Raw genomic sequence first — 57,671 nt, forward strand, 5'->3', positions numbered from 1 at the left:
CCCCCCCCCCCCCCCCCCCCCCCCCCCCCCCCCCCCCCCCCCCCCCCCCCCCCCCCCCCCCCCCCCCCCCCCCCCCCCCCCCCCCCCCGCCGCCGTCAGACCCTGATCCGCTGGCCGGGGTAGATGCGGTTCGGGTCGGCGATGACGCCCTTGTTGGCCTGCCAGATCGCGCGCCAGCTCGTGCCGTGGCGGGCGGCGATCGAGCCCAGGGTGTCGCCGGGGCGGACGGTGTAGCTGCCGCCCGAGGACGACCCGCCGGACGAGGAGCCCGACGAGGCGCGGGCCGACGAGCCGGACGACCCGGACGAGGAGCCGGTCGAGCCGGATCCCGCCGCCGGCGTGCTGCCGCTGCGCAGGTACCGGCCGCACGTCGGCCAGGCGCCGATGCCCTGGCCGACGAGCACCCGCTCCGCGACCGCGATCTGCTGCGCCGGCGTCGCCAGGTCCGCGCGGGCCGCGTACTGCGTGCCGCCGTACCCGGCCCAGGTCGCCTGCGCGAACTGGAGACCGCCGTAGTAGCCGTTCCCGGTGTTGATGTGCCAGTTCCCGCTCGACTCGCACTGCGCGACGGCGCTCCAGTCGTGCGAGGGGGCGGCGCTCGCCGGCGCGCTCAGGACGCCGAGGCCGAGGGCCCCGGCGCCCAGGGTGACCGCCCCGCCGCGCAGGATGCGGCGGACGCGGACGTGCGTGGGCTTGCGGTGTTTCGCCATGGGTGATCCTCCGATCACCGCCTGCGAGGTGAGCTGTCGGGTTCGGGCGAATCGGTGCCCGGCCGCATGGAGGCGCGGCTTCACCCCGAGACGCGCGTGCGCGTCGGTCGTGGGTCCCCCGCCTCCGTCCTCGTGTCGTGTCGAGGTCAGGCAGCCGGCGGACGGAGTTCGGCGGACCGGGGCCTGGTGCCTGGCGGATGTGCTACGCCGTGCACGGGCGGAAACGTATGGGCGCCCGGTCCGGGCGGCCCGCTGGAGCTGGCACCCCCGCGGCGTTTCGTCGGCGTGGCGGCGACAGGCCCGGGCCGGGGACGGCTGACCGTCCCCGGCCCCTCACCCTCAGTCGCGGACGAGCAGTGCCACCGGCAGCCGGCCGAGCAGCTCCGCCACCGGGAGGCCGCCGGCGTCGGAGACCAGCCGCCCGCCGGTGAGCACGTCCCGCCAGGCGCCGGTGGGCAGTTGCAGGGCGGTGTCGCCCCAGCCCGTGCGCGCCAGGGCCACCGGGAGCCGGGTCGCGACGGTCACCGCGCCGACCCGGCCCTCGGAGCCGCGGTCGAAGGCCACGAGGTGGTCGGCGGCGGGCCCGCTCACCGGCACCGGCGCGTAGCCGGTGAACAGCTCGGGGGAGTCGCGGCGCAGCCGCAGCGCCCGCGAGACCACGAGCAGCTTGGCCGCACCGGTGTCGTCGACCCCGGGCACCCAGCCCTCGTCGAGCCGGGCCAGCAGCCGGCGGCGCAGGTCGTAGTCGACCGGCCGCCGGTTGTCCGGGTCGACCAGCGAGTGGTCCCACAGCTCGGTGCCCTGGTAGACGTCCGGGACGCCGGGCAGCGTCAGCTGCAGCAGCTTCTGCGCCAGCGAGTTCGACCAGCCCGGCAGCGCGATCCGGTCGACGAACGCGGCGAGCTCGGCGCGGGTCGTCCCGTCGTCGAACGCCGCGTCGACCACCGCCCGCAGCCGCGCCTCGAACTCCGCGTCCTGGTCGGTCCAGGTGGTGGAGGTACCGGCCTCCCGCGCCGCCTTCTCCGCGAAGGCCTGCGCCCGCTCGCGGGACAGCGGCCACGCGCCCACCAGGTTCTGCCAGACCAGGTGCGCCAGCGGACGGTCGGGCAGCTCGTGGCGCTCCAGCAGGCCGCGCACCAGCGCCGCCCACTCGTCGGGCAGCTCGGCCAGGACGGCGAGCCGGGCCCGGACGTCCTCGCTGCGCTTGGTGTCGTGGGTGGACAGCGTCGTCATCGCCTGCGGCTTGCGCGCCAGCCGGTGCGCCTGCGCCGCGTGGAACTCCGCCACGGTGCCGCCGAGGTGCGCCGGGTCGCCGCCCACCTCGTTGAGCGCCACGAACCGCGCCCAGCGGTAGTAGGCGCTGTCCTCGACGCCCTTGGCCATGACCGGCCCGCTGGTCTGCTCGAACCGGGTGGCCGCCTCCGTGCCGGCCGACGCCAGCACCGGGTGCAGCGCGTCGAGGGCCGCGGTGAGGTCCGGACGCCGCGCCCGGACGGCGGCCACGGTCGCGTCCAGGTGCTCGCGGCCGTCGGGCAGGTAGCTGCGGTAGACGTCGAACGAGGCCAGCAGCTCCGCCAGCGCCTCGGTCCGGGTCGCCGTGTCGACGCCCGGCAGCTCGCCGATCACCCGCACCAGGCGGGCCACCTCCGAGCCGAGGATGCCGTCTGTGACCTCCCGCTTGGTGTCGTGCACCAGCTGCGCGTAGTCGACCCGGTGCCCGGTCAGCTCGGTGTCCAGCGCGGTCAGCGGCTCCTCGCCGGCCGGGTCGACCAGCACCTGGTCCACCTCGGACAGCGCGTCGTAGCCGGTCGTCCCGGCGCACGCCCAGCTCTCGGGCAGGTCCTCGCCGGGCTCCAGGATCTTCTCCACGACCGTCCACCGGCCGCCGGACGCCTCGGCCAGCCGGTCGAGGTAGCCCTTGGGGTCGGCCAGCCCGTCCGGGTGGTCGATCCGCAGCCCGTCGACCGCGCCCTCGCGCACCAGCTGCAGCACCAGCTCGTGCGTGGCGGCGAAGATCGCCGGGTCCTCGGCGCGCAGCCCGGCGAGGGTGTTGATCGCGAAGAACCGGCGGTAGTTGAGGTCGGAGTCCGCGCGCCGCCAGTCGACCAGCTCGTAGTGCTGCCGGTCGTGCACCTCCTGCGGGGTGCCTCCCTCGGTGCCCGGGGCGAGCGGGAAGCGGTTGTCGTAGTAGCGCAGCTCGCCGTCCACCACCTCCAGCTTCTCGACGTCGTCCGCCGAGCCGAGGACGGGGATGCGCACCCTCCCGCCGCCGAAGTCCCAGTCGATGTCGAACGCATCGGCATGGGCACTGGTGCGCCCCAGCCTCAGCACGTCCCACCACCAGGGCGCCTCGGCCGGGTCGGCGACGCCCATGTGGTTGGGCACCAGGTCGAGCACCAGGCCCAAGCCGTGCTCGTGCAGCGCCGCGACGAACCGGTCGAACGCCTCCCGGCCGCCACGCGCCTCGTCGACGTGCGCGTGGTCGACCGTGTCGTAGCCGTGCGTGCTGCCCGCCGCCGAGCGCAGCAGCGGCGAGGAGTACGCGTGGCTCACGCCCAGCGCCGCCAGGTGGTCGGCGACCGCGGCGGCGTCGTCCAGGGTGAACCCGGCGTGCACCTGCAGCCGGTAGGTCGCCGTCGGGACGTCCCGGCGGCGGTCGAGCGCCTCGGTCACGCCGTGGCCTGGAGGACGACGGTGGCGCGGGCCTGCACGGTCAGCGTCTCGCCGGCCTTCACCACGACCGGCTCCACCTGGTGCAGCTCGGCGGTGTCGACCACGACCGTCCAGCCCTCGGCGTACTCGTCCGGCGGCAGGGTGAGCTCGATCGGCTCGTGGTGGGCGTTGAACGCCAGGTAGAAGCAGTCGTCGACGACGTCCTCGCCGCGTTCGTCGGTCTCCCGGATGCCGTGGCCGTTGAGGTACATGGCCAGGGACTTGGCGAAGCCGACGTCCCAGTCCTCGTCGCTCATCAGCTCGCCGCCGGGGGTGAACCAGGCGACGTCCTGCACCGGGTCGCCCTCCTCGCGGCGCACCGGCCGGCCGTGGAAGAAGCGGCGGCGGCGGAAGGTCGGGTGCTCGGTGCGCAGCCGGGTGACCAGCTTGGTGAACTCGAGCAGCCCCTCGTCGACGGACTCCCAGTCGATCCAGGTCAGCTCGGAGTCCTGGCAGTAGCCGTTGTTGTTGCCGTTCTGGGTGCGGCCCAGCTCGTCGCCGTGCAGCAGCATCGGCACGCCCTGGCTGAGCATCAGCGTCGTCAGGAAGTTGCGCTGCTGGCGGGCGCGCAGGGCGAGCACCTCGGGGTCGTCGGTCGGTCCCTCGACACCGGAGTTCCAGCTGCGGTTGTGGCTCTCGCCGTCGTTGTTGCCCTCGCCGTTGGCCTCGTTGTGCTTCTCGTTGTAGGAGACCAGGTCGCGCATGGTGAAGCCGTCGTGCGCGGTGACGAAGTTGATGCTGGCCACCGGCCGGCGTCCGGAGTGCTTGTACAGGTCGGCCGAGCCGGAGATCCGGCTGGCGAACTCGCCGATCGTCGCGTCCTCGCCCCGCCAGAAGTCGCGGACGGTGTCGCGGTACTTGCCGTTCCACTCGGTCCACAGCGCGGGGAAGTTGCCGACCTGGTAGCCGCCGTCGCCGACGTCCCACGGCTCGGCGATGAGCTTGACCTGGCTGACCACCGGGTCCTGGTGCACCAGGTCGAAGAACGCCGACAGCCGGTCGACCTCGTGGAACTGGCGGGCCAGGGTGGAGGCGAGGTCGAAGCGGAACCCGTCGACGTGCATCTCGGTCACCCAGTAGCGCAGCGAGTCCATGATCAGCTGCAGCGACTGCGGGTGCCGGACGTTGAGCGAGTTCCCGGTGCCCGTGGTGTCCATGTAGTACTGCTCGTCGCTCTCGACCAGCCGGTAGTACGCCCGGTTGTCGATGCCCTTGAACGACAGCGTCGGGCCGTTGTGGTTGCCCTCGGCGGTGTGGTTGTAGACGACGTCGAGGATGACCTCGATGCCGGCCTCGTGCAGGGCCCGGACCATGCCCTTGAACTCCTGCACCTGCTGGCCGTCGGTGGCCTGCGCGTACTCGTTGTGCGGGGCGAAGAAGCCGATGGTGTTGTAGCCCCAGTAGTTGCGCAGGCCCTTCTGCAGCAGCGTGTCGTCCTGCACGAACTGGTGCACCGGCATCAGCTCGATCGCGGTGACGCCGAGGTCCTGCAGGTGCTCGATCACCGCCGGGTGGGCCACGCCGGCGTAGGTGCCGCGCAGCTCCTCGGGCACCCGCGGGTGGGTCATGGTCAGGCCCTTGACGTGGGCCTCGTAGATGACCGTCTTGTTGTAGGGCGTCCTCGGCGGTCGGTCGACGCCCCAGTCGAAGTACGGGTTGATCACCACGGACTTCGGCATGTGCGGGGCCGAGTCGTCGTCGTTGCGCTCGCCGCTCCCGAAGCGGTAGCCGAAGCAGGCCTCGTCCCAGTCGATCGACCCGTCGATCGCCTTGGCGTAGGGGTCGAGCAGCAGCTTGTTCGGGTTGCAGCGCTGCCCGTTCTCCGGGTCGTAGGGGCCGTGCACGCGGAAGCCGTAGCGCTGACCGGGCTGGATGCCGGGCAGGAAGGCGTGCCACACGTACCCGTCCATCTCGGGGAGCCGGATGCGCTCCTCGTTGCCGGCCTCGTCGAACAGGCACAGCTCGACCTTCTCGGCGACCTCGCTGAAGAGGGCGAAGTTGGTGCCGGTGCCGTCGTACGTCGCGCCCAACGGGTAGGCGGTGCCAGGCCACACCTGGGTCATGAACGGGTCCTCCTGCGGGATGGCCCCCTGCCGTCTCCGGGGGGCCGGTGGCCTCCCGCCGCGGCCGCCGGCGGGAGATCGGTGCGTACTGCTCCGGGGTCCCGCTTGCCCGCCGGGGGCGCCCGGCACACCTCGCCGGGGTGTCGGACCGGACACGTTCCCGACGGTCACCGGCGGGGGGAGACGACGACGCCCCCCGCGGCGGTGCCGAGGGGGGCGTCGTGCGCAGAAGGGGCGGTCCCGCCGGGGTCCGACCTCGCCCGGGCGACCCGGGTGGCGCTGGTCCCCGGCCGGGACCGCTCCTGCGCGCGGGACACTATCGGGCCGGCGCGCCCGTGACGAGCACCCGGCGCCCGCCCGCGCAACCCGCCGGTCCCACGGGGCACGGCCGTCGCACGGGCGCCGTCCCGTCACACCCGCCGTCCTGTCGCACCCCCGTCGTACCGTCGTGCGCGTGCGAGCGAAGACCGACCTGAAGCGGCCCACGCGGGGGCGGTTCCGCGTCGTCAGCGAGTTCGAGCCCTCCGGTGACCAGCCGACCGCGATCAAGGAGCTGGCGGAGCGGGTCAAGGCCGGCGAGCAGGACGTCGTGCTGCTGGGCGCCACCGGCACGGGCAAGTCGGCGACCACCGCCTGGCTGGTCGAGCAGGTGCAGCGCCCCACGCTGGTGATGGCGCCCAACAAGACCCTCGCCGCGCAGCTGGCCAACGAGTTCCGGGAGCTGTTCCCGGACAACGCCGTCGAGTACTTCGTCAGCTACTACGACTACTACCAGCCCGAGGCCTACGTCCCGCAGACGGACACCTACATCGAGAAGGACTCCTCGATCAACGAGGAGGTCGAGCGGCTGCGGCACTCGGCGACCAACAGCCTGTTCACCCGGCGCGACGTCATCGTGGTCGCCACCGTCTCCTGCATCTACGGCCTGGGCACGCCCGAGGAGTACGTCGAGCGGGCGCTGAAGATCAAGGTGGGGGAGGAGCGCGACCGCGACGAGCTGCTGCGCACCCTGGTCACCGAGCAGTACACCCGCAACGACCTGTCGTTCACCCGGGGCACGTTCCGCGTCCGCGGCGACACGATCGAGGTCTTCCCGGTCTACGAGGAGCTCGCGGTCCGGATCGAGATGTTCGGCGACGAGGTCGAGCGGCTGTACTACCTGCACCCGCTCACCGGCGAGGTCGTGCGCGAGGTCGACGAGCTGTTCGTGTTCCCGGCCACCCACTACGCCGCCGGCCCGGAGCGGATGGAGCGGGCGATCGCCTCCATCGAGGCCGAGCTGGAGCAGCGGCTGGCCGAGCTGGAGCGGCAGGGCAAGCTGCTGGAGGCACAGCGGCTGCGCATGCGCACCACCTACGACATCGAGATGATGCGCCAGGTCGGCTTCTGCTCCGGCATCGAGAACTACTCCCGGCACATCGACGGCCGCGCCCCCGGCTCGGCCGGCTCCTGCCTGCTCGACTACTTCCCCGACGACTTCCTGCTGGTCATCGACGAGTCGCACGTGACCGTGCCGCAGATCGGCGGCATGTACGAGGGCGACATGAGCCGCAAGCGGACGCTGGTGGAGCACGGCTTCCGGCTGCCGTCGGCGATGGACAACCGGCCGCTGAAGTGGGAGGAGTTCACCGACCGGATCGGGCAGACGGTCTACCTGTCGGCGACCCCCGGCCCCTACGAGCTGGGCCGCTCCGGCGGCGAGTTCGTCGAGCAGGTCATCCGCCCGACCGGCCTGATCGACCCCGAGGTCGTGGTCAAGCCGACCAAGGGCCAGATCGACGACCTGGTGCACGAGATCCGGCTGCGCACCGAGCGGGACGAGCGCGTGCTGGTCACCACGCTGACCAAGAAGATGGCCGAGGACCTCACCGACTACCTGCTCGAGATGGGCATCAAGGTCCGGTACCTGCACTCCGAGGTCGACACGCTGCGCCGGGTCGAGCTGCTCCGTGAGCTGCGCCAGGGCGAGTACGACGTGCTGGTCGGCATCAACCTGCTGCGCGAGGGCCTGGACCTGCCGGAGGTCTCGCTGGTGGCGATCCTGGACGCCGACAAGGAGGGCTTCCTCCGGTCGGGCACCTCGCTGATCCAGACCATCGGCCGCGCGGCGCGCAACGTCTCCGGCCAGGTGCACATGTACGCCGACAAGATCACCCCGTCGATGGCGCAGGCGATCGAGGAGACCAACCGGCGCCGCGAGAAGCAGATCGCCTACAACACCGAGCACGGCATCGACCCGCAGCCGCTGCGGAAGAAGATCGTCGACATCCTCGACGGCATCTACCGCGAGGCGGAGGACGGCGCGGCCGGCGAGCTGCTCGGCGGCTCCGGACGGCAGCAGTCCCGCGGCAAGTCGCCGGTGCCCGGGCTGTCGTCGAAGGCGAAGGGCAAGGCGGGCGCGATCGACGTCCAGGGGCTGCCGCGCAACGAGCTGGCCGACCTCATCACGCAGATGAACGACCAGATGCTGGCCGCCGCCCGCGAGCTGCAGTTCGAGGTCGCCGCCCGGCTGCGCGACGAGCTGGCCGAGCTGAAGAAGGAGCTGCGCCAGCTCGACGCCGCCCACGCCTGAGGGAGAGCCGTCCGCCCCTGTCGCGGGGGTCCCGGCGCCGCGACGCTCTGGCCCCTGAGCACACGGAGCGTCGCGACAGGGGAGGGCGTCATGGGAACCCTGGTGCCGGAGTTCGAGTACACCGTCGACGTGGGGACTGCCCACGAGGTCGGCGCCGGCCCGCTCGGCCACCGGATCTGCATCACGGTCGACGGCGGTGAACTGGCCGGGGACCGCCTCAAGGGCCGGTTCGTGGGGGCCGCGGCCGACTGGATCCTCATCGGGTCCGACGGCTACGGCCGGCTGGACGTGCGCGCCACCCTCGAGACGGTCGACGGCGCGTACGTCTTCTTCCGCTATCCCGGCGTGCTCGAGATGACCGAGGCCGTGCAGGCGATCCTCGCCGGGGCCTCCGACTCGACCGAGGTCGGCGACCAGTACTTCGTCACCACGCCGATCCTGGAGTGCGGCGACGAGCGCTACGCGTGGGTCAACCAGGCGGTGTTCGTGGGCGAGGGCCGGTTCCTCCCCGGCCCGCGCGTCCAGTACCGCGTCTCACGCGTCGCCCACGGCTGAGGCCGCGCGCCACCCCACGGGCCCGACCGCCGTAGCCGCCGGTTCGGCAGGATGGCGGCCGTGCAGCGGGAGGAGCTGGTGACGTACTGCCTGGCCAAGCCGGGGGCCGAGGAGACCCACCCCTGGGGCGAGGAGGAGCTGGTCGCCAAGGTCGGCGGCAAGGCGTTCGCCTTCCTCGGGCCGGCCACGGTCGGGGTGAAGTGCGGCCGGGACGCCGCCGAGGCCGCCGAGTGGCGGGACCGCTACCCCGGCGCCGTCACGGTCAGCTCCTACATCGGCCGGTACGGGTGGAACGCCGTCGACTTCACCGGCCCCGTGCCCGACGACGAGGTGCGGGAGCTGGTCGACGCCTCCTACGACGCGATCGTCGCGGCGCTGCCAAAGGGCAAGCGACCCGTCTGAGACGCGGATCACATCCCGACGGGAACTCCGCGCCAGGCCGAGGCGTTCTCCCCGACGAGACCGCCTGACGCGACGGCCCGGTGCTGTGCGCCCGGAACCGGCGCGGAGGCGGCCTCACCGTGGAGGGGAGTATCCCCCGCGGCAGTGTCGTCAGTACGAGGTCCCGTGACCTCCGGCGCTGCCGGTCGCGAGGCCCTGGGCCTGCGGCGGGAGAGACCTCCGGTACCGACACCCGTCTGTCGACCGGAGGAACTTCTTCGTGGACGTCCCCACCTGGGTCTGGGCCCTGACGATCGCCGCGATCGTCGGCATGCTGCTGTTCGACTTCATCGGCCACGTGCGCACGCCGCACGCGCCGACCCTGCGCGAGGCCGCCATCTGGTCGGCGGTCTACGTCGGCATCGCCGTCCTCTTCGGCGTCGGCGTCTTCTGGTTCGCCGGCGCCCAGTACGGCGGGGAGTACTTCGCCGGCTACATCACCGAGAAGAGCCTCTCGGTCGACAACCTCTTCGTCTTCGTCCTGATCATGGCGAGCTTCGGGGTGCCCCGGGAGCTGCAGCAGAAGGTGCTGCTGTTCGGCATCACCTTCGCGCTGGTGCTGCGGACCGTCTTCATCCTGGTCGGCGCGGCCGCGATCGAGAACTTCAGCTGGGTCTTCTACCTGTTCGGCGCGATCCTCATCTACACCGCCTGGCTCCAGGCGCGCGGCGGGCACAGCCACGACGAGTCGTTCAAGGAGAACGCGGTCCTGCGGTTCAGCCGCCGGCACCTGCGGACGACCGACGAGTACCACTCCGACCGGCTGTCCGTGCGCGTCGACGGGCGCCGCCTGCTGACGCCGCTGGCGATCGCGCTGCTCGCCATCGGCAGCGCCGACATCATCTTCGCCGTCGACTCGATCCCGGCGATCTTCGGCCTGACCCAGGAGACCTTCCTGGTGTTCACCGCGAACGCCTTCTCGCTGCTGGGCCTGCGGCAGCTGTTCTTCCTGATCGACGGCCTGCTCGACCGGCTGGTGTACCTCTCCTACGGCCTCGCCGTCATCCTCGGCTTCATCGGCGCCAAGCTGGTCATCCACGCGCTGCACACCAACGAGCTGCCCTTCGTCAACGGCGGCGAGCACGTGACCGCCATCCCGGAGATCCCGACCTGGCTGTCGCTGACGGTCATCCTGGTCACCCTGCTGGTCACCACCGTGGCGAGCCTGCTGAAGGACCGCCGCACCCGGGCCGCCGCCCGCGGCGCCGGCGCCGTGCCCGCCCCGGCGGAGCCCGCCGCGGCCGTCGCCGGCGGCACCGGCTCGGCCGACGACGACCGGGACGACGACGGCGTGCCCGCCGACGCCACCCCGGGCGCGCGGTGAGCGCGCCGCCGCTGGACCGCCCCCGGCCCGCCGACGGGCCCTCCGCCCGGCTGGCCACCGCCCTGCAGCTGGCCGACGAGCTCGCCGACGTGGCCCGCGCGACCGACCGGGTCGCCGCGCGGATCGAGCAGGTCACCGGTCTGCGGCGCGGCGAGCTGGCGGCGCTGCTCGCCGTCGACGAGGGCGCCCGGCACCCGCGGGCGGTGGCGCGGCGCAGCGGTCAGGTCGACGACGCCGGCGACGCCACCATCCAGGCGCTGCTCCGCCGGGGCCTGCTCCGGCGGGGTCGCGGCCCCGGCGCCGCGCACCGGGCGGGCGCCGAGCCCCCGCTCGAGGTCACCGAGGCGGGCCGGGTCGTCCTGCAGCAGGCCGAGGGCCTGCGGATCCGGGTGCTCGACGCGCTGGTGGGCGCGCTCGGCCCGGCCGACACGGCCGTGCTGCGCGCCGCCGCCGGGGCGCTGACCGGCGCCCTCGCCGGCGCGCTGGACGGGACCGGCGGGGCGCGCCGCGCGGGCTGCCTCGAAAACGACTCCCGGGAGGTCGGCGCCGGGTCCGGCCCGTAGAGTCGTCAGTCGTGCACGAGCTCCCCGTCTGGTTCGAGGTCGCGACCTTCGTGGGGCTGACCGTCCTGCTGCTCGCCGACCTGATCATCGTCGCCCGCCGCCCGCACGAGCCCTCCTTCAAGGAGGCCGGCCTCTGGGTCAGCTTCTACGTGGCGCTGGCGCTGGTCTTCGGCGCGGTCTTCTGGGCGATCACCGACGCGCAGTTCGCGACCGAGTTCTACGCGGGCTGGCTGACCGAGTACTCGCTGTCGGTCGACAACCTGTTCGTGTTCGTGATCATCATGGCGCGGTTCCGCGTCCCCCGGCACCTCCAGCAGGAGGTGCTCATGGTCGGGATCATCATCGCGCTGGTCCTGCGCGGCATCTTCATCCTGCTCGGCGCGGCCCTGATCACCCGCTTCACCTGGGTCTTCTACATCTTCGGCGCCTTCCTCGTGTACACCGCGATCAACCTGGTCCGGCACCGCGGCGAGGACGAGGACTACGAGGAGAACGCCTTCATCCGGTCGATGCGCCGGGTGCTGCCCATCACCTCCGAGTTCCAGGGCGCGAAGCTCCGGGTCACCGAGGCGGGCCGCAAGATGTGGACGCCGATGATCATCGTCTTCCTGGCGCTCGGCACCACCGACCTCGTCTTCGCCCTCGACAGCATCCCGGCGATCTTCGGGCTCACCCGCGAGCCGTTCATCGTGTTCACGGCGAACGTGTTCGCGCTCATGGGTCTGCGGCAGCTGTACTTCCTGCTCGGCGGGCTGCTCCAGCGGCTGGTCTACCTCTCGCTGGGCCTGGCGGTGATCCTCGCCTTCATCGGCGTCAAGCTGGTGATGGAGGCGCTGCACGAGAACTCGCTGCCGTTCATCAACGGCGGTGAGCACATCGACGCGGTGCCGACGATCCCGATCTGGCTGTCGCTGACGATCATCCTCGGCGTCATCCTCATCGCGACCGTCGCCAGCCTGGTCAAGACCCGCGGGCAGCTGGTCCAGCCGCCGAAGGCCACCGAGGCCGCCGAGAGCACGACCGCCGTCGGGCCGGCCGCCTCCGCCGAGGCCGAGCGGCGCCTGGCGGAGACCGCGGCGGACGGGGACGAGCGCCGGGGGCACTGAGCGCCGCCCGCTAGCGTCGGCGCCGATGCGCCCCGACGACCTCGCCCTGCTGCGCACGCTGGGCCCCCCGGCCGTCGCCCCGGACGGGCGCATCGCCGTCGTCGCCGTCACCCGGCCCGACCCGGCGGGGAACCGGTACCGCAGCCAGCTGTGGGCCGTCCCCACCGACGGGTCGGCCCCGGCCCGCCCGCTGACCACCGGCGGGCGGGACACGGCGCCGGCGTTCTCGCCCGACGGCCGCTGGCTCGCCTACCTCGGCGCGTCCGGCGACGAGCCGCCGCAGCTGCACGTCCTCCCCACGGCCGGCGGCGCCCCGCGGCGGCTGACCGACGCGCCGCTGGGCGCCGGGACGCCGGTGTGGTCCCCGGACTCGCGGCGGCTGGCCTGGACCGCCCGCGTCGACACGACGGGCGAGGACGCGGACGCCGACGCCCCACGGCTGATCACCGCGCTCCGGTACCGGCTCGACGGCGTCGGGTACCTGGCCGGCCGGCACAGCCAGGTGCACGTGCTGGACCTGCCCGGCGACCTGGACGACGACGCCGCGGCCGTCCCCGCGCCCGCGGTGGTCACCCGCGGGGACGCCGACTGCGCCGACGTGTGCTGGCGCCCCGACGGGACCGAGCTCGCCTTCGTGTCGGCCCGGCACGCCACCGCCGACCGCGACCTGCACACCGACGTCTTCGCCGTCCGCCCGGACGGGTCGGGGCTGCGCCGGGTCACCGGCTCGCGGGCGCTGTGCAGCCGCCCGGCCTGGTCGCCCGACGGCGGGCACCTCTACGTCACCGCCGTGCCCGACCTGGGCCCCGACGGCCTCGACGTGGCCGGCCGGGCGCACACCCTCTGCCGGGTCCCGGCCGGCGGCGGTGACCTCGTGCCGCTGCTCGACCCGGCCGCCGACGCCCGCGGCGACGAGACGCCCGGCACCGTCGTCACCGACCGCGGGGTGCTGGTCGGCGTCCAGCGGCGGGGGGCCGTGGCGCTGCTGCGCGTCCCGCCCGGCGGGGGAGCGCCGGAGACGCTGGTCGACGGGCCGTTCACCGTCCGCGGCGTGGGCGCCGGCGGCGGGGTCGTCGTGGCGACGGTCGCGCACGACGGCTCGGCCGGGGAGCTCGTCGCGATCACGCCGGGACGGCGGCGGCTGCTCACCGGGTTCGGCTCCGCGCTGGCCGCCACCGGGCGCGTGCACCGGGCCCGCGAGTACACGGCGACCGCCCCGGACGGCGCCCCGGTGCACGGGTGGGTGACGCTGCCCGACGGGCCGGGGCCGCACCCGGTGCTGCTGCTGGTCCACGGCGGGCCGTTCGCCCAGTGCGGCTGGACCCTGCTGGACGACGTGCAGGTGCCGGTCACCGCCGGCTACGCGGTCGTGCAGTGCAACCCGCGCGGCTCCTCCGGCTACGGCGAGGAGCACGCCCGCGCCATCCGCGGGGCGTGGGGGAGCCGGGACGCCGACGACGTGCTCGCCTTCCTCGACGCGGCCCTGGCGGATGCCGGCCTGGACCTGGACGCCGGGCGGGTGGGCATCGCGGGCGGCTCCTACGGCGGCTACCTGACCGCGCTGCTGATCGGCCGGACGACGCGCTTCGCCTGCGCCGTGGTCGAGCGCGCCCTCACCGACCCGGCCGGCTTCGTCGGCACCTCCGACGTCGGCTGGTACGAGGTGGACCAGCACCTGGGCACCGACCCCGACCGGCTGGCCGCGCAGAGCCCGATGGCGGGCGCGGCCGGGGTCACCACGCCGACGCTGGTCGTCCACGGCGAGGAGGACCTGCGCTGCCCCGCGGAGCAGGGCCGGCAGTTCTACGTCGCGCTCAAGCGCCGCGGCGTCCCGGCCGAGCTGCTGCTGCTCCCCGGCGAGGGCCACGAGTACTCCCGCTCCGGCCGGCCGCGCACCCGGACCGCCCGGTTCGAGCACCTGCTGCGCTGGTGGGGCCGCTGGCTGGCGCCCGTGCCGGGGGAGCGGTGAGCCCGGTCCCGGTGCTCGGCCGGCGGGCGCTCGGGCGGGCCACGCTCGCCCGTCAGCTGCTGCTCGACCGCGCCGCCGTACCGGCCGGGGACGCCCTCCGCTCCCTGGTCGGGCTGCAGGCTCAGGTCCCCCGGGTGCCGCACCTGGCCCTGTGGGACCGGCTGGCCGGCTACGACCCGGCCGAGCTGGACGCGCTGCTGACCGCCGGCCGGGTGGTCCGCACGCCCCTGATGCGGACCACCATCCACGCCGTCCCGGTCGACGACGCCCTGGCGCTGCGCCCGCTGCTGCAGCCGGTGCTCGACCGCACCTTCGCGAGCACCGCCTGGGGGCAGCGGCTGCGCGGGCGCGACGTCACCGCGGTGGTCGCCGAGGCCGCCGCCCTGCTCGCCGAGCGGCCGCTCGGGCGCGCCGCCCTGGCCCGCGAGCTGGCCCGGCGCCACCCGGGGCTCGACGCGGAGGCGGTCGCGTTCGGCGTGAGCTACCGGGTGCCGTGGGTGCAGCCGCCACCGCGCGGGCTGTGGCGGGGGAGCGGCGCGGCCGTGATGGCCCCGCTCGCCGCGGCGGCGGCCGGCCGGGAGGTCCCGGCCGCGTCCCCGGAGGAGCTGGTGCTGCGCTACCTGCGGGCCTTCGGTCCGGCCACCGTCGCCGACGTCCAGGCCTGGTGCGGGCTCACCCGGCTGCGGGAGGTGGTCGAGCGGCTGGGCGATCGACTCCGCGCGTTCCGCGGGGAGGACGGCGCCGAGCTGGTCGACGTCCCCGACGGCCCGCTGCCGGACCCGGACACCCCGGCCCCGGTCCGCTTCCTGGCCGAGTACGACAACGCCACGCTGGGGTACGCCGACCGCCGGCGGGTGGTCGCCGACGCCGATCACGTGCTGCTGCCCGGCGGCCCGGGCGGCTGGACCGGCACGCTGCTCGTCGACGGCCTCGTGCGGGCCACCTGGGCGGCGCGGCGGGACGGCGACGCGACGGTGCTGGTGGTCCGCGCCTCGGGCCCGCTGTCGGCGGCCGAGCGGGACGAGGTGCGGGCCGAGGGCGCCCGCCTGCTCGGCTTCCTCGCGCCGGGCCGGCCCGCCGACGTCCGCTTCGGCGACGCCTGACCGGGGGGCGCCGCGACCCCGGGGCCACTAGCGTTCCGGCATGGCGCTCATCTACCCCGTCGCGGCCGACCTGCCCGAGCCCGAGGACGGGAGCGAGCCCGACTTCGCCGAGCTCGCCGCGGACCTCTCCGACACCTGGCTGGTCGAGGTCGCGCTGGAGGAGGACGGCGACGACGCCTGCTTCGGCCCGCTGAGCGCCCGCGCCGCCTGGGACCTGGCCGTCGACGTGGACAAGCGGCGACCCGAGTGGCTGGTCTCGGTGGTGCCGCTGCACGTCGCGTGCACGGCCGACGAGCTGGTCACCCTGTTCGACGACGACGAGGACGGCGAGCAGTAGCGGCCGTCCCGCCGTGGCGGGATCGCGCCCGTCCTGGCAGGGGCCAGGTGAGCGCCCGCGGAGGGAACCGGCGGCTGCGTCTCAGCTGCGTCGGTGGCGGAGGTCGCTCAGGTGCTCCGGGCCCCAGGCGATGGCGACCCCGACCAGGGCGAGCAGCCAGTGCATCACGGTGTCCGCCTCGTTGACCCCCAGGAAGTTCAGGTCCGTGAGGACGAGCGCCAGCAGCCCGTACAGGCACTGGACGATGAAGAAGAAGAAGACGACGTGCCCGAAGACGCGGGACGCCCGCAGGGACCGCATGACCGTCAGCCCGGCCACCCCGACGACGAGGTGCAGCACGTTGTGGGCGTGGTTGAGGGCCAGGCCGAGCAGTGCCTCGTCGGTGTTGCCGAAGAGGGGCGTGCCGCTTCCGGCGTGGACCAGCCCGGCCACGCCCAGCGCGACGCTGAACACCCCCACGGCGCCCGCCAGGGCCTGCGGGAAGCTGCCGGGCAGAGACAGGACCCGAGCATCCATGTCCCCTGGTCCTCCCCTCTCGGTGGAGGCGCCGCGCCCGGTCCCGCATCATGCAGGTGCAGGACCTCCCGAACCGGGCCGTCACCCCTCGCGACCGTCATTCGGTAGCCCGGATGCCGGAGCCGAAACGCGCGCGGCACCAACCCGCTCGAGGGCGTGCCTGCCGTCGGGGGAGGACGCTCGCGTGCGCACCGGCCGGACGCGGGCCGCCGGACGACCCGGGCAGCGTCCCCCGAGTGTCGGATCCGGTGGGCCCCGTGGCGCGGCTCACCAGCCGCGGGCGCGCCACTCCGCCAGGTGCGGCCGCTCGGTGCCGAGCGTCGTGTCCTTCCCGTGCCCGGGATAGACCCACGTCTCGTCCGGCAGCGGGCCGAACACCCGCTCCTCGACGTCGCCGAGCAGGCTGGCGAAGCGCTGCGGGTCCTTCTGCGTGTTGCCGACCCCGCCGGGGAACAGGCAGTCGCCGGTGAACAGGTGCGGGCCGGCGTCGCCGGGGCCCCGCCACAGCAGCGCGATGCTGCCCGGCGTGTGGCCGCGCAGGTGGATGACCTCGAGGGCGTGCTCGCCGACGCGGACGGTGTCGCCGTGCTCGACGAGCCGCTCGACCGGCACCGGCAGGTCGCCGGCGTCGGCGGGGTGGGCGACCGTCTGCGCGCCGGTCGCCTCGACGACGTCGGGCAGCGCGCGGTGGTGGTCCCAGTGCCCGTGCGAGGTGACGACCGTGCGCAGGTCGGCGTCCCCGATCAGGCGCAGCAGCGCCTCGGCGTCGGTCGCCGCGTCGATCAGCAGCGCCTCGTTGCTGGCGACGTCGCGCAGCAGGTAGGCGTTGTTGTCCATCTCGCCCACCGCCAGCTTGGACACGACGAGCCCGGGGAGCTCCCGGACGCCGGCGGGGCCGCCCACCTGCACGTCCCCCGTGTACGGACCGCTCATCGAAGGCTCCCTCCGGAAAGTGTCGGCGACCGCGGCTACGGTCCTGGCATGGACGCTAGCGGAGGTCTGCCCGGCTCTCAGGACCGTCGGCTGGTGGGCCTCCCGGCCACCGAGATCGCCGCGCGGGTCCGCGCCGGCGAGGTCTCCGCGGCCGACGTGGTGCGGGCCCACCTGGCCCACCTCGACGAGGTCGAGCCGCGGGTGGGGGCCTTCCGGGTGGTCCGCCGCGAGGCCGCGCTGGCCGAGGCCGCGGCGGTCGACGCGTCGCCGGAGCGGGCCTCCCTGCCGCTGGCGGGGGTGCCGGTCGCGGTCAAGGACAACGTCGCCGTCGCCGGCGAGGTGGCCACCGACGGGTCGGCGGCCTGCCCGCCCGTGCCGGCGACCGAGGACCACCCGGTCGTCGCCCGGCTGCGCGCGGCCGGCGCCGTCGTCGTGGGGATCACCCGGGTCCCGGAGCTGTGCCTCTACGCCTCGACCGACTCCGCGGGGTCGGTCACCCGCAACCCCTGGGACACCGCCCGCTCCCCGGCCGGCAGCTCGGGCGGCAGCGCGGCCGCGGTCGCCGCCGGCGTCGTCCCGATCGCGCACGGCAACGACGGCATGGGCTCGCTGCGGCTGCCGGCCGCCGCGTGCGGCCTGGTCACCGTCAAGCCCGGCCGGGGCGTCTGCCCGGGCGGCATCGGCGCCGACGACTGGTCGGGCATGGCGGTCAACGGCGCGCTCACCACCACCGTCGCCGACCAGGCGCTCGCGCTCGCGGTGCTCGCGGGGGAGGAGCCCGGCGGGGCCCTGCCCGAGCCGGGGCGGCCGCTGACGGTCGCGGTGAGCCTGCGCTCCCCGGTGCCCGGCGTCCGCGCCGACCGGGCCGCCCGGGAGGCGGTCGAGGAGACGGCGGCGCTGCTGCGCGAGGCCGGCCACACCGTCGTCCGGCGCGACCCGGTCATCCCGCTCGACGCGTCGGCCGCGGCGCTGGCCCGGTGGTTCGCCGGGGCGGAGGACGACGCGGCGGCCCTCGGGCTGGACCGGGCGGCGCTCGAGCCGCGCAGCCGCAGCCACGCGCGGGTGGGCCGCTGGGTGCGCCGGCTGGGCCTGGTCCGGCCGGGGCCGGCCGCGCGGTTCCGGGCCCGGACCGAGCGGTTCTTCGCCGACGTCGACGTGCTGCTGACCCCGGTGGTGTCCGGCCCGCCGCTGGCCGCGCGGCCGTGGCACGAGCGCGGGCTGCTGGCCAACCTGACCGCCAACGCGCGGTGGGCGCCGTTCGCCATGCCGTGGAACCTGGCCGGCGTCCCGGCCGCCGTCGTCCCGGCCGGCACGCGGCCGCAGGGGTGGCCCCTGGCGGTCCAGCTCGTGGGCCCCCCGGGAGCCGAGGGACGACTACTCTGGCTGGCAGGAGACCTGGAACGCCGGCGGCCCTGGCGCCGTCACGCGCCGGTCTTCGACCCCCTCGCGTCGCCGGCCGCGGCAGCCGTCTGAGCAGCGCCGCTCCGCACCCCGGCCGACCGACTCCGTACCTCGACCGACAGGACACCCATGGACCGCCTCGTCGTCCGCGGCGCCCGCGAGCACAACCTCAAGGACGTCGACCTCGACCTGCCGCGCGACGCGCTGATCGTCTTCACGGGCCTGTCCGGCTCGGGCAAGTCGAGCCTGGCCTTCGACACGATCTTCGCCGAGGGCCAGCGGCGCTACGTCGAGTCGCTGTCGGCCTACGCCCGGCAGTTCCTCGGGCAGATGGACAAGCCCGACGTCGACTTCATCGAGGGTCTGTCGCCGGCGGTCTCGATCGACCAGAAGTCGACCAACCGCAACCCGCGGTCGACGGTCGGCACGATCACCGAGGTCTACGACTACCTCCGGCTGCTCTACGCCCGCGCCGGCCAGCCGCACTGCCCCAACTGCGGCAAGCCGATCTCCCGGCAGACGCCGCAGCAGATCGTCGACCAGGTCCTCGCCATGGAGGAGGGCACCCGCTTCCAGGTGCTCGCCCCGGTCGTGCGGGCCCGCAAGGGCGAGTACGTCGACCTGTTCAGCTCCCTCCAGACCCAGGGCTTCTCCCGGGTCCGGGTCGACGGCGTGGTCCACCCGCTGACCGAGCCGCCGAAGCTGAAGAAGCAGGAGAAGCACTCGATCGAGGTCATCGTCGACCGGCTCACCGTCAAGGAGAGCGCCAAGCGGCGGCTGACCGACTCGGTGGAGACGGCGCTGGGGCTGGCCGGCGGCCTCGTCGTCCTCGACTTCGTCGACCTCCCCGAGGGCCACCCGCACCGCGAGCGGACCTTCTCCGAGCACCTGGCCTGCGTGGACGACGGGCTGTCGTTCGAGGCGCTGGAGCCGCGCAGCTTCTCCTTCAACTCGCCGTTCGGCGCCTGCCCGGAGTGCACCGGCATCGGCACCCGCAAGGAGGTCGACCCCGACCTCGTGGTGCCCGACCCGACGAAGAGCCTGGCGCAGGGGGCGATCGCGCCGTGGGCCGGCTCGATGAGCAACGAGTACTTCACCCGCCTGCTCACCGGCCTCTCCCAGCAGCTGGGCTTCTCCATGGACGAGCCGTGGGAGCGGCTGCCGGCCAAGGTGCAGAAGGCCGTCCTGCACGGCTCGCCGGACCAGGTGCACGTCCGCTACAAGAACCGCTACGGCCGCGAGCGCAGCTACTACGCCGCGTTCGAGGGCGTGCTGCCGTTCCTCGAGCGCCGGCACGAGGACACCGACAGCGACTACATGCGGGACAAGTACGAGGGCTACATGCGCGACGTGCCCTGCCCCGTCTGCCACGGCACCCGGCTCAAGCCGGAGATCCTCGCCGTCAAGCTCAACGGCCGGTCGATCGCCGAGGTGACCGGGCTGTCGATCGGCGAGGCGTCGGAGTGGCTGAACGCCCTGGAGCTGGGCGAGCGCGAGCGGGCCATCGCCGACCGCGTGCTCAAGGAGATCCAGGCGCGGCTGTCGTTCCTCGTCGACGTCGGCCTGGACTACCTGTCGATGGACCGGCCGGCGGCGACCCTGGCCGGCGGCGAGGCGCAGCGGATCCGGCTGGCCACCCAGATCGGGTCCGGGCTGGTCGGCGTCCTGTACGTCCTCGACGAGCCGTCGATCGGTTTGCACCAGCGGGACAACACCCGGCTGATCGAGACGCTCGTGCGGCTGCGGGACATGGGCAACACCCTCATCGTCGTCGAGCACGACGAGGACACGATCAAGGTCGCCGACTGGGTGGTCGACATCGGCCCGGGCGCCGGCGAGCACGGCGGCGAGGTGGTCGTCAGCGGCACCGTCGCCGACCTGCTGGCCAGCGAGCGGTCGCTCACCGGCCAGTACCTGTCCGGCCGCAAGGAGATCACCGTGCCCGCGGTGCGGCGGCAGCCGACGCCGGGCCGCGAGCTGGTGGTCAAGGGCGCTCGGGAGAACAACCTCAAGGGCGTCGACGTGACGTTCCCGCTCGGCATGCTGGTCGGGGTCACCGGCGTCTCCGGGTCGGGCAAGTCCAGCCTGGTCAACGACATCCTCTACACGGTGCTGGCCAACGAGCTGAACCGCGCCCGCCAGGTGCCCGGCCGGCACCGCACGGTCACCGGCCTGGAGCACCTGGACAAGGTCGTGCACGTCGACCAGTCGCCGATCGGCCGCACCCCGCGGTCGAACCCGGCCACCTACACCGGCGTGTGGGACCAGGTGCGCAAGCTGTTCGCCCAGACCACCGAGGCGAAGATGCGGGGCTACCAGCCCGGCCGGTTCTCCTTCAACGTCAAGGGCGGCCGCTGCGAGGCCTGCTCCGGCGACGGCACGCTGAAGATCGAGATGAACTTCCTGCCGGACGTCTACGTGCCGTGCGAGGTGTGCAAGGGCGCCCGGTTCAACCGGGAGACCCTCGAGGTGCACTACAAGGGCAAGACGGTCGCCGAGGTCCTCGACATGCCGATCGAGGAGGCGGCGGAGTTCTTCGCCGCGATCCCGTCGATCGCCCGCTACCTGCGCACCCTCACCGACGTCGGCCTGGGCTACGTGCGGCTCGGCCAGCCGGCGACCACCCTGTCCGGCGGCGAGGCGCAGCGCGTGAAGCTGGCCAGCGAGCTGCAGAAGCGCAGCAACGGCCGCAGCATCTACGTCCTCGACGAGCCCACCACCGGGCTGCACTTCGAGGACATCCGCAAGCTGCTGCTCGTGCTGCAGGGCCTGGTCGAGAAGGGCAACTCGGTGCTGGTCATCGAGCACAACCTCGACGTGATCAAGAGCTGCGACTGGCTGATCGACATGGGACCCGAGGGCGGCTTCCGCGGCGGCACGGTCGTCGCCGAGGGCCCGCCGGAGTTCGTCGCGACCGTGCCGGAGAGCCACACCGGCCGGTACCTCGTGCCGCTGCTGGACCCGAAGGCGATCGAGGCCGCCGGCGCGCCGAAGAAGCGGGCCCGCAAGAAGGCCAGCTGACGGCGGTCAGCCGCGGCGCCGGCGGAGCAGCAGCGCGGCGGTGACCCCGACGGCCAGCACCGCGACGGCGGCCACCGGCAGCACCCAGCCCGGGGTGCCCTCGTCGGTGGCCGCCGTCTCGGTGACGTCGACGGCCGGATCGGTCTGCTCGGCCGGGGCGGTCGGCTCGATCGTGGGGGTCGGGGCGGCCGACGACGGCGGCGGGGCGGCGCTGGTCGGCGGCGCGGGCGGGGCGAAGTCGAAGCCGAAGGTGCCGTCCAGCGGGTGGCCGTCGGAGCCGGTGACGGTCCAGGCGACGTCGTAGCGCCCGGCCGCGGTCAGCGTGACGGGGACGCGCACGACGGCCCCCTCGACCGCGGCCGCGCCGGTCGCGGCGTCGCCGTCCGGGCCGGTCACCGTCACGTCGGCGCCGAGCACCCGGCCGCCGAAGGTGAGCGTCAGCGCGGCCGGCGCCGTCGTCACGGTGCTGTCGGCGGCCGGGTCGGTCGACTCCAGTCCGGTGTGCGCGGCGGCGGGCGCCGGCGCCGCCAGCAGCAGCGCCGCGGCCGCCAGGACGGCGGCGAGGAGCAGGGCGGGGCGGCGGGCGGACACGGGCACGGGACCTCCAGGCGGGCGGGGTGCCGGCCATCGTGCCCGGCCGGCCCGGCTCACGGGGTGGAGCGGTACCCCATCCGGGGCTCGGTGCGGAGCTACGGGGAGTGCGCCGGGTCCGGCTCGAGCGTGCGGCGCAGCGGGTCGAGCTGCAGTGATCCGGGCCGGCCCGGCGTACGCGGCGGCCCGCTGACCACCGTCCTGTCACCCCCTCGCGGCAGGCTGGCCCGACCAACCCCGGGAGGGCGACATGCAGCGCACCTATCCGCACGGCGTGACCTGCTGGATCGACACCGAGCAGCCCGACCCGGAGGCGGCGGCCCGCTTCTACGCCGGGCTGTTCGGCTGGACGCTGACCGACGCCGTCCCGCCCGGCGCGCCGGGCTCCTACCTGATCGCCACGCTGGAGGGCGCGGACGTCGCCGCGATCGCCCCCTCCGCCGGCGGCGCCGCGGCCTGGCACACCTACGTCGCGGTCGACGACTGCGACGCCACCGCCGCGGCGGTCGCCGCATCCGGCGGCACGGTGACCGCGCCCCCGGCCGACGCGGGCCCCGGCGGCCGGACGGCGGCCTGCGCCGACCCGCACGGCGCGACGTTCCGCCTGTGGCAGGCCCGCCGCCGCCCCGGCGCCCAGCTCACCAACGTGCCGGGCGCCTGGAACTTCTCCGACCTGCACACACCCGACCCGGCGGCGGCGCTGCGCTTCTACGCGCCGCTGTTCGGCTGGCGGGCCGCGGAGCTGCCCGGGGGCGACTGGGAGATGCTGCAGGTCCCCGGGTACGGCGACCACCTCGCCGCCACCGTCGACCCGGGGATCCACGAGCGGCAGGCGTCGGCGCCGCCGGGCTTCGCCGACGTGATCGGCGGTCTCGCCCCGACCGGCGAGGGGGAGCCGCCGCACTGGCACGTCACCTTCACCGTCGGCGACCGGGATGCCGCCGCGGCCACCGCGGAGCGGCTCGGCGGCACCGTGCTGGGCACGGGGGAGGACCCGTGGACCCGCACGGCGCTGGTCCGGGACCCGCAGGGCGCGCGGTTCACCCTCAGCCAGTTCACCCCACCCGACGGCTGGTAGCGCCCCGGCGCCAGAGGCCGTGAGGGAGGGCCGGGGACGACGCGCGCGGGAGGACGGGCGGGCCTACGGTGACCTCGGCACCCTTCCCGAACCCGCTGGAGGTGCTCGTGGCGCTCACGCGCAGGTCGTTCCTGGCCGGCGCCCTGGCCGCGCCCGCGCTGGGCGCGCTCGCATCCTGTGCCGGCACGGTGGTCCGCCCCGGCGACCTCTCCCGGCTGCGCGTCATGGCACCGGCCAGCCCCGGCGGCGGCTGGGACACCACGGCCCGGGTGCTGCAGCGGGTCATCCAGACCAGCGGGCTGGCCCGCAACGTGCAGGTGTTCAACGTGGAGGGCGCCGGCGGCACCATCGGGCTCGGGCAGCTCGCCCGCGAGGACGACGACGCGCTGCTCATGATGATGGGCCTGGTCATGGTCGGCGCCGTCGACACCAACGACTCCGCCACCCGGCTGGACGACGTCACCCCGATCGCCCGGCTGATCGGCGAGCCCGAGCTGATCGTCGCCCCCGCGGACGCGCCCTACGACGACGTCGCCGGCTTCGTGGAGGCGTGGGCGGCCGACCCGCGCGGCACCCCCATCGCCGGCGGCTCGGCCGGTGGCACCGACCAGATCCTCGCCGGCCTGCTCGCCCAGGCGGCCGGCATCGACCCCGCGCAGGTCAACTACATCGCCTACTCCGGCGGCGGGGAGTCCCTGGCCGCGCTGCTGGGCAACCAGGTCGCCGCCGGCATCTCCGGCACGGCCGACTACGGCCCGCAGGTGCAGTCCGGCGACCTGAAGGGGCTCGCCGTCTCCACCCCCGAGCGGTCGGACCAGGTGCCCGACGTGCCCACGCTCGTGGAGTCCGGGTTCGAGGTGGAGGTGTCCAACTGGCGCGGGCTGATGGCCCGGCCGGGCATGAGCGAGGAGGCCCGCGAGGACCTCACCGCGCTCGTCGTCGACGCGCACGACACCGACGAGTGGGCCGAGGCGCTGGAGAACAACGGCTGGGACGACCAGCTGCTGACCGGCGACGACTACGGCGACTTCCTCGCCGAGGAGGAGGAGCGGGTGCGCCAGGTGCTGCAGCAGATCGGGCTGGTCCAGTGAGCACCGCGGCCGACCCCGGCCCGGCGGCCGTTCCCGACCCGGCAGCAGCCCCCGGCACCGGCGGGGCGCCGCCGCAGGGCCGCAGCAACGGCGAGCTGGCGCTCACCGCGCTGCTCCTGGTGCTGGGGCTGTACCTGGTCCTCGACGCGGCCAACATCGCGATCCCCGGGTCGTCGAACACCATCGGCCCGCGCTTCTTCCCCTACCTGATCGGCGGCATGGTCATCGCGACCGCGCTCGCACTCGGCTTCCGGGTCTGGCGCGGCGACCGCGGCCCCGCCGACGAGAGCGAGGACGTCGACCCGACCGCCGGCACCGACTGGCGGGCCGTCGCGGTCGTCGCCGTCGCCTTCCTCGCCCACACGCTGCTGATCAACGTCATCGGCTGGCCGCTGGCCGTGACCCTGATGTTCGCGGCCGTGGCGTGGGCGCTCGGCGCCCGCGGCGTCGTGCGGCCGCTGCTGACCGGGGGGATCACCGCGGTCGTCATCTGGATCGTCTTCGTCAAGGCGCTGGACGTGGCGCTGCCCGGCGGGACGCTCCTCGAGTGGGCCACGAACTGGTTCTGATGGCCCTCTCCGACCTGCTCGGCGGCCTGGCCGACGCGCTCACCCCGGTCAACCTGCTGTTCGCCCTGCTGGGCGTCGTCCTCGGGACGGCGGTCGGCGTGCTGCCCGGCATCGGCCCGGCGATGACCGTGGCGCTGCTGCTGCCGGTCACCTACTCGCTGGAGCCGACCAGCGCGTTCATCATGTTCGCGGGCATCTACTACGGCGGCATGTACGGCGGGTCGACGACGTCGATCCTGCTCAACACCCCGGGCGAGTCCAGCTCGATCATGACCGCGCTCGAGGGCAACAAGATGGCCAAGGCCGGCCGCGGGGCGGCGGCGCTGGCCACGGCGGCGATCGGCTCGTTCGTCGCCGGCACGATCGCCACCCTGCTGCTCGCCCTGGTCGCGCCGACCGTGGTCGACCTGGCCATCGGGATCACCCCGGCCGACTACTTCGCCCTCGCCGTGCTCGCCTTCGTCGCGGTGGCGACGGTGCTGGGCTCCTCGCCGCTGCGCGGGCTGGCCTCGCTCGGCCTCGGCCTGTACCTCGGCCTGGTCGGCACCGACGTCCTCACCGGCCAGGAGCGGTTCACCCTCGGCGTGCCGCAGCTCGCCGACGGCGTCGACGTCGTCGTGGTGGCCGTCGCGCTGTTCGCGGTGGGGGAGGCCCTCTACGTCGCCTCCCGGCTGCGCCGCGGGCCGGTGCAGGTGATGCAGGCCTCGGGCCCCTCCCTGACCCGGCGGGACCTGCGCCGCTCGGTCGGCCCCTGGCTGCGCGGGACGGCGTTCGGCTTCCCGCTCGGCGCCCTGCCCGCCGGCGGCGCGGAGATCCCGACGTTCCTGTCCTACGCGACCGAGCGGAAGCTGACCAAGCACCCGGAGGAGTTCGGCAAGGGGGCGATCGAGGGCGTCGCCGGGCCGGAGGCGGCGAACAACGCGGCGGCCGCCGGCGTGCTCGTGCCGCTGCTCACCCTCGGCCTGCCCACCTCGGCGACGGCGGCGATCATCCTGGCCGCCTTCCAGGGGTACGGCATCCAGCCCGGGCCGACCCTGCTGACCACCGAGTCGAGCCTGGTCTGGACGCTGATCGCCTCGCTGCTGATCGGCAACCTCATGCTGCTGGTGCTCAACCTGCCGCTGGCCGGCGTGTGGGTGAAGCTGCTGCGCATCCCGCGGCCGTACCTGTACGCGGGCATCCTGATGTTCGCCTCGCTGGGCTGCTACGCGGTCAACGCCGACCCGCTGGACCTGGTGATCCTGCTCGTCCTCGGCCTGCTCGGCTTCGCGATGCGCCGGTACGGCTGGCCGGTCGCGCCGGCGGTGATCGGGCTGATCCTCGGGCCGGTGGCCGAGACGAACCTGCGCCGGGCGCTGGCCATCAGCGACGGCGACCTCGGCGTGCTCGTCGACACCTGGTTCAGCCGGGTGGTGCTCGCCCTGGCCGTGCTCGCGCTGGTCGTGCCGATCGTGCTGCGGGCGGTCCGCGGCCGCCGGGCCACGCCCGAGGAGCTGCAGGAGGGCTCCGGGCTGCGGCACCGGGAGCCGGCCGGCGCTGTCCGCGAGGACCGGGAGGGCTGAGTGACCGGGACCGGGCAGCCGACCGTCGTCGTGGGGTACGTGCCCACGCCGCGCGGCGAGGCGGCGCTGGCGCACGGGATCGACGAGGCCCTCCGGCGCGGCGCCCGGCTCGTCGTCGTCAACAGCTCCCTGGGGGACGCCCTCGTCGACGAGGAGTACGTCCAGGGCGCCGAAGCGCGCCGGCTGCGGGACGAGCTGACGGTCAGCGGGGTGCCCGCGGAGCTGCGGCAGCCGATCGGCCGGGACGTCGCCGAGGAGCTCACCGCCACCGTCGCCGAGACCGGCGCCGAGCTCGTGGTGATCGGGCTGCGGCGGCGCAGCGTGGTGGGCAAGTTGCTCACCGGCAGCGCGGCCCAGCGGGTCCTGCTGGAGGTGGACTGCCCGGTGCTCGCCGTCAAGGCGCCCCCGGAGGACCGGCATCCGGAACGCGGGAACGACTTGTGAGAGACGTCACGCGCGGCGTACAGTCCCTGTGACTGACGTCACGGGAGTACCCCTGTGCCGGAAACGAGGAGGCCGCGATGAGCGCGCTCACGCCCGACTGCGACCCGGACATGAGCCACTGCGGGCAGCCGTGGCAGGGCAGGAGCCGGCCCGGTTCGGGGCTGCTCTCCGCCGCGCTGCTCGTCGCCGTCCTCGGCCTCTCCCTGCTCGTCGTCACCAAGGACGTGGTGTCCGACGCGTTCGACCTCGTCGCCGTCCCGGTCGGGCTGCTCGCCGCGGTGGCGCTCCTCCGCCGCGTCGCGCGGCTGGTGGGCCGCGGGGCCTCGGCCGTCGCGGCGCGGATGCCCACGTCCGTCGCGGTGCGCCGCTCGCAGCCCGTCGGGTGACCGCCGGCACCACCTGAGCAGCATCCGGGAGCGGGGTCCGACGGACCCCGCTCCCGTCGCGCGCGCCGGCGGCCGGCAACTGCTGTGACACGCGGTGCGGACGGGTCCCTCACGCGCACGGCGTGTCGGCCCCGCGACCTAGTGTGGGAGGCATGCCCGACCCGTCCTCGTACCGCCCAGCGGTCGGCAGCATCCCCGAGAGCCCGGGGGTCTACAAGTTCCGCGACCCGAACGGCCGGGTCATCTACGTCGGCAAGGCCAAGAGCCTCCGCCAGCGGCTGAACAGCTACTTCGCCGACGTCGCGGGCCTGCACCCGCGGACCCGGCAGATGGTCACCACCGCGGCCGCCGTCGAGTGGACCGTCGTCGGCACCGAGGTCGAGGCCCTCCAGCTCGAGTACAACTGGATCAAGGAGTTCGACCCGCGGTTCAACGTCCGCTACCGCGACGACAAGAGCTACCCGTCGCTGGCCGTGACGCTGAACGAGGAGTACCCCCGGCTGCAGGTCATGCGCGGCCCCAAGCGCAAGGGCGTGCGGTACTTCGGCCCCTACGCCCACGCCTGGGCGATCCGCGAGACGCTCGACACGCTGACCCGTGTCTTCCCCGCGCGCACCTGCTCCACCGGGGTGTTCAAGCGGGCCGGGCAGATCGGCCGTCCCTGCCTGCTCGGCTACATCGGCAAGTGCGCGGCGCCCTGCGTCGGCCGGGTGAGCGCCGAGGAGCACCGGCGGATCGTCGAGGACTTCTGCGACTTCATGGCCGGCCGCACCGACCTCATGGTCAAGCGCCTGGAGCGCGAGATGGCCGAGGCCGCCGAGGCGATGGAGTACGAGAAGGCCGCCCGGCTGCGCGACGACCTCGGCGCCCTCAACCGGGCCATGGAGAAGCAGGCCGTCGTCCTGGGCGACGGCACCGACGCCGACGTCGTCGCATTCGCCCAGGACGAGCTGGAGGCCGCCGTGCAGGTCTTCCACGTCCGCGGCGGCCGGGTCCGCGGGCAGCGCGGCTGGATCATCGACAAGGTCGAGGAGATCGGCACCGGCGAGCTCGTGGAGCAGTTCCTGCTCCAGGTGTACGGCGGCGTCGACGAGCAGACCGGCACGTTCGAGGCGGGCGAGACCGTCCCGAAGGAGGTGCTGGTCCCCGAGCTGCCGGCCGACGCCGACGTGTACGAGGAGCTGCTCAGCGAGCTGCGCGGCAGCCGGGTGAGCCTGCGGGTGCCGCAGCGGGGGGACAAGCGCTCGCTGCTGGAGACCGTGGAACGCAACGCCAAAGAGGCCTTCGCGCGGCACCGGGTGAAGCGCTCGAGCGACCTCACGGCGCGCTCGCTGGCGCTGTCGGAGCTGCAGGAGGCCCTCGAGCTGCCCGAGGCGCCGCTGCGGATCGAGTGCATCGACGTCTCGCACGTGCAGGGCACCAACGTCGTCGCGTCGATGGTGGTCTTCGAGGACGGCCTGGCGAAGAAGTCGGACTACCGGCGCTTCTCCGTCACCCACGGGACCGACGACACCGCCGCGATGGCCGAGGTCGTCCGGCGGCGCTTCGCCCGGCACCTCAAGGAGGAGGCCGACCGTGGTGGACAGCAGGGCGCAGGGACATGGGACAGGGCCGCGGAGGAGGGGCGGCCGCGCCGCTTCGCCTACCCGCCCAACCTGCTCGTCGTCGACGGCGGCGCCCCGCAGGTGGCCGCGGCCGCCCGGTCCCTCGACGAGCTCGGCGTCGTCGACGTCGCCGTCTGCGGGCTGGCCAAGCGGATGGAGGAGGTGTGGCTGCCGAACGAGACCGACCCGGTGATCCTGCCGCGCACCTCCGAGGCGCTGTACCTGCTGCAGCGCGTGCGCGACGAGGCCCACCGCTTCGCGATCACGTACCACCGGCAGAAGCGCTCGGCCAGCATGCTGGTCTCCCTGTTGGACGACGTCCCCGGCCTGGGCGACACGCGGCGGAAGGCGCTGATGAAGCGGTTCGGCTCACTGAAGCGGCTGCGCGCCGCCTCCCTGGAGGAGCTCATGGAGGTGCCCGGCATCGGCCGGCGGACGGCGGAGGCGGTCATGGCCGCGGTGGCCGACCCGGCCGGGCAGGCCGAGCAGCCGCCCGAGGAACAGGTCGAGCCCGAGGAGAGCACCCTCGCGCCCGAGGGCCCGGCCGAGCGGGGCACCCCGACGCCGGACGCCGGCGGCACCGCCGAGGTGGGCCGCGTCGCCGGGGTGTCCGGCATCGCCGGGGTCGCGTCGTGACGTATCCCCCCGAGGGCGGCAGCGGGCCGCAGCGGGACGTCGCGCCGTCGGTCGACCCCACGACCACCGAGACCGCGCCGCTGGACGTCGTCGTCGTCACCGGGCTGTCCGGTGCCGGGAAGAACACGGCCGGCCGGGTCCTGGAGGACCTGGGCTTCTACGTCGTCGACAACCTGCCGCCGGCGCTGCTGCAGCCCATGGTCGAGCTCGGCGCCCGCGGCGACCTGCGCCGCTTCGCCGCGATCGTCGACGTGCGCAGCCGGGCCTTCTCCAGCGACCTCCAGGAGTCGATCCGGGCGCTGGCCACCGCCGGCCACCGGCCGCGGGTGCTGTACGTGCACGCCCGCGACGAGGTGCTGGTCCGCCGCTACGAGTCCAACCGCCGCGAGCACCCGCTGCAGGGCAGCGGTCGGCTCAGCGACGGCATCGCCGCCGAGCGGGCGCTGCTCACCGGCATCGCCGGCGACGCCGACCTGTGGATCGACACCAGCGACCTCAACGTGCACCAGCTGCGGGCGACGCTGGAGAACGCGTTCGCCCGCGAGGGGCAGGCGCCGCCGCTGACGGCGACCGTGCTGAGCTTCGGCTTCAAGTACGGGATCCCGCTCGACGCCGACCTGGTCGTCGACGCCCGCTTCCTGCCCAACCCGCACTGGGTGCCCGAGCTGCGCGCGCACACCGGCAAGGACGCGGACGTGCGCGACTACGTGCTCGGCCAGCACGACGCCGGCCCGTTCCTGGACCGCTACACCGACGTGCTGCGGCTGCTGATCCCCGGCTACCGCCGCGAGGGCAAGCGCTACCTGACCCTCGCCGTGGGCTGCACCGGCGGCAAGCACCGCAGCGTCGCGATCGCCGAGGAGTTCGCCCGCCGGCTGGCCGCCGACGGCGTGCAGGCCGTGGCCCAGCACCGCGACCTGGGGCGCGAGTAGTGGGCGGGCCGACCCCGCCCGCGGAGGGCCCGCGGGTCGTCGCGTTCGGCGGCGGGCACGGGCTGGCCGCCGCCCTGGGGGCGTGGCGGCGGCTCACCCCGGAGCTGACGGCCGTGGTGACCGTGGCCGACGACGGCGGCTCCTCCGGCCGGATCCGCCGGGAGATGCCCGTGCTGCCGCCCGGTGACCTGCGGATGGCCCTGGCCGCCCTCGCCGACGGCGACGGCCGGCGGGCGGAGATGACCGCGCTGCTGCAGCACCGGCTGGGCGGCACCGGCGTGCTCGCCGGGCACCCGGTCGGCAACCTGGTGCTCACCGGCCTGGTCGAGCTGCACGGCGGCGACACCGTCCGGGCGCTGGACAGCCTGTGCGAGCTGCTCGGCACCTGCGGCCGGGTGCTGCCGATGGCCGACGTCCCGCTGGACCTGGTGGCGCGGGTGGAGACGGTCGACCCGGACGACCCGGCGCGCACCCGCACCATCCGCGGGCAGGTGGCCATCGCCTCCACCCCCGGCCGGGTGCGCGACATCCTGGTCTCGCCGGCGGACCCGCCGGTGCACGCCGCGGTGCTCGACGCGATCGCCGCCGCCGACGTCGTCTCGCTGGGGCCGGGCTCCTGGTACACGTCGGTGCTGCCGCACCTGCTGGTGCCGCGGCTGCGCGCGGCGCTGGCCGCCAGCCGCGCGCGCGTCGTCGTCGTGCTCAACCTGGAGCCGCAGCCGGGGGAGACGGACGGGTTCTCCCCGGAGGAGCACCTGCGGGTGCTGCAGGCGCACCTGGGCGGAGTGGCGCTGCACACCGTGATCGCCGATGTCGACTCGGTGGTTGACCGCTGTGGTCTCCTGTCAGCGGTGCAGAAGTGCGGTGCGGAGCTGGTGCTCGCTCCGGTGGCCGAGCCGGGGGGCGCGCCACGGCACGACCCCGAGCGCCTCGCGGCCGCGCTCGCCGGCGTGCTGCGGGCGGGCTGACGGATGGCGGTCGGGGGCCAGCAACCGGGAGGATCCGGTGTCGTAACGGACCGATCCGTGCGGGGACGGACGGACGAGGGGGAGGGGACGCCGTACATGGCGCCTGACTGGGCAGCGACCCGAGGGGCGGGCACGGCGTCCCTCGCACTGCTGGGGGAGGACGAGGTGGGGATGACCCCTGGGGGAACGGACGGTCCAGCGGAGACCGGTCGGGGGTGGACGACGTGGCGATGACGGCGATGGTCAAGGACGAGCTCTCCCGCGTGGAGTGCTCGAAGACCTCCGAGCGCAAGGCGGAGGTCACCGCGCTGCTGCGCTTCTCCGGGGGCCTGCACATCGTGGGCGGCCGGGTGGTGATCGAGGCCGAGCTGGACACCGGCTCGGTGGCCCGCCGGCTGCGCCGCGACATCAGCGAGGTCTACGGCTACACCAGCGGCGTCAGCGTGCTCGCCGGCGGCAACATCCGCCGCGGCGTCCGCTACCTGGTCCGCATCGCCAAGCACGGCGAGGGCCTGGCCCGGCAGACCGGCCTGGTCGACCAGCGCGGCCGCCCGGTCCGCGGGCTGCCGCCGTCGGTCGTCTCCGGCGGCATCGGCGACGCCGAGGCCGCCTGGCGCGGCGCGTTCCTCGCCCACGGCTCGCTCACCGAGCCCGGCCGGTCCTCCTCCCTCGAGGTCACCTGCCCGGGGCCGGAGGCGGCCATGGCGCTCGTCGGGGCCGCCCGCCGGCTGGGGATCGCCGCCAAGGCCCGCGAGGTGCGCGGCGCCGACCGGGTCGTCGTCCGCGACGGGGACGCGATCAGCGCGCTGCTCACCCGCATGGGCGCGCACGACGCCGTCCTCCAGTGGGAGGAGCGGCGGATGCGCCGCGAGGTCCGGGCCACGGCGAACCGGCTCGCCAACTTCGACGACGCCAACCTCCGCCGGTCCGCCCGCGCGGCCGTGGCCGCCAGCGCGCGCGTGGAGCGGGCACTGGAGATCCTCGGCACGGAGGCGCCCGAGCACCTGCTGGTCGCCGGCCGGCTCCGGCTGGAGCACGGGCAGGCCTCGCTGGAGGAGCTGGGCCAGCGGGCCGACCCGCCGATGACCAAGGACGCCGTCGCCGGCCGGATCCGGCGGCTGCTCGCGATGGCAGACAAGCGGGCCAAGGACCTGGGCATCCCCGACACGGAGTCGGTCGTCACCGACGACATGCTCGCCCAGTAGCCGCGCCGCGCACCGGATCTCCCCCCGCCGGGGGAGATCCGGTGCAGCCCCCTCCTCCCGGCGCCGATGCCCCCGGTGAGCAGCGGGCCACCCGGGCGCCCGCGGGCCGAGGGGACGGGGATGTCGTTGCAGCCGTGGTGGCCGGCGTTCGCCTGCGCGGCGGTCGTGGCCGTCGTCACCGGGTCGCTGGCCTGGCGGCGCCGCGCGCGCACCCCGGCGGCGACCGCCCTGGCGGTCACGATGGCCGGGATCGCCGTGTGGTCGGCCGCCGACGCCCTCGTCTACGGGCTCGACGCCGAGCCCGTGCGCGTCGCCTTCCCGGCGGTGCTCATGGCCGCTGTCGGGCTCGTGGTGGCCGGCGTCTACGTGCTGGCCCGGACCCTCGCCGACCCCTCCTGGCGGCTGCGCCCCCGGACGGTCGCCCTGCTCGCGGTGGAGCCGCTGCTCGTCGTCCTCGCGGCCGTCCTGCCGGCCACCTCCGCGCTGGTCATGTCCCGACCCGGGGCCGGCGCGGTCACCGAGGTCGACTTCGGGCCGGTGTTCCTGGCCCACACCGGCTACTCCTACCTGCTCCTCGGCATCGCCTACCTGCACCTGGCCCGCCGGTGGCGGACGGCGACCGACGTCTTCCGCCGCCAGATCGGCGTCCTGCTGGGCGCCGCGTTGCTGTCGACCGTGGGCAACGTCGTCACGGTGGCCGCGCAGAACGACGGGCACGGCGCCGACGTCACGCCGCTGTTCTTCCTGGTCACCGGCCTGGTGAACTGCTGGGCGATCTTCCGGCTGGGGCTGCTGCGGCTGGTGCCGGTCGCCCGCGAGCAGGTCGTCGACACCGTCCCGGACGCCGTCCTCGTCGTCGACCCCGAGGAGCGGGTCATCGACCTCAACCCCGCGGCCGTCCGGATGCTGGAGCGGCTGCGCCCCGGCGTGGGCGCGAACGTCGTCGGCCGCGGCCTGCACGAGGTGGCCGGACCGGCCGCCGCCGGGGTCCTCGACCGGACCGCCGACACGGACGGCCACCGCCTCGCCGAGGTCGCGCCGGGCCTGTGGCTGGACGTGCGCGGGTCCGAGGTCGCCGACGCGCGCGGGCGCCCGCTGGGACGCATCGTCGTGGTGCGCGACGTCAGCGAGGAGCACGGCCGGCGGCTGGCCGTGGAACGGCTCAACCAGGAGCTCGCCGATCAGGTGGCGGAGGTCGAGCGGCTGCGCGCCGTGCTCGCGGAGGAGGCCGTGCGGGACCCCCTCACCGGCCTGCACAACCGCCGGCACCTGGACCGGGTCCTCGCCACCGACCTGGCCGGGGCGACGGCCCGGCGCCCGGTGAGCGTGCTGCTCGTCGACGTCGACCACTTCAAGGCGGTCAACGACCGGCACGGCCACGCCACCGGCGACCGGGTGCTGCAGGCGGTCGCCCGGGTGCTCGCCGAGGCCGCCCGCGCCGACGACACGGTCGCGCGGCTCGGCGGCGAGGAGTTCGTCGTCGTCCTGCCGGGTGCCGGTCGCGGGGAGGCGGCGGAGCGGGCGGAGTCGATCCGCCGCCGGTGCGCCGCGCTGCCGCACGAGGGGCCCGCCGGCACCCCCGCCGTCACCGTGAGCGTCGGCGTCGCGGAGGGCCCGCACGACGGCGCCGACCCGGCCGGCCTGCTGGCCCGCGCCGACGAGGCCGTCTACGCGGCGAAGGCGGCCGGGCGCGACCGCGTCGTCGTGGCGTCCCCCGCGGCGCCCCGGGCCACCGCGGTGCCCGTGGGCTGAGCCCGAACGGGCGGCCGGGAGGCGCCGGCGACCCGGCCCGATAGGGTCGACGCCGACGCGCGGCCGGGCGCCCCGCACGGCCGCCGCCGCAGTCGACGGATCTCGGGAGGTCCAGCAGTGACGGTACGGGTCGGCATCAACGGGTTCGGGCGCATCGGCCGCAACTTCTGGCGGGCCGCCGCCGCGAGCGGCAAGGACATCGAGATCGTGGCGGTGAACGACCTCACCAGCCCGGCGACCCTCGCCCACCTGCTCAAGTACGACAGCATCCTGGGCGTCCTGCCCGAGGACGTCGAGGCGACCGACGACGGCATCAAGGCCGGCGGCGCCACCATCAAGGTGCTCTCCGAGCGCGACCCCGCCGCCCTGCCCTGGGGCGACCTGGGCGTCGACGTCGTCGTCGAGTCCACCGGCTTCTTCACCAAGGCCGACGACGCCCGCAAGCACGTCGACGCCGGTGGCGCCAAGAAGGTGATCATCTCGGCGCCGGCCTCCGGTGACGACCTCACCATCGTCATGGGCGTCAACCACGAGAAGTACGACGGCTCGCAGACGATCATCAGCAACGCGTCCTGCACGACGAACTGCCTGGCGCCGCTGGCCAAGGTGCTGCACGACGCCTTCGGCATCGAGCGCGGCCTGATGACGACGATCCACGCCTACACCGCCGACCAGAACCTGCAGGACGGCCCGCACAAGGACCTGCGCCGCGCCCGCGCCGCCGCGCTGAACATGGTGCCGACCTCGACCGGCGCCGCGAAGGCCATCGGCCTGGTGCTGCCCGAGCTCAACGGCAAGCTCGACGGCTACGCCGTCCGCGTCCCGGTGCCCACCGGCTCGGCCACCGACCTGACCGTGCAGGTGACCCGCGAGGCCACCGCCGACCAGATCGACGCCGCTTACCGCGAGGCCGCCGACGGCCCGCTCAAGGGCTACCTGAAGTACACGAACGCGCCGATCGTCTCGAGCGACATCGTCACCGACCCGTCGTCGTGCATCTACGACGCCGGCCTGACCAAGGTCTTCGGGCCGATGGTCAAGGTGCTCGGCTGGTACGACAACGAGTGGGGCTACTCCAACCGGCTGGTCGACTCTGTCGAGCTCGTCGGCGCCTCCCTCTGACGCGGACGATGCGCTCCCTCGACGACCTCCTGACCGAGGGCGTCTCGGGCCGGCGCGTGCTCGTGCGCGCCGACCTGAACGTCCCGCTGGACAAGACCACCCGGGCGATCACCGACGACGGTCGGATCCGCGCCAGCCTGCCCACCCTGCAGGCGCTGCGGGACGGCGGCGCCCGCGTCGTCGTCGCCGCCCACCTGGGCCGGCCCAAGGGCGCCCCGGACCCGCAGTTCTCCCTCGCCCCGGTGGCCGCGCGGCTCGGCGAGCTGCTCGGCGCCGAGGTGCCGCTGGCCGCCGACGTGGCCGGGGACGACGCCCGCGCCCGGGCCGCCGCCCTCGGCGAGGGCGACGTGCTGCTGCTGGAGAACGTCCGGTTCGAGGCGGCCGAGACGGCCGAGGACGACGCCGAGCGCGGCGAGCTCGCCGACCGGCTGGCGGCGCTGGCCGACGTGTACGTCGACGACGCGTTCGGCGCGGTGCACCGCAAGCACGCGTCGGTCTACGACGTCGCGCTGCGGCTGCCGCACGTGGCCGGGCGGCTGGTCGCGCAGGAGCTCGACGTCCTGCGCCGGCTCACCGAGGACCCGGAGCGGCCCTACGTCGTCGTCCTCGGCGGGTCCAAGGTCAGCGACAAGCTGGCGGTCATCGAGGCGCTGCTGCCCAAGGTCGACCGGCTGCTGGTCGGCGGCGGGATGTGCTTCACCTTCCTGGCCGCCCAGGGCCACGGCGTCGGCAGCTCGCTGCTCGAGGCCGACCAGGTCGACACCTGCCGGCGGCTGCTGGCCGAGGCGGGCGACCGGATCGTGCTGCCGGTCGACGTCGTCGCCGCCTCGGCGTTCAGCGCCGACGCGGAGACCGCCGTCGTCGCCGCCGACGCGATCCCCGACGACCGGATGGGCCTGGACGTCGGCCCGCGGACCGTCGAGGCCTTCGGCCGCGAGCTGGGCGACGCGCGCACGGTGTTCTGGAACGGCCCGATGGGCGTGTTCGAGCTCGCGCCGTTCCAGGCCGGCACCCGCGGGGTGGCGCAGGCCGTCGCCGCGGTCGCCGGCCTGTCGGTGGTCGGCGGCGGCGACTCGGCCGCCGCCGTCCGGCAGCTGGGGCTGGACGAGGCCGCCTACGGCCACATCAGCACCGGCGGTGGCGCGTCGCTGGAGTACCTGGAGGGCCGGGAGCTCCCGGGCCTGGCGGTGCTCGCGGACGGGGCCGCCTGATGGCCCGCACCCCCGCCCCGGCCCCGCGCCAGGGCCGGCGGCCGCTGATCGCCGGCAACTGGAAGATGCACCTGACGCACCTGGAGGCCATCGGCCTGGTGCAGAAGCTGGTGTTCTCCCTCAAGGAGCCGCAGCTGCAGGCCGCCGAGGTCGTCGTCGTGCCGCCGTTCACCGCGCTGCGCAGCGTGCAGACCCTGGTGGCCGGCGACAAGCTGGAGGTCGGCTACGGCGCCCAGGACCTGTCGCTGCACGACTCCGGCGCCTACACCGGCGAGGTCAGCGGCGCGATGCTCGCCGCGCTCGCCTGCACCTACGTCGTGGTCGGGCACTCCGAGCGGCGCGCGCTGCACGGCGAGGACGACGCCGTCGTCGCCGGCAAGGTGCGGGCGGCGCAGCGGCACGGCCTGGTGCCGATCCTCTGCGTCGGCGAGGGGCTGGAGGTGCGCCGCGCCGGCGGGCACGTCGGCCACTGCACCGGCCAGCTCGACGCCGCGCTGGAGGGGCTGACCGCCGAGCAGGTGCAGGCCGTCGTCATCGCCTACGAGCCGGTGTGGGCGATCGGCACCGGCGAGGTGGCCACCCCGGAGGACGCGCAGGAGGTCTGTGCCGCACTCCGCTCCCGGCTCGCCGAGCGTTTCGGCCCGGAGACGGCCGCCGTCGTCCGTATCCTGTACGGCGGGTCGGTGAAGGCCGCCAACACGGCCGGGATCCTGGCCGGGCCGGACGTCGACGGTGCGCTCGTCGGCGGCGCCAGCCTGGACGCCGACGAGTTCGCGCAGATCTGTCGGATCGCCGCCGACGGCAGCTGACCGCTGCCCCGGCGGCGGGGAGCGGGGGACGTGGGGATCAGCAGCACGCTGGAGCGGGCCGGGCGACGGCGCCCGGCCTGGCTGAGCGGCACCCGCGGCCGGGTCCTCGGTCTCGTCGTCGCGGTCGTCCTGGTCGTCGCCGTGGCGGTGAGCTGCAGCGGCGGCCGGGACGCCGGCGCCACCGTGCCGGTCCAGGGGGACGGGCCGGACGCCGGCGTGGACGGCGTCCGGTCCCCGTCGGACGCCGAGGGCGGCACCCTGCGGGTGGTCGCCGGCGAGATCGACTCCCTGGACCCCCAGCGCTCCTACTCGCCGGGCGTGTGGAACCTCATGCGGCTCTACACCCGCACGCTGGTCACCTACGCGTCGGCGCCGGGGGAGACCGACACCCTGGTCCCCGACCTCGCCACCGACCTCGGCACCACCCCCGACAACGGGCTGAGCTGGGCCTTCACCCTCCGTGAGGGGGTGCGGTTCGAGACGGGCGAGCCGATCACGTCGCGGGACGTCAAGTACGGCATCGAGCGCTCGTTCGCCTCCGACCTGATCGTCGGCGGCCCGACGGCGGTCGTCGACCTGCTCGACGACCCGGCCAACCCCTACGCCGGCCCCTACCAGGACGAGGCGCCCGACCGGCTCGGCCTGGCGGCGATCGAGACCCCGGACGACCGCACCGTCGTCTTCCGGCTGCGCGCGGCCACCCCCGACTTCCCGTACGTGCTCGCGCTGCCCTCGAGCAGCCCCGTGCCGATGGCCGCGGACGGCGGCGCCGCGTACGAGACCGACCCGGTCAGCTCCGGCCCGTACGCGATCACCTCCGTCGACCCGCAGACCGGCATCGTGCTGGACCGGAACCCGCAGTGGGACCCGGCCACCGACGACGTCCGGACGGCGCTGCCCGACCAGGTCGTCGTCCGCACCGGGCTCTCCGGGCTCGACCGCGACCAGGCGCTGCTGGCGGGCTCGGCCGACGTCGACCTGTCGGCCACCGGCATCCAGATGCCGACCCAGGCCCGGCTGGCCGAGGGCGCCGGCGGGGATGTGCCGCTCACCGACCGGGTGGACGCGCTGTCCACCGGGGCGGTCCGGCTGCTCGCGCTGCCCACCGACGTCGCCCCGATGGACGACCCGAACTGCCGGGCCGCGGTCGCCGCGGCCGTCGACCGCGGCGGGGTGCAGGACGTCCTCGGCGGCGGCGCCGACGCCGTGACCACCTCCCGGCTGTGGCCGGCCGGCCTCGACGGCGGCCCGGAGGACGCCGACCCGGCGGCGGACGCCGACGCGGCGCGGGAGGCGCTGGCCGCCTGCGGCACGCCCGACGGCTTCAGCACGGTCCTCGCCGTGGCCGACGCCCCGGCCAGCGTCTCGGTGGCCGAGGAGCTGGCCGGCCAGCTCGCCGAGGTCGGCATCACCGTGGAGGTGCGCCCGCTGCCGGCGAGCAGCTTCTACGCCCGCGACGTCGGCGACCCCGACAACGTGCGGGCCAGCGGGGTGGGCATGATCCTCGCGACCTGGACGGCCGTGGTGCCGACGCCGTCGGCGTTCCTCGTCCCGCTGGTCGACGGCCGGTCGGTGAGCCGGGTGGGCAACACCAACTACGCCCGGCTGGTCGACCCGGCGATCAACGGGCTGGTCGACGCCGCGGTCGCCGCGGGCACCGACCCGGCGGTCGCCCGCGACGCCTGGCGGGAGGTGGCGACGGCGGCCGCGGCCACCGACGCCTACGTGCCGCTGGCCGAGACCCGGGTGCAGCTGCTGGCCGGGCAGCGGCTGCGCAACGGCGTGGTGATGGAGCCCTACAGCGGCTACGACCTGGCCACCGCGGGCGTGCGCTGACCCCGGTCCCCGCGGGCGCCGGGTCGCTGACGGGGGACCCGCCGCGGCTCGGTTACCCTGGACCCATGGTCGAGCTCGTCCTCAACGTGCTGCTGGTGCTCACCAGCGTGCTGCTCGTGGTGCTCATCCTCCTGCACCGCGGGAAGGGCGGCGGCCTCTCCTCGATGTTCGGCGGCGCGGTGTCCTCGTCGCTGTCCGGGTCGTCGGTGGTGGAGAAGAACCTCAACCGGCTGACCGTGTTCACCGGCCTCATCTGGGCCGTCTGCGTCGTCGCGCTGGGCATCCTGCTCAAGGTCTGAGCGCGACCACCCGGGTACGCACGGTGATCCGGGTCGAAAACGTGACCTGGAACGCCCTCTCCAGGCCCTAGACTCCCGACGGCGGCGCGACCGCGCCGAGTTCGGTGCTTCAGTCCAGGGGGCGCTCGTGGCTGGTGGGAACGCGATCCGGGGCACGCGGGTCGGTGCGGGTCCGATGGGGGAGGCCGAGCGCGGCGAGGCCGCGCCCCGCCGTCGGGTGGCCTTCTGGTGCGCCCAGTCGCACGAGACGCGGGTGTCCTTCGCCTCCGATGCCGAGGTGCCCGAGCTGTGGGACTGCCCGCGCTGCGGCCTGCCGGCCGGCCAGGACCAGGCGGCCCCGCCGCCGGCCCCGCGCACCGAGCCGTACAAGACCCACCTGGCCTACGTGCGCGAGCGGCGCACCGACGCCGACGGCGACGCCCTCCTCGAGGAGGCCCTCGCCAAGCTGCGGGCCCGCCGCGGCGCCTGACTCAGCAGCCGTCGCCCACCGGGCTCGGCCGCCAGGCCGCGCAGTCGACGTCCCAGTAGCGGGCGCGCCGGTCGACGGGCTCGGCCGGGAACGCGCGCGCCCCGGGAGCGGGCGCGGGCGGCGGGACCGGCGCGGGCGACGGGTCGGTGGCGGGGCGGGTGCGGGGCAGGACGGCGGTCATGACGGTTCCTCCGGGATCGGTGGGGGCCGGGGGCGGCGGGGGTGTCACGCGTCGACGTCGACGCGGGCCAGGTGGTCGGTCACCAGGAAGGCGCGGCGCAGGCCGGTGCTGAGGCCGTCGAACGGCGAGGCCTGCGACCGGTGCTCGGCGATCGCCGCCTCCCGGCGGTCGAGGACCGCGGTCACGTCGAGCACGTCGGTGACGTCGGCGTCGGCGCGGCCGAGCGCGGCGGGGTCCAGCTGCAGGTAGACGGTGTCGGGCCGCAGCGTCTGCATCTCGACCAGCCATCGACGCAGCAGGGCGTTGGGCAGGCAGTGCTCGTACAGGCGCGGCCGTGGCTCGGGCAGCGCCCGCAGGGCCGCCCGCACCGCGGCGCGCACGTGCAGGTGGTCGCGGTGCCCGTCGCTGCCGTCGAGGACGACGACCACGTCCGGCGCGACCTCGCGGGTCAGGCGCAGCAGGTCGCCGGCCACCTCGTCGACCGCGGCGGCGCACAGGGACCCGTCCGGCGGGTCGCCGTCGAACCCGGAGTCGCGGTAGCCGAGCAGCTCGACCCGCCCGGCGCCCAGCAGGCCCGCGGCCGCGCGGAGCTCCGCCTCGCGGACGGCGCCCAGGTCGCCGGCCACCCCGCTGCCGGGCCGGACCTCGCCGGCCTCGCCGCGCGTGGCGCACGCGATCGTCACCTCGGCGCCGAGCAGGGCGGCGCGGGCGATCACCGAGCCGCAGCCGAACGCCTCGTCGTCGGGGTGCGCGACGGCGACCAGCCACCGGTCACCGGGGCGGACGTCGACCAGCAGGTCGCGGGGGCGGGCGGTGCGCGTCTCGGTCATGCGGCGATCGTGCGATCGCCGACTTGACGGGTTCTTGCGGCGGTCTAGGTGTCCTGGTCGGCGGGGGAGTCCCCGGCCGCGGGCAGCCGCCCGGCGGCGGCCGCGTCGAGCAGCCAGCGGGTGGCCCGGCGGCCGTGCGCGCCGGCGGCCGGCAGCTCCTCGACGGGCGCGCCGCCGAGCGCGCGGGCGACGGCCTCGGCCTTGCCCTCGCCGGAGACGAGCAGCCACACCTCCTCGGCGGAGGTGATCGCCGAGAGGCCCAGGCTCACCCGGGTCGGCGGCGGCTTGGGGCAGTCGCGCACCGCGACGACCGGGCGCTCGTCCCGCACGGCGGGGGAGTCGGGGAAGATCGACGCCACGTGCCCTTCCGGGCCCATGCCGAGCAGCAGCACGTCGAACCGCGGCAGCGCCTCGCCCCCGGGCGCGGCGGCGGCCAGCTCAGCGGCGTACCAGTCCGCGGCCTCCTCCGGCGTGCCGAAGCCGGCGTCGGACGCCGGCATGGCGTGCACCCGCTCGGCGGGCACGCCCACCGGGTCCAGCAGCGCCTCGCGGGCGCCCTGCTCGTTGCGCTCGGCGTCGCCGGCGGGCACGAAGCGCTCGTCGCCCCACCAGACGTCCACGGCCGTCCAGTCGACCCGCTCCCGGGCCGGCTCGGCCGCCAGCCCGGCTACGTGCCGGAGCACGGCCGTGCCGATCCCGCCGCCGGTCAACACCACCGACGCCGTGCCGTGCACCGCCTGCGCCGCGGCCAGCCGGGCCACCAGCGCGGCCGCCACCGCGCGGGCGAGCACGTCGGCGTCGGGCTGGACGACGACGTCGGGCACGGGCCGGCCGGCGTCCCCGCCGAGCGCGCCCGCGATCCGGTCGCCGGGGGAGAGGCTCATGCGACCGGGGCGGAGGGGTCGGCGGTCTCCGACGGGTTCCGCTCCCCGTCGAGCGCGACCTCGTCGGTGCCCTCGGAGTCGCCGGGGACGGTGGGGGCGGCGTCGCCGGCGTCGTCGCCCTCGTCGGCGTCGGCCATCTCGTCGACGTCGGCCATCTCGTCGTCGTCGGGACGGGCCGGGTCGAACCACACGTGGTCACGCACCGGGGAGCGGCCGGTCAGGCCGGTCACCCCGGTGGCGGCCTCGAGCGCCTCGGCGTAGGGCTCGTCGGGGTCCAGCCGGCGCAGCTCCTCGCCGAGCAGGTCGCCCAGCGGCCGCTCGGGCAGGGGGACGGTGGAGTCGGGCCGGTAAGGCTGGGTCAGGACCGCCCCGCCGCGCCGGTCGGCGCGCACGGCCACCTCCTCGTCCTGGTCCAGCCGCAGGTGCACGCCGTCCACGCCGCTGGGCCCGGGCCGGCGGGCGCCCTCGGTGACCTCGATGGGGCAGCCGCAGCGCGAGGAGAGCCAGCCGGCCAGCAGCTGCGCCGACGCGTTGCCGGGGTCGCCCTCCACCCGGCCGGCGTGCACCTGCACCGCGTCGGAGCGCCGGCCGGAGACGGCGTCCAGGGTCGAGGTGAGCGCCGCCCGCCACGGGGTGCTGCGGGTCCAGGCGAGGTCGGTGTCCCCCGGGGCGTAGTCGTTGGCCCGGACGCGCAGCGCCGTCAGGTGGTCCTCGGCGATCGAGCTGTCGGTGATCCGGCGGTCGGCGATGACCGCCAGGGCGTCGGTGGCCATCCGCTCCGGGGCGGGCGCGTGCCACCAGGCGACGACGGGGGCGTCGGCGGCCAGCAGGGGCAGCACGACCGACTCGGCGTGCAGCGCCAGCCGGCCGTACATCCGCATGACCACGGCCTCGCCGGGGCCGAGGCGGCCGCCGATGAGCACCTCGGCGTCCAGCCGCGGCACCGGGGCCTCGATCTGCCGCCGGACCACCACGAGGATCCGGCAGGGGTGCTGCGCGGCGGCGGCGGTCGCCGCCTCCTCGGCCTCGGCGACGCGCGCCTCGTCGGCGACCACGACCAGGGTGAGGGCGACGCCGGAGAGGACCGCGCCGCCGGTCCGCCGCTGCGCGGCGAGCTCCTTGACGACGGCGGAGCCGGTGGTGTCCCAGAGGGTCGTCATCGGGTCTCCTCGTCTCGGGGTGAGTTCACGGTCGCCGCCACCTCCGGCCCTCGGCGGCGAGCATCTCGTCGGCCGCGCGGGGCCCCCACTCGCCGGCGCGGTACGGGTGCGGGGTGCTGCCGGCCCAGAACTCCTCGAGCGGGTCGATGACCGCCCAGGAGGCCTCGACCTCGGCGTTGCGGGGGAACAGCGTCGCGTCGCCCAGCAGGACGTCGAGCAGCAGCCGCTCGTAGGCCTCGGGGCTGGCCTCGGTGAACTGCTCGCCGTAGAGGAAGTCCATGGAGACGTCGCGGACCTCCATGACGCTGCCCGGCACCTTCGACCCGAACTTGAGGGTGACCCCCTCGTCGGGCTGCACGCGCACCACCAGCTGGTTGTTGCCCAGCTCCTCGGTGTCGGTGTCGGCGAAGGGCAGGTGCGGGGCCCGCTTGAACACCAGGGCGATCTCGGTGACCCGGCGGGGCAGCCGCTTGCCGGTGCGCAGGTAGAACGGCACGCCGGCCCAGCGGCGGGTCTCCACGCCGAGCCGGACGGCGGCGTAGGTCTCGGTCGTCGACTCCGGGTCGACGCCCTCCTCCTGCCGGTAGCCGTGAGCCCGCTGGCCGGCCAGCCAGCCCTGCTCGTACTGGCCGCGGATGGCGGCGGTGCGCATGTCCTCCGGCAGCGACACCGCGCGCAGCACCTTGAGCTTCTCGGTGCGGATCTCCTCGGCGGAGAACTCGACCGGCTCCTCCATCGCCGTCAGCGCCAACAGCTGCAGCAGGTGGTTCTGCAGCACGTCGCGGGCCGCGCCGGTCTTCTCGTAGAAGCCGGCCCGCCCGCCGATGCCGACGTCCTCGGCCATCGTGATCTGCACCGAGTCGACGTGGTTGCCGTTCCAGATCGGCTCGAACAGGGTGTTGGCGAACCGCAGCGCCATCAGGTTCTGGACGGTCTCCTTGCCCAGGTAGTGGTCGATGCGGAAGACGTCCTCGGCGCTGAAGACGGAGTCGACGAGCGCGTTGAGCTCCCGGCTGGAGGCCAGGTCGGTGCCGAACGGCTTCTCCACCACCACCCGGCGCCACCGGTCCGGGGTGCTCTCGGCCATCCCGGTGCGCTGCATCTGCTTGAGCACCACCGGGAACATCGCCGGCGGGATGGACAGGTAGAACGCGGCGTTGCCGCCGATGCCGTGGCTGCTCTCCAGGTCGGCCAGCGCCCCGGCGAGCTCGTCGAAGGCGTTGTCGTCGTCGAACGAGCCCTGGACGAACCGGACGCTGCCGGCCAGCCGCTCCCACACCTCCTCCCGCCACGGGGTGCGGGCGGCCTTGCGCGCGGCGTCGCGGGCCAGCTCGGCGAAGTCGGTGTCGCCCCAGTCGCGGCGGGCGAAACCGAGCAGCGCGAAGTTGGTGGGCAGCAGGCCGCGGTTGGCCAGGTCGTAGACGGCCGGCAGCAGCTTCTTGCGGGCCAGGTCACCGGTGATGCCGAAGACCACCAGCGCGCACGGGTCGGGGACCCGGGGCAGCCGCCGGTCCCGGGGGTCGCGCAGCGGGTTGACGATCATGGGTCCGTCCTCGGGTCGCGGTGCCGCCGTCCGGTGCTGCGGGAGACCGGACGGCGGCGGGGGCGGCTGCTGTGGCGGTGCTACTTCTTGTCCTCCAGCTCGCTCTTGACCGACGCGGTGAGCTCGTCCCAGGAGTCGACGAACTTCTTCACGCCCTCGTCCTCGAGGACCCGGAAGACGTCGTCGAGGTCGACGCCGGCGTCCCGGACGGACTGCATGACCGCCGCGGCGTCGTCGTAGGCCTTCTGCACCGGGGTGCCGGGCGTGCCGTGGTCGGCGTAGGCCTTGAGCGTCTTCTCCGGCATCGTGTTGACGGTGCCGGGGGCGATGAGCTCGCTGATGTACAGGGTGTCGGGCAGCTCGGGGTTCTTGACCCCGGTCGAGGCCCACAGCGGCCGCTGCGGGCGGGCGCCCTTGGCCTCCAGCGCCTTCCAGCGGTCGGAGGAGAAGACCTCCTCGTAGGCCTGGTAGGCCAGCTGCGCGTTGGCCACGCCCGCCTTGCTCTTGAGCGACGCGTCGGCGCCGGCCTTCTCCAGCCGCTTGTCGATCTCGGTGTCGACGCGGGAGACGAAGAACGACGCGACGGAGGCGATCTGGCTCAGGTCGGCGTCGGGGTCGTCGGCCAGCCGCTGCTCCAGCCCGGTCAGGTACGCGTCCATGACCGCGCGGTACCGCTCGAGGCTGAAGATGAGGGTGACGTTGACGCTGATGCCGCGGGCGATCGAGGTGGTGATCGCCGGCAGGCCGGCCTCGGTCGCCGGGATCTTGATGAACAGGTTGGGCCGGTCCACCAGCCACCACAGGTGCGCGGCCTCGGCCGCGGTGGCGTCGGTGTCGTGCGCCAGCCCGGGGGCGACCTCCAGCGAGACCCGCCCGTCGCCGGGCTGCCGCTCGGCGACGGGGGCGAGCAGGTCGCAGGCGTCGCGGACGTCGGCGGCCGTGATGGTCCGCAGCGCCTCCTCGACGCTGACCCCGCGGACGGCCAGGGCGTGCAGCTGGTCGTCGTAGGACTCCGAGCCGCTGATCGCCGCGGCGAAGATGGTCGGGTTGGTGGTGACGCCGACGACGGAGTGCTCGTCGACCAGCGACTGCAGGTTCCCGCTGCGGATGCGGTCGCGGGACAGGTCGTCGAGCCACACGGCGACCCCGGCCGAGGAGAGCTCGGCCAGCCTCTCGTTCTGAGCCATGACGGATGCCCTTCGTGGGTCGGTGCGGCCGCTCAGCGGTCGCCGGTCGGGTGGGGGAGCCCGCCGGTGGCGGCAACCGGCCCGGCGGGGACGGCGTTCCCGGAGGCGGCGGCCTCGACGCTCTCCCGCGCCGCGGCCACGACGGCCTCGTCGGTGAGGCCGAACTCCTCGTAGAGGACGGAGTACGCGGCGCTGGCGCCGTAGTGGGTCAGCCCGACGATCCGGCCGGCGTCGCCGACGAACTCGCGCCAGCCCAGCGGCACGCCCGCCTCGACGCTGACCCGGGCGCGGACCGAGGGCGGGAGCACCTCGTCCTTGTACGCCTGGTCCTGGTCGGCGAACCACTCGACGCACGGCACGGAGACCACGCGGGTCGGCACGCCGTCGGCCTCGAGCCGCTCGCGCGCCGCCACCGCGATCTGCACCTCGGAGCCGGTGCCCAGGAGGATCACCTCGGGGCTGCCGTTCGACGCGTCGGCCAGCACGTAGGCGCCGCGCGCCACGCCCTCGGCGGAGGCGAACTGCTCGCGGTCGAACACGGGCAGGTTCTGCCGGGACAGCAGCAGGCCGGCCGGGCGGTCGTTGTTCTCCAGGATCGTCCGCCAGGCCACCGCGACCTCGTTGGCGTCCGCCGGCCGGACGACGTCCAGGCCCGGGATCGCCCGCAGCGCCGCGACGTGCTCGATCGGCTGGTGCGTCGGGCCGTCCTCGCCGAGGCCGATCGAGTCGTGCGTCCACACGTAGACGACCGGCAGCTGCATGAGCGCGGCCAGCCGGACGGCCCCGCGCATGTAGTCGGAGAAGGTGAGGAAGGTGCCGCCGTAGACGCGGGTGCCGCCGTGCAGCGCGATCCCGTTCATGATCGCGCCCATGGCGTGCTCGCGGACGCCGAAGTGCAGGGTGCGCCCGTAGGGGCCGCCGGACCACATCTTCGTCTGCCGGTTGGCCGGCAGGAACGACGGCTCGCCCTCGACGGCGGTGTTGTTGCTCTCCGCCAGGTCGGCCGACCCGCCCCACAGCTCGGGCAGCCGCGGGTAGAGCGCCGCCAGCACCTTGCCGCTGGCCTTGCGGGTGGCCACACCCTTCTCGTCGGCGGGGAAGCTCGGCAGGTCCTCGCCGAAGCCCTCGGGCAGCCGGCGCTCGCGCATCCGCTCGAGCAGCTCGGCGCGCTCGGGCTGGGCCTGCGCCCAGGCGTCGAAGCGCTCCTGCCACTCGGCGTGCTCCTGCTTGCCCGCGTCGACCACCGAGCGGGCGTGGGCGAGCACCTCGTCGTCCACCTGGAAGGTCCGCTCCGGGTCGAAGCCCAGGACCTCCTTGGTGGCGCGGACCTCGTCGTCGCCCAGCGCCGAGCCGTGCGCGGCGCCGGTGTTCTGCTTGTTCGGCGCCGGCCAGGCGATGATCGTCCGCAGCACGATGATCGACGGGCGGCCGGTCTCGGCCTTGGCGGCGGCGAACGCCGCGTCGACCGCCGCGAGGTCCTCGCCGTCGTCCACGTGCTGGACGTGCCAGCCGTAGGCCTCGTAGCGCTTGCCGACGTCCTCGGTGAACGCGACCGCGGTGTCGTCCTCGATCGAGATCCGGTTGTCGTCGTAGACCAGGACCAGGTTGCCCAGCTGCTGGGTGCCGGCCAGCGAGGAGGCCTCGCCGCTGACGCCCTCCTCCAGGTCGCCGTCGGAGCAGAAGGCCCAGATGGTGTGGTCGAACAGGCTCTCGCCCTCGGGGGCGTCGGGGTCGAGCAGGCCGCGCTCGCGGCGGGCGGCCATCGCCATGCCGACCGCGTTGCCCACGCCCTGGCCCAGCGGGCCGGTGGTGGTCTCGACGCCGGGGGTGTGGTTGACCTCGGGGTGGCCGGGGGTCTTCGAGCCCCAGGTGCGCAGCGCCTGCAGGTCCTCGACCTCCAGGCCGTAGCCGGAGAGGAACAGCTGCACGTACAGCGTCAGGCTGGAGTGCCCCATCGACAGGACGAAGCGGTCGCGGGCGACCCAGTTCGGGTCGGACGGGTCGTGCCGCAGCCACTTGTGGAAGAGCAGGTAGGCCGTCGGGGCCATGCTCATGGCCGTGCCGGGGTGGCCGTTGCCCACCTTCTGGACGGCGTCCATGGCGAGCACGCGCGCGGTGTCGATCGCGCGGCGGTCCAGCTCGCCGAAGCCCTCCGGCAGCGTGGGCCGCGGCTGGCGCGGGTCCCCGGTGGGGCTGTCGACGGCGGCCTCGGCCGGGGCCTCGGACGCTGTGCTCTTCGTCTCGCCTGTCATCGTGGCGGTGCTCCCTCGGTCGGCCGGGTCGGGGTCTCTCCGGGCCGGAGGACCGGACCCGGGCGGCGGCGGTGTGCGGTGCGGCGACGGGCCGGCCTGCCCCCGGCCCCCACCGGACCGACGACCGCGCCGTCGTCGACCCCCTCGTCGCGACCCCGGCCCTACCCGCTGCACCTGCAGCACCAACGTGCACGACCCTAGTCATCCGTGCCGATGGGCCGCCCGGCCGCGGGCTACAGTTGGCCCGTTCGACACCCGGCCGGAAGGGACCCCGTGCTGTCTCCGTCGCCGGTGGAGCCCCGCACCCCGTGCCCTCGGGAGGCCCTCCGGTGACGGCGGTCTCCGAGCGCCCGGCGGTCTCCACCCGCAGCCTCGCCTCGGTGGTGGGCGCCTACGTCGCGCTGACCAAGCCCAAGCTCGTCGAGCTGCTGCTGGTCACCACGCTGCCGGCCATGATGCTGGCCGCCGACGGCTGGCCCTCCTGGCGGCTCGTCGTCGCCACGATGGTCGGCGGCATGCTGGCCGCCGGCGCCGCGAACACGTTCAACTGCTGGTACGACCGCGACATCGACCGGCTGATGTCGCGCACCCGCACCCGGCCGATCCCCTCCGGGGCGGTCACCCCGCGGGCCGCGCTCGTCTTCGGGCTGGTCCTGGCGGCCGCGTCGCTGGCGATCCTCTGGTTCGAGACGACGCCGCTGGCCACCGCGCTGGCCGCGCTCGCGATCCTGGCCTACTCGATCGTCTACACGATGGTCCTCAAGCGCCGGACCAGGCACAACACCGTCTTCGGCGCCTTCCCCGGGGCCGCGCCGGTGCTCATCGGCTGGGCCGCCGTCACCGGCTCGCTGGCGTGGCCGGCCGTCGTCTTCTTCGCCATCGTCTTCTGCTGGCAGATGCCGCACTTCTGGGCGCTGGCCAGCCGGTTCCGCGAGGACTACGCCCGCGCCGGCGTGCCGATGCTGTCGGTCGTCGCCGGCCCGGAGAGCGTCGGCCGCCAGTCCGTGGCGTGGGCCTGGGCGACCCTCGGCGCGACCCTGCTCATGGGGTCGCTCACCCCGGTCCTGGGCTGGGCCTTCGCGATCGGCGGCGGGCTGCTCGGCGCCTGGTACGTCATCGAGTCGCACCAGTGGCTCAACCGGATCCGTACCGGCGTCCCGGACCGGCCGATGCGGCTGTTCTCGGTGTCCATCACGCAGATGACGCTGATCTCGATCGCCATCGCGATCGACGTGCTGCTCTGACTGTGTGATCTGTCGGCCTCCGGCCGACACCGCGGCCGACGGCCGTCCCCGACGGCCGTTGAGCCGCTGCCCGTGTCCCGATCGGGGGACCCTCCGGGCCCCCGCGATCGGTCCACCCCAGCCGCCTGCCGTCCCCGGCTCCCGCTGGACCCATCGGCCGACGTGCCGTACCCGGCTTCCGTCCGGCCGTCACCCCGTCCGGAGCGCCGTCACAGGCACTGTGCGCTCCGTGCCCACTCGGCGCCTCGACTGGGCGCTGGCCGCACAGTGCCCGTGGGTCAGCGGGTGGCGGGGGCCTCGGTGCGGGGCGCCGGCTCGAGGGGGGCCTCGGAGGCCGGGCCGCGGACCGACCAGACCAGGCGGGCGGTGTAGGCGGTGACCAGCACCGCGCCGAGCATGTGCAGCAGCACCAGGGCCGCGGGCAGGTGCAGGAAGTACTGCACGTAGCCGACGACGCCCTGCAGCGCCACCACGACCAGCAGGTCGCGCGCCGCGCGGCGGGTGCGGCCGGCCGAGTCCGTCGCGTAGAGGGCGACCAGCAGCGCGACGGTCAGCCCCACCAGCAGGAACACCACGTCCGCGTGCAGCTGGCTGACCAGCTCGGGGTCGAAGCCCATCCGGTCGACCCGCAGGCTGCCGTCGGCGTCCGTCTGCAGGTCGCCGCTGTGCGGCCCGCTGCCGGTCACCACCGTGCCCAGCACGAGGACCGCGGCGGTGGTGGCGGCGATGCCGCCGACCAGCAGCGCGAACGGGCGGCGGACCAGCAGCTGCCCGACGCCCGGCTCCCGGCTGCGCAGCCACAGCACGGTCATCAGCGCCACCAGGACGGCGGACAGCAGGAAGTGCGCCGCCACGGTCCACGGGTTCAGCCCGGTCAGCACGGTGACCCCGCCGAGCGCCGCCTGCACCGGGATGCCCAGGAAGCCCAGGACGGCGAGCGGGCGCAGGTCGCGGCGGGGCGAGCGCCACACCACCACGAGCGTGGCCAGCGCGATCAACCCGAGGACGCCGGTGAGCGTGCGGTTGCCGAACTCGATCAGGCCGTGGCCGGCGAGCTCCTCGGTGGGCACGAAGCTGGCGTCGGTGCAGTTGGGCCACGTCGGGCAGCCGAGCCCGGAGCCGGTCAGCCGCACGGCCCCGCCGGTGACGACGATCAGCCCGTTGGCGACCGCGTTGGCCAGGGCCACCCGGGAGATCGTCCGCGAGCCGAACGACACGGAGGAGAGCGAGGCGGGCAGGACCGGCACGACCCGATGCTAGGCGGTCGCCGGGCCGGGGTAGGGCACGACGACGGGCCGCCCAGCGACGGCGGCGAGACCTCCCTCACGGATCGAGTGGCATGACGAGCCCGTACTTCTCCGGCGGCCCCTTCGACGAGTTCCTCGCCCGCTACCTCGGCGGCGGGGGCCCGCGGCGCATCGACCTCCTCCAGCTGCTCACCCAGCACGGCAGGCAGCTCCTCTCCGCGGCCGCCCGGCACGCCGCCGAGGCCGGCCACGCCGACCTCGACACCCAGCACCTGCTGTGGGCGATGACCGGGGACGAGCCCACCCGCACCCTGCTGTCGCGGGCCGGCGCCGACCCCGACGAGCTCCGCCGCCAGCTGGACGGGGAGCCGCCCCGCGGCGAGCCGCGCGCCGAGCCGCCCGCCCTGACCCCGGCCGCCAAGCGCACCCTGCTCGACGCCCACCAGGTGTCCCGCGCGCTCGGCTCCACCTACATCGGCCCCGAGCACCTGCTCTACGCCATGGCCGTGAACCCCGAGTCCCCGGGCGGGCAGGCCCTGCGCGCCCGCGGCATCACCCCCGAGGCCCTGCAGCAGGCGGCCACGGGCGGGGGCGGCGGGGCCGGGGCGCCGGGACAGGGCGGCGGCCGCCCGCCGTCGGGCACGCCGACCCTGGACGAGTTCGGCCGCGACCTCACCGAGATGGCGCGCGACGGCCGGCTCGACCCGGTGATCGGCCGGGACGACGAGATCGAGCAGACGCTCGAGGTGCTGTCCCGGCGCCGCAAGAACAACCCCGTGCTCATCGGCGAGGCCGGCGTCGGCAAGACCGCGATCGTCGAGGGCATCGCCGCGCAGATCGCCGCCGACGACGTCCCCGACACCCTGCGCGGCCGCCGGGTGATCGAGCTCGACCTGACCGGGCTGGTCGCCGGCACCCGCTACCGCGGCGACTTCGAGGAGCGGCTCACGAAGATCATCGACGAGATCCGGGAGCACTCCGACGAGGTCGTGGTCTTCATCGACGAGCTGCACACCGTCGTCGGCGCCGGGGCGTCGGAGGGGTCGGGCGGCGCGGGCAACATGCTCAAGCCGGCGCTGGCCCGCGGCGAGCTGCACGTCATCGGGGCGACGACCCTGGAGGAGTACCGCCGCAACATCGAGAAGGACGCCGCGCTCGAGCGGCGCTTCCAGCCGATCCTCGTGCCCGAGCCCTCGGTGGAGGACGCCGTGGAGATCCTCCGCGGGCTGCGCGACCGGTACGAGGCCCACCACCAGGTGCGGTTCACCGACGAGGCGCTCGTGGCGGCCGTGGAGCTCTCCGACCGGTACGTCCCCGACCGGCACCTGCCGGACAAGGCGATCGACCTCATCGACCAGGCCGGCGCCCGGGTGCGCCGCCGGGTGAAGACCCCGCCGACCGACCTGCAGGGCCTGGAGCAGGAGGTCGCCCGCCTCGAGCGGGAGAAGGACCAGGCGGTCGCCGCCGAGCAGTACGAGCGGGCCTCGGAGCTGCGCGACGAGCTCGCCGCGGCCCGGCAGCGGCTCGAGCAGGCCCGCGCCGGTGGCGACGCCGGCGTCCCGTGCGTGGAGGTCGAGGACATCGCCGAGGTGGTCTCCCGCTCCACCGGGATCCCGGTCAGCCAGCTGACCCAGGAGGAGATGCAGCGGCTGCTCGCCCTCGAGGAGCACCTGCACCAGCGGGTGGTCGGCCAGGACGAGGCGGTGGCGGTCGTCGCCGAGGCGGTCCGGCGCTCGCGCGTGGGGCTGGCCGACCCGGACCGGCCGATCGGCAGCTTCCTGTTCCTCGGGCCCACCGGCGTCGGCAAGACCGAGCTGGCCCGGGCGCTGGCCGAGGCGCTGTTCGGCGACTCCGACCGGATGATCCGGCTGGACATGAGCGAGTTCCAGGAGCGGCACACGGTCAGCCGCCTGGTCGGCTCGCCGCCCGGCTACGTGGGCTACGAGGACGCCGGCCAGCTCACCGAGGCCGTGCGGCGCCGGCCGTACTCGGTGGTGCTGCTCGACGAGGTCGAGAAGGCCCACCCCGACGTCTTCAACACCCTGCTGCAGGTCCTGGACGACGGGCGGCTGACCGATTCCCAGGGCCGGACCGTCGACTTCAAGAACACCGTGCTGATCATGACGAGCAACCTGGGCTCGGAGCTGATCCAGGGCCGCAACGCCCCGCTGGGCTTCGGCACCGGGGACGCCGCGGCCGCCGACGCCGGGCTGCGCGACCGGCTGATGCGCCGGCTGCGGGAGTCGTTCCGCCCCGAGTTCCTCAACCGGATCGACGAGATCGTCGTCTTCTCGCAGCTGGAGACCGAGCAGCTGCGCCGGATCACCGACCTGCTGCTGGAGGAGACCCGGCGACGGATGGCCGCCCAGGACATCACCCTGGAGTTCGACCCGGAGGCCGTCGACTGGCTCGCCGAGCGCGGGCACCAGCCGGAGTTCGGCGCCCGGCCGCTGCGGCGGGTCATCCAGCGGGAGGTCGACAACCCGATGTCCCGGCTGCTGCTCGACGGGCAGGTCCGCCGCGGCGGGCGCGTGCGCGTCTCGGCGGGGGAGGAGCACCTGGAGTTCACGCCGGTCGAGGAGCAGGTGGAGGCCGGTCAGGCGTGAGGACGGCCCCCGCGTGAGGTGCGTCACGGCCGCGACGGACGTCACGCGGGGGGTTAGGGCGCCCTTGGTTGCGGCCCTCCGGAAATAGGTCACACTCGTGTTGTGGAAAGCGAGGACCGGAGCACGCGGCACCGCGTGAGCGGCCTCCTGCTCGAGCACGGCCCGCAGACCGCCAGCGAGCTCGCCGGGCGGCTGGGGATCTCGCCCGCCGCCGTCCGCCGGCACCTCGACGCCCTGGTCGCGACCGGCCGGGTCGAGGAGCGGCAGGCGCCGGGCGCCCGCCGCGGCCGGGGGCGCCCCGCGCGGCAGTACTCGCTGTCCGACGTCGGCCGGTCCACGTTCCCGCACGCCTACGACGACCTCGCGCTGACCGCGCTGCGGCACATCGCCGCCTCGCAGGGGCCCGAGGCCGTGCGCGCGGTCGCGGAGGCGCAGCTGTCCGGCCTCGAGGAGCGCTGCTCCACCGCCGTCGAGCAGGCCACGGCCGGCCGCGCCGGCGCCCCGGTGGACCGCGCCCAGGCGCTGGCGACCGCCCTGACCGCCGAGGGCTACGCTGCCGCGGCCTCGACCATCGCCGGCGGGGGCCAGCTCTGCCAGCACCACTGCCCGGTGGCGCACGTCGCGGCGGAGTTCCCCCAGCTGTGCGAGGCCGAGACGGCGGTCATCGGCCGGCTCGTCGGCACCCACGTGCAGCGGCTGGCCACGATCGCCCACGGCGACGGCGTGTGCACGACCCACATCCCCGGGCCCCTGCCGGGGGGCGGTCCGGGCCACATCCGCGCGGGGAACAGATCGGCCCCCGCACGCCCTGTACCAGGTGACCGGAGAGCGCCGGGACCAGCTCCACGCGCCCCGTCCACCAGCAGCTCCACCCTCACGTTCGACCGGGAGAGGACGCCCGCATGACCAGCACCCAGCAGCCGGTGACCACCGCATCGGGGGCCGCCACGCCGCTGACGCAGGACGAGCAGATCGAGCAGCTCGGCCGCTACCAGTACGGCTGGGCGGACGCCGACGTCGCCGGCGCCTCGGCCAAGCGCGGGCTCAACGAGGACGTCGTCCGGGACATCTCGCGGCGCAAGAACGAGCCCGAGTGGATGCTCGAGCGGCGCCTCAAGGCCCTGAAGCTGTTCGACCGCAAGCCGATGCCCGACTGGGGCTCGGACCTGTCCGGGATCGACTTCCAGAACATCAAGTACTTCGTGCGCTCCACCGAGGCCCAGGCCGCCTCGTGGGAGGAACTGCCCGAGGACATCAAGAACACCTACGACAAGCTGGGCATCCCCGAGGCCGAGAAGCAGCGGCTGATCGCCGGCGTCGCGGCCCAGTACGAGTCCGAGGTCGTCTACCACAAGATCCGCGAGGACCTCGAGGAGCAGGGCGTCCTGTTCCTCGACACCGACACCGCGCTGCGCGAGCACGAGGACCTGTTCAAGGAGTACTTCGGCTCGGTGATCCCGGCCGGCGACAACAAGTTCGCCGCGCTGAACACCGCGGTGTGGTCCGGCGGCTCGTTCATCTACGTGCCGAAGGGCGTGCACGTGGAGATCCCGCTGCAGGCCTACTTCCGGATCAACACCGAGAACATGGGCCAGTTCGAGCGGACGCTCATGATCATCGACGAGGGCGCCTACGTGCACTACGTCGAGGGCTGCACCGCGCCGATCTACAAGAGCGACTCGCTGCACTCCGCGGTCGTCGAGATCGTCGTCAAGAAGAACGCGCGCTGCCGGTACACGACCATCCAGAACTGGTCGAACAACGTCTACAACCTGGTCACCAAGCGGGCGGTCGCCCACGAGGGCGCGACCATGGAGTGGGTCGACGGCAACATCGGCTCCAAGGTGACGATGAAGTACCCGGCCGTCTGGATGACCGGCGAGCACGCCAAGGGCGAGGTGCTCTCCATCGCCTTCGCCGGCGAGGGCCAGCACCAGGACGCCGGCGCCAAGATGGTGCACGCCGCGCCGCACACGTCGTCGAACATCATCAGCAAGTCGGTGGCCCGCGGCGGTGGCCGCACCTCCTACCGCGGCCTGGTGCAGATCGACGAGGGCGCGCACGGGTCGCGGTCGACGGTGAAGTGCGACGCGCTGCTGGTCGACACGATCAGCCGGTCGGACACCTACCCCTACGTCGACGTCCGCGAGGACGACGTCGCGATGGGCCACGAGGCGACCGTCTCCCGGGTCAGCGAGGACCAGCTCTTCTACCTGATGAGCCGCGGCATGACCGAGGACGAGGCCATGGCCATGGTCGTGCGCGGGTTCGTCGAGCCGATCGCCCGCGAGCTGCCGATGGAGTACGCCCTCGAGCTCAACCGCCTCATCGAGCTGCAGATGGAAGGTGCCGTCGGCTGATGCCGGACAGCTTCGAGAACACCAGCACCACCCTCGCCGGCGAGCTGTTCGCGCCGGGCGTCGGGGCCCAGGCCGGCCCGCCGGCCACCCCGGCGGCCGGCACCGGCACCGCCGGTGAGGCCGCGCCCGGCGCGCACAGCCACGGCGGGCCCGCCCCGACCGGCTCGCCGGCCGAGCGGTTCACCTCGACCGACCCCGACGCGTTCGGCGAGCCCACCGGCCGCGAGGAGGACTGGCGCTTCACCCCGATGCGCCGGATCCGCCCGCTGCTGAAGGGAGCGCCGTCGGACGCGCACCTGGGCCAGGAGCACGACCTGCCCGACGGCGTCGAGCTCGCCACCGTCGAGGCCGACGACCCGCTGCTCAAGGGCCTGCCCGAGCCGACCGACCGGCTCGCGGCGCTCACCCGGCAGCGCAGCGGCGGCGCCCTCGTCGTCCGCGTGCCCGCCGAGGCGCAGCTCGACCGGCCGGTCACCCTGCGGCTGACCGGCACCGGCACGGACGACGTCGTGTGGGGGCAGCTCGTCGTCGAGGTCGGCGCGTTCGCCGAGGCCACCGTCGTGCTCGACCACAGCGGCCTGGCCCGCTACTCCGGCGGCGTCTCGGTGCTCGTCGGCGACGGCGCGCAGGTCTCCCTGGTGTCGGTGCAGGACTGGGCGCCGGGCAGCGTGCACGGCGGCCAGTACGACACGGTGGTCGGCCGCGACGCCTCCGTCACCCAGGTCGTGGTCACCCTCGGCGGCGACCTCGTCCGGCTGGTCAGCAACGTGGCCTACGCCGGCCCCGGCGGCTCGGCCGAGCTCTACGGCGTGTACTTCGCCGACGAGACCCAGCACCAGGAGCACCGGCTCTGGGTCGACCACGCGGTGCCGCACTGCCGCAGCAACGTCCTCTACAAGGGCGCGCTGCAGGGCGAGGAGGCGCACACCGTGTGGGTGGGTGACGTCCGGATCCGCCCGGCCGCCGTCGGCACCGAGACCTACGAGCTCAACCGCAACCTGGTGCTCACCGACGGCGCCCGCGCCGACTCGGTGCCCAACCTGGAGATCGAGACCGGCGAGATCGTCGGCGCCGGGCACGCCAGCGCCACCGGCCGGTTCGACGACGAGCAGCTGTTCTACCTGTGCTCGCGCGGCATCGACGCCGAGACCGCCCGCCGCCTGGTGGTGCGCGGCTTCTTCGCCGACGTCGTCCAGCGGATCGGCGTCCCCGAGCTCCAGGACCGGCTGATGGCCACCGTCGAGGCGCGCCTGGGCACCGAGCCGTCTCTCCCGGGCCCCGGCTCCCCGACGCAGCCGGTGGAGGCCTGATGGCCTTCACCCGCCTGTGCTCGCTGGCCGACGTCAAGGAGCCCGGCGCGCTGCGCGTCGAGCTCGCCGACGTCGGGGTCGGCGGCGACCGCGAGGCCATCGCCGTCGTCCGCTTCGAGGGCGAGGTCTTCGCCATCGAGGACGTCTGCTCGCACGCCGAGGTCGCGCTCTCCGAGGGCGACGTCGAGGAGTTCAAGGGCGCCCCGACCATCGAGTGCTGGCTGCACGGGTCGTGCTTCGACCTGACCAGCGGCCGCCCCACCAACCTGCCGGCCACCGAGCCGGTCCCCGTCTACCCGGTCCGCGTGGACGGCGACGACGTGCTCGTCGACGTCGACTCGCCGATCGGCAACTGAGGAGCAGAAGAACAAGTGTCCGTGCTGGAGATCCGCGACCTGCACGTCAGCGTGGGGGACGGCGACGACGCCAAGGAGATCCTCCGCGGCGTCGACCTCACCGTCCGCTCGGGCGAGACCCACGCGATCATGGGGCCCAACGGGTCGGGCAAGTCCACCCTGGCGTACTCGATCGCCGGCCACCCGAAGTACACCGTCACCGGCGGCTCGGTGACCCTCGACGGCGAGGACGTCCTCGCGATGAGCGTCGACGAGCGCGCCCGCGCCGGGCTGTTCCTCGCCATGCAGTACCCGGTGGAGGTGCCCGGCGTCTCGGTGTCGAACTTCCTGCGCACCGCGGCCACCGCGGTCAAGGGCGAGGCGCCGAAGCTGCGCACCTGGGTCAAGGACGTCAAGACCGAGATGGCCGCCCTGGAGATGGACCCGGCGTTCGCCGAGCGCAACGTCAACGAGGGCTTCTCCGGCGGTGAGAAGAAGCGCCACGAGATCCTGCAGATGCGGCTGCTCAAGCCGAAGGTCGCCGTCCTCGACGAGACCGACTCCGGCCTCGACGTCGACGCGCTGCGGATCGTCTCCGAGGGCGTCAACCGCACCCGCGAGGACAGCGACATCGGCGTCCTG

General features: G+C 74.7%; 49 protein-coding genes and 1 riboswitch (1 of these 50 running past the window's edge). Of the genes, 35 read left to right on the forward strand and 14 right to left on the reverse strand.

Translation table 11 applies throughout. The annotated features are described in order from the left end of the window. Positions 1 to 95: 95 nt before the first annotated feature. From ACI79F_RS18625 to glgX, 3 genes are all read right to left on the reverse strand, one after another. The gene (locus ACI79F_RS18625; RefSeq protein ID WP_456543257.1) at positions 96 to 710 is read right to left on the reverse strand and encodes a transglycosylase family protein; all 615 of its coding nucleotides are present in this window, start codon (positions 708 to 710) and stop codon (positions 96 to 98) included. A gap of 3 nt (positions 711 to 713) precedes the next feature. Next, positions 714 to 873, reverse strand: a riboswitch (cyclic di-AMP (ydaO/yuaA leader). A 176-nt stretch (positions 874 to 1,049) separates the two neighbouring features. Continuing rightward, entirely contained in the window at positions 1,050 to 3,383 is a 2,334-nt protein-coding gene (gene treY, locus ACI79F_RS18630; RefSeq protein ID WP_456543256.1) for a malto-oligosyltrehalose synthase, read from the reverse strand. Continuing rightward, positions 3,380 to 5,485 (reverse strand): glycogen debranching protein GlgX, encoded by a 2,106-nt coding sequence (glgX, locus tag ACI79F_RS18635; protein WP_456543255.1) that lies wholly within the window; start codon positions 5,483 to 5,485, stop codon positions 3,380 to 3,382. The genes treY and glgX overlap by 4 nt, the downstream gene beginning before the upstream one ends. Before the next feature lie 454 nt (positions 5,486 to 5,939). Here glgX and uvrB point away from each other — a divergent pair, with 454 nt between their 5' ends. From uvrB to ACI79F_RS18680, 9 genes are all read left to right on the forward strand, one after another. After that, on the forward strand, positions 5,940 to 8,057 hold the full coding sequence (gene uvrB, locus ACI79F_RS18640) for an excinuclease ABC subunit UvrB (protein ID WP_456543254.1): 2,118 nt from the start codon (positions 5,940 to 5,942) through the stop codon (positions 8,055 to 8,057). Positions 8,058 to 8,147: 90 nt separating this feature from the next. Further along, positions 8,148 to 8,612, forward strand: a complete 465-nt coding sequence (locus ACI79F_RS18645; protein ID WP_456543253.1) for a DUF3237 domain-containing protein — start codon at positions 8,148 to 8,150, stop codon at positions 8,610 to 8,612. A gap of 60 nt (positions 8,613 to 8,672) precedes the next feature. Beyond that, entirely contained in the window at positions 8,673 to 9,014 is a 342-nt protein-coding gene (locus tag ACI79F_RS18650) for an MmcQ/YjbR family DNA-binding protein (protein ID WP_456543252.1), read from the forward strand. 259 nt (positions 9,015 to 9,273) lie between these two features. Beyond that, positions 9,274 to 10,377, forward strand: a complete 1,104-nt coding sequence (locus ACI79F_RS18655) for a TerC family protein (RefSeq protein WP_456543251.1) — start codon at positions 9,274 to 9,276, stop codon at positions 10,375 to 10,377. Continuing rightward, positions 10,374 to 10,940, forward strand: coding sequence for a hypothetical protein (locus ACI79F_RS18660; protein WP_456543250.1), 567 nt, complete (start codon positions 10,374 to 10,376; stop codon positions 10,938 to 10,940). Before ACI79F_RS18655 ends, ACI79F_RS18660 begins: the two co-directional genes overlap by 4 nt. Before the next feature lie 11 nt (positions 10,941 to 10,951). Beyond that, on the forward strand, positions 10,952 to 12,046 hold the full coding sequence (locus ACI79F_RS18665; RefSeq protein ID WP_456543249.1) for a TerC family protein: 1,095 nt from the start codon (positions 10,952 to 10,954) through the stop codon (positions 12,044 to 12,046). A 25-nt stretch (positions 12,047 to 12,071) separates the two neighbouring features. Then, entirely contained in the window at positions 12,072 to 14,015 is a 1,944-nt protein-coding gene (locus tag ACI79F_RS18670; RefSeq protein WP_456543248.1) for a S9 family peptidase, read from the forward strand. After that, entirely contained in the window at positions 14,012 to 15,118 is a 1,107-nt protein-coding gene (locus tag ACI79F_RS18675; protein WP_456543247.1) for a winged helix DNA-binding domain-containing protein, read from the forward strand. The genes ACI79F_RS18670 and ACI79F_RS18675 overlap by 4 nt, the downstream gene beginning before the upstream one ends. A 40-nt stretch (positions 15,119 to 15,158) precedes the next feature. Further along, complete coding sequence (locus ACI79F_RS18680; protein WP_456543246.1) at positions 15,159 to 15,455, forward strand: hypothetical protein; 297 nt, start codon at positions 15,159 to 15,161, stop codon at positions 15,453 to 15,455. Between the two features lie 81 nt (positions 15,456 to 15,536). Here ACI79F_RS18680 and ACI79F_RS18685 read toward each other — a convergent pair whose 3' ends face one another. Together ACI79F_RS18685 and ACI79F_RS18690 are read right to left on the reverse strand one after the other, a co-directional pair. Next, positions 15,537 to 15,971 carry a DUF4383 domain-containing protein gene (locus ACI79F_RS18685; protein ID WP_456543245.1) on the reverse strand — a complete coding sequence of 145 codons (435 nt, stop codon included), beginning with the start codon at positions 15,969 to 15,971 and terminating at the stop codon, positions 15,537 to 15,539. A 267-nt stretch (positions 15,972 to 16,238) separates the two neighbouring features. Further along, positions 16,239 to 16,904, reverse strand: coding sequence for an MBL fold metallo-hydrolase (locus tag ACI79F_RS18690; RefSeq protein WP_456543244.1), 666 nt, complete (start codon positions 16,902 to 16,904; stop codon positions 16,239 to 16,241). A 93-nt stretch (positions 16,905 to 16,997) separates the two neighbouring features. On the opposite strand from ACI79F_RS18690, the gene ACI79F_RS18695 reads away from it, so the two are divergent. Together ACI79F_RS18695 and uvrA are read left to right on the forward strand one after the other, a co-directional pair. Next, positions 16,998 to 18,377 (forward strand): amidase, encoded by a 1,380-nt coding sequence (locus ACI79F_RS18695; RefSeq protein ID WP_456543243.1) that lies wholly within the window; start codon positions 16,998 to 17,000, stop codon positions 18,375 to 18,377. A gap of 57 nt (positions 18,378 to 18,434) precedes the next feature. Then, positions 18,435 to 21,326 carry an excinuclease ABC subunit UvrA gene (gene uvrA, locus ACI79F_RS18700; RefSeq protein ID WP_456543242.1) on the forward strand — a complete coding sequence of 964 codons (2,892 nt, stop codon included), beginning with the start codon at positions 18,435 to 18,437 and terminating at the stop codon, positions 21,324 to 21,326. Positions 21,327 to 21,332: 6 nt separating this feature from the next. Here uvrA and ACI79F_RS18705 read toward each other — a convergent pair whose 3' ends face one another. Continuing rightward, the gene (locus tag ACI79F_RS18705) at positions 21,333 to 21,923 is read right to left on the reverse strand and encodes a copper resistance CopC family protein (RefSeq protein ID WP_456543241.1); all 591 of its coding nucleotides are present in this window, start codon (positions 21,921 to 21,923) and stop codon (positions 21,333 to 21,335) included. A gap of 244 nt (positions 21,924 to 22,167) precedes the next feature. On the opposite strand from ACI79F_RS18705, the gene ACI79F_RS18710 reads away from it, so the two are divergent. The 17 genes from ACI79F_RS18710 (at position 22,168) to ACI79F_RS18790 (ending at position 39,890) form a co-directional block, all read left to right on the forward strand. Then, positions 22,168 to 22,995 (forward strand): VOC family protein, encoded by an 828-nt coding sequence (locus ACI79F_RS18710; protein ID WP_456543240.1) that lies wholly within the window; start codon positions 22,168 to 22,170, stop codon positions 22,993 to 22,995. A gap of 68 nt (positions 22,996 to 23,063) precedes the next feature. Further along, positions 23,064 to 24,086 (forward strand): Bug family tripartite tricarboxylate transporter substrate binding protein, encoded by a 1,023-nt coding sequence (locus ACI79F_RS18715; protein ID WP_456543239.1) that lies wholly within the window; start codon positions 23,064 to 23,066, stop codon positions 24,084 to 24,086. After that, positions 24,083 to 24,655: a tripartite tricarboxylate transporter TctB family protein gene (locus ACI79F_RS18720; RefSeq protein WP_456543238.1), complete on the forward strand. Its 573-nt coding sequence runs from the start codon at positions 24,083 to 24,085 to the stop codon at positions 24,653 to 24,655. The genes ACI79F_RS18715 and ACI79F_RS18720 overlap by 4 nt, the downstream gene beginning before the upstream one ends. After that, a complete protein-coding gene (locus tag ACI79F_RS18725; protein ID WP_456543237.1) occupies positions 24,655 to 26,217 on the forward strand; it encodes a tripartite tricarboxylate transporter permease in 1,563 nt (520 codons plus the stop codon). The genes ACI79F_RS18720 and ACI79F_RS18725 overlap by 1 nt, the downstream gene beginning before the upstream one ends. Continuing rightward, positions 26,218 to 26,661, forward strand: coding sequence for a universal stress protein (locus ACI79F_RS18730; protein ID WP_456543236.1), 444 nt, complete (start codon positions 26,218 to 26,220; stop codon positions 26,659 to 26,661). 77 nt (positions 26,662 to 26,738) lie between these two features. Further along, positions 26,739 to 27,047 (forward strand): hypothetical protein, encoded by a 309-nt coding sequence (locus ACI79F_RS18735; RefSeq protein WP_456543235.1) that lies wholly within the window; start codon positions 26,739 to 26,741, stop codon positions 27,045 to 27,047. A gap of 152 nt (positions 27,048 to 27,199) precedes the next feature. Beyond that, positions 27,200 to 29,287 (forward strand): excinuclease ABC subunit UvrC, encoded by a 2,088-nt coding sequence (gene uvrC, locus ACI79F_RS18740; RefSeq protein WP_456543234.1) that lies wholly within the window; start codon positions 27,200 to 27,202, stop codon positions 29,285 to 29,287. Continuing rightward, positions 29,284 to 30,219 (forward strand): RNase adapter RapZ, encoded by a 936-nt coding sequence (rapZ, locus tag ACI79F_RS18745; RefSeq protein WP_456543233.1) that lies wholly within the window; start codon positions 29,284 to 29,286, stop codon positions 30,217 to 30,219. Before uvrC ends, rapZ begins: the two co-directional genes overlap by 4 nt. Further along, positions 30,219 to 31,187, forward strand: coding sequence for a gluconeogenesis factor YvcK family protein (locus tag ACI79F_RS18750; protein ID WP_456543232.1), 969 nt, complete (start codon positions 30,219 to 30,221; stop codon positions 31,185 to 31,187). Before rapZ ends, ACI79F_RS18750 begins: the two co-directional genes overlap by 1 nt. Before the next feature lie 215 nt (positions 31,188 to 31,402). Then, a complete protein-coding gene (gene whiA / locus ACI79F_RS18755; RefSeq protein ID WP_456543231.1) occupies positions 31,403 to 32,392 on the forward strand; it encodes a DNA-binding protein WhiA in 990 nt (329 codons plus the stop codon). Between the two features lie 120 nt (positions 32,393 to 32,512). After that, positions 32,513 to 34,144, forward strand: coding sequence for a histidine kinase N-terminal 7TM domain-containing diguanylate cyclase (locus ACI79F_RS18760; RefSeq protein WP_456543230.1), 1,632 nt, complete (start codon positions 32,513 to 32,515; stop codon positions 34,142 to 34,144). Positions 34,145 to 34,261: 117 nt separating this feature from the next. Continuing rightward, a complete protein-coding gene (gap, locus tag ACI79F_RS18765) occupies positions 34,262 to 35,266 on the forward strand; it encodes a type I glyceraldehyde-3-phosphate dehydrogenase (RefSeq protein ID WP_456543229.1) in 1,005 nt (334 codons plus the stop codon). A gap of 8 nt (positions 35,267 to 35,274) precedes the next feature. Next, positions 35,275 to 36,477 (forward strand): phosphoglycerate kinase, encoded by a 1,203-nt coding sequence (locus ACI79F_RS18770; protein WP_456543228.1) that lies wholly within the window; start codon positions 35,275 to 35,277, stop codon positions 36,475 to 36,477. Beyond that, positions 36,477 to 37,286, forward strand: coding sequence for a triose-phosphate isomerase (gene tpiA, locus ACI79F_RS18775; RefSeq protein WP_456543227.1), 810 nt, complete (start codon positions 36,477 to 36,479; stop codon positions 37,284 to 37,286). Before ACI79F_RS18770 ends, tpiA begins: the two co-directional genes overlap by 1 nt. 30 nt (positions 37,287 to 37,316) lie before the next feature. Then, positions 37,317 to 39,122, forward strand: coding sequence for an ABC transporter substrate-binding protein (locus ACI79F_RS18780; protein ID WP_456543226.1), 1,806 nt, complete (start codon positions 37,317 to 37,319; stop codon positions 39,120 to 39,122). 65 nt (positions 39,123 to 39,187) lie between these two features. Then, positions 39,188 to 39,421, forward strand: coding sequence for a preprotein translocase subunit SecG (gene secG, locus ACI79F_RS18785; protein ID WP_456543225.1), 234 nt, complete (start codon positions 39,188 to 39,190; stop codon positions 39,419 to 39,421). Positions 39,422 to 39,548: 127 nt separating this feature from the next. Further along, a complete protein-coding gene (locus tag ACI79F_RS18790) occupies positions 39,549 to 39,890 on the forward strand; it encodes an RNA polymerase-binding protein RbpA (RefSeq protein ID WP_456543224.1) in 342 nt (113 codons plus the stop codon). 1 nt (position 39,891) lies between these two features. On the opposite strand, the gene ACI79F_RS18795 is transcribed toward ACI79F_RS18790, so the two are convergent. The 7 genes from ACI79F_RS18795 to tkt all read right to left on the reverse strand — a co-directional run bounded on the left by ACI79F_RS18795 (position 39,892) and on the right by tkt (position 47,927). Beyond that, positions 39,892 to 40,071: a hypothetical protein gene (locus ACI79F_RS18795; protein WP_456543223.1), complete on the reverse strand. Its 180-nt coding sequence runs from the start codon at positions 40,069 to 40,071 to the stop codon at positions 39,892 to 39,894. 44 nt (positions 40,072 to 40,115) lie between these two features. After that, positions 40,116 to 40,901, reverse strand: a complete 786-nt coding sequence (locus ACI79F_RS18800) for a PIG-L deacetylase family protein (protein ID WP_456543222.1) — start codon at positions 40,899 to 40,901, stop codon at positions 40,116 to 40,118. Between the two features lie 44 nt (positions 40,902 to 40,945). Next, positions 40,946 to 41,785, reverse strand: a complete 840-nt coding sequence (gene pgl, locus ACI79F_RS18805) for a 6-phosphogluconolactonase (protein WP_456543221.1) — start codon at positions 41,783 to 41,785, stop codon at positions 40,946 to 40,948. Next, positions 41,782 to 42,945, reverse strand: coding sequence for a glucose-6-phosphate dehydrogenase assembly protein OpcA (locus ACI79F_RS18810; RefSeq protein ID WP_456543220.1), 1,164 nt, complete (start codon positions 42,943 to 42,945; stop codon positions 41,782 to 41,784). Before ACI79F_RS18810 ends, pgl begins: the two co-directional genes overlap by 4 nt. A gap of 25 nt (positions 42,946 to 42,970) precedes the next feature. Beyond that, the gene (gene zwf / locus ACI79F_RS18815; RefSeq protein WP_456543219.1) at positions 42,971 to 44,488 is read right to left on the reverse strand and encodes a glucose-6-phosphate dehydrogenase; all 1,518 of its coding nucleotides are present in this window, start codon (positions 44,486 to 44,488) and stop codon (positions 42,971 to 42,973) included. 80 nt (positions 44,489 to 44,568) lie between these two features. After that, the gene (tal, locus tag ACI79F_RS18820) at positions 44,569 to 45,675 is read right to left on the reverse strand and encodes a transaldolase (protein ID WP_456543218.1); all 1,107 of its coding nucleotides are present in this window, start codon (positions 45,673 to 45,675) and stop codon (positions 44,569 to 44,571) included. Between the two features lie 32 nt (positions 45,676 to 45,707). Beyond that, positions 45,708 to 47,927, reverse strand: coding sequence for a transketolase (gene tkt / locus ACI79F_RS18825; RefSeq protein WP_456543217.1), 2,220 nt, complete (start codon positions 47,925 to 47,927; stop codon positions 45,708 to 45,710). Positions 47,928 to 48,256: 329 nt separating this feature from the next. Here tkt and ACI79F_RS18830 point away from each other — a divergent pair, with 329 nt between their 5' ends. Continuing rightward, positions 48,257 to 49,171 (forward strand): heme o synthase, encoded by a 915-nt coding sequence (locus ACI79F_RS18830; RefSeq protein ID WP_456543216.1) that lies wholly within the window; start codon positions 48,257 to 48,259, stop codon positions 49,169 to 49,171. A 278-nt stretch (positions 49,172 to 49,449) separates the two neighbouring features. Here ACI79F_RS18830 and ACI79F_RS18835 read toward each other — a convergent pair whose 3' ends face one another. After that, entirely contained in the window at positions 49,450 to 50,418 is a 969-nt protein-coding gene (locus tag ACI79F_RS18835) for a COX15/CtaA family protein (protein ID WP_456543215.1), read from the reverse strand. 92 nt (positions 50,419 to 50,510) lie between these two features. On the opposite strand from ACI79F_RS18835, the gene ACI79F_RS18840 reads away from it, so the two are divergent. From ACI79F_RS18840 to sufC, 6 genes are all read left to right on the forward strand, one after another. Next, on the forward strand, positions 50,511 to 53,024 hold the full coding sequence (locus tag ACI79F_RS18840) for an ATP-dependent Clp protease ATP-binding subunit (RefSeq protein WP_456543214.1): 2,514 nt from the start codon (positions 50,511 to 50,513) through the stop codon (positions 53,022 to 53,024). A 102-nt stretch (positions 53,025 to 53,126) separates the two neighbouring features. Beyond that, on the forward strand, positions 53,127 to 53,930 hold the full coding sequence (locus tag ACI79F_RS18845; protein ID WP_456543213.1) for a helix-turn-helix transcriptional regulator: 804 nt from the start codon (positions 53,127 to 53,129) through the stop codon (positions 53,928 to 53,930). Then, positions 53,927 to 55,384 (forward strand): Fe-S cluster assembly protein SufB, encoded by a 1,458-nt coding sequence (sufB, locus tag ACI79F_RS18850; RefSeq protein WP_456543212.1) that lies wholly within the window; start codon positions 53,927 to 53,929, stop codon positions 55,382 to 55,384. The genes ACI79F_RS18845 and sufB overlap by 4 nt, the downstream gene beginning before the upstream one ends. Next, positions 55,384 to 56,694: a Fe-S cluster assembly protein SufD gene (gene sufD, locus ACI79F_RS18855; protein WP_456543211.1), complete on the forward strand. Its 1,311-nt coding sequence runs from the start codon at positions 55,384 to 55,386 to the stop codon at positions 56,692 to 56,694. Before sufB ends, sufD begins: the two co-directional genes overlap by 1 nt. Beyond that, complete coding sequence (locus tag ACI79F_RS18860) at positions 56,694 to 57,050, forward strand: non-heme iron oxygenase ferredoxin subunit (RefSeq protein ID WP_456543210.1); 357 nt, start codon at positions 56,694 to 56,696, stop codon at positions 57,048 to 57,050. The genes sufD and ACI79F_RS18860 overlap by 1 nt, the downstream gene beginning before the upstream one ends. 15 nt (positions 57,051 to 57,065) lie before the next feature. Then, positions 57,066 to 57,671, forward strand: partial view of a Fe-S cluster assembly ATPase SufC gene (gene sufC, locus ACI79F_RS18865; RefSeq protein ID WP_456543209.1) — the 5' portion only. The gene runs 168 nt beyond the window's last position; 606 of the gene's 774 nt are visible here — the first part of the coding sequence; it begins with the start codon at positions 57,066 to 57,068; its stop codon lies off the right edge, out of view.

The organism is Blastococcus sp. SYSU D00868 (genome assembly GCF_054050575.1).

Bases quoted from the DNA above. Each gene is read 5' to 3' on its own strand.
- tal (WP_456543218.1), bottom strand. From the start codon at position 45,675: ATGGCTCAGAACGAGAGGCTGGCCGAGCTCTCCTCGGCCGGGGTCGCC.
- pgl (WP_456543221.1), bottom strand. From the start codon at position 41,785: ATGAGCCTCTCCCCCGGCGACCGGATCGCGGGCGCGCTCGGCGGGGAC.
- secG (WP_456543225.1), top strand. From the start codon at position 39,188: ATGGTCGAGCTCGTCCTCAACGTGCTGCTGGTGCTCACCAGCGTGCTG.
- ACI79F_RS18735 (WP_456543235.1), top strand. From the start codon at position 26,739: ATGAGCGCGCTCACGCCCGACTGCGACCCGGACATGAGCCACTGCGGG.
- sufB (WP_456543212.1), top strand. From the start codon at position 53,927: ATGACCAGCACCCAGCAGCCGGTGACCACCGCATCGGGGGCCGCCACG.
- ACI79F_RS18670 (WP_456543248.1), top strand. From the start codon at position 12,072: ATGCGCCCCGACGACCTCGCCCTGCTGCGCACGCTGGGCCCCCCGGCC.
- sufD (WP_456543211.1), top strand. From the start codon at position 55,384: ATGCCGGACAGCTTCGAGAACACCAGCACCACCCTCGCCGGCGAGCTG.
- zwf (WP_456543219.1), bottom strand. From the start codon at position 44,488: ATGATCGTCAACCCGCTGCGCGACCCCCGGGACCGGCGGCTGCCCCGG.
- ACI79F_RS18810 (WP_456543220.1), bottom strand. From the start codon at position 42,945: ATGACGACCCTCTGGGACACCACCGGCTCCGCCGTCGTCAAGGAGCTC.
- ACI79F_RS18840 (WP_456543214.1), top strand. From the start codon at position 50,511: ATGACGAGCCCGTACTTCTCCGGCGGCCCCTTCGACGAGTTCCTCGCC.
- ACI79F_RS18795 (WP_456543223.1), bottom strand. From the start codon at position 40,071: ATGACCGCCGTCCTGCCCCGCACCCGCCCCGCCACCGACCCGTCGCCC.
- ACI79F_RS18680 (WP_456543246.1), top strand. From the start codon at position 15,159: ATGGCGCTCATCTACCCCGTCGCGGCCGACCTGCCCGAGCCCGAGGAC.
- ACI79F_RS18760 (WP_456543230.1), top strand. From the start codon at position 32,513: ATGTCGTTGCAGCCGTGGTGGCCGGCGTTCGCCTGCGCGGCGGTCGTG.
- glgX (WP_456543255.1), bottom strand. From the start codon at position 5,485: ATGACCCAGGTGTGGCCTGGCACCGCCTACCCGTTGGGCGCGACGTAC.
- uvrC (WP_456543234.1), top strand. From the start codon at position 27,200: ATGCCCGACCCGTCCTCGTACCGCCCAGCGGTCGGCAGCATCCCCGAG.
- ACI79F_RS18860 (WP_456543210.1), top strand. From the start codon at position 56,694: ATGGCCTTCACCCGCCTGTGCTCGCTGGCCGACGTCAAGGAGCCCGGC.
- ACI79F_RS18725 (WP_456543237.1), top strand. From the start codon at position 24,655: ATGGCCCTCTCCGACCTGCTCGGCGGCCTGGCCGACGCGCTCACCCCG.
- tpiA (WP_456543227.1), top strand. From the start codon at position 36,477: ATGGCCCGCACCCCCGCCCCGGCCCCGCGCCAGGGCCGGCGGCCGCTG.
- tkt (WP_456543217.1), bottom strand. From the start codon at position 47,927: ATGACAGGCGAGACGAAGAGCACAGCGTCCGAGGCCCCGGCCGAGGCC.
- ACI79F_RS18800 (WP_456543222.1), bottom strand. From the start codon at position 40,901: ATGACCGAGACGCGCACCGCCCGCCCCCGCGACCTGCTGGTCGACGTC.
- ACI79F_RS18770 (WP_456543228.1), top strand. From the start codon at position 35,275: ATGCGCTCCCTCGACGACCTCCTGACCGAGGGCGTCTCGGGCCGGCGC.
- ACI79F_RS18690 (WP_456543244.1), bottom strand. From the start codon at position 16,904: ATGAGCGGTCCGTACACGGGGGACGTGCAGGTGGGCGGCCCCGCCGGC.
- ACI79F_RS18625 (WP_456543257.1), bottom strand. From the start codon at position 710: ATGGCGAAACACCGCAAGCCCACGCACGTCCGCGTCCGCCGCATCCTG.
- uvrA (WP_456543242.1), top strand. From the start codon at position 18,435: ATGGACCGCCTCGTCGTCCGCGGCGCCCGCGAGCACAACCTCAAGGAC.
- ACI79F_RS18685 (WP_456543245.1), bottom strand. From the start codon at position 15,971: ATGGATGCTCGGGTCCTGTCTCTGCCCGGCAGCTTCCCGCAGGCCCTG.
- ACI79F_RS18645 (WP_456543253.1), top strand. From the start codon at position 8,148: ATGGGAACCCTGGTGCCGGAGTTCGAGTACACCGTCGACGTGGGGACT.
- ACI79F_RS18710 (WP_456543240.1), top strand. From the start codon at position 22,168: ATGCAGCGCACCTATCCGCACGGCGTGACCTGCTGGATCGACACCGAG.